Raw genomic sequence first — 52,667 nt, 5'->3', positions numbered from 1 at the left:
GAAAACATCCTTGCTACTAAAAAAGGTTTAGAACAAGACAATCAAGCTGTTAAAGAATCAGTTCAAACCGTATCAGTTGTAGAAGGTGGTAATCTAACAGCAAGAATTACTGCTAATCCAAGAAACCCACAACTTATTGAACTTAAAAATGTTCTAAATAAACTTCTTGATGTTTTACAAGCTAGAGTAGGTTCTGATATGAATGTTATTCATAAAATATTTGAAGAATACAAAAGCTTAGATTTTAGAAATAAAATCTCTAATGCTTCAGGAAGTGTTGAATTAACTACTAATGCTTTAGGCGATGAAATAGTTAAAATGCTAAAACAAAGTTCAGACTTTGCTAATGCTTTAGCTAATGAAAGTGGAAAATTACAAACTGCTGTTCAAAGCTTAACCACTTCTTCAAATTCTCAAGCTCAATCTTTAGAAGAAACTGCAGCAGCTTTAGAAGAGATCACTTCTTCTATGCAAAATGTTTCAGTTAAAACTAGTGATGTTATCACTCAATCTGAAGAGATTAAAAATGTTACAGGTATTATAGGAGATATTGCAGATCAAATTAATCTTCTAGCTTTAAATGCAGCTATTGAAGCAGCTCGTGCTGGAGAACATGGTAGAGGCTTTGCTGTTGTGGCTGATGAAGTTAGAAAACTAGCTGAGAGAACTCAAAAGTCTTTATCTGAAATAGAAGCTAATACTAATTTACTTGTTCAATCTATCAATGATATGGCAGAAAGTATTAAAGAACAAACTGCAGGTATTACTCAAATCAATGATAGCGTAGCACAAATTGATCAAACTACTAAAGATAATGTTGAAATTGCTAATGAATCAGCTATTATTTCTAGTACAGTAAGTGATATAGCTAATAATATCTTAGAAGATGTTAAGAAGAAGAGGTTTTAACCTTAGATAACTAGCCAAAAAGCTAGTTATCTCTAAATTTACTTATTGATTTAAAATTTGATTTTTACTCTTACATAAATTCTGCCAATTTGAAGCACTTTTGATTTCAAGACATTGTTTTAAACTTTCTTTTTCAGCTTGTATATTTTGCATTCTTTCATAAGTTAAGGCTTGGATATATAAAGCTCTTGCTCTATCTTCATCTGAAAGTTTTAATTTAAGTAAATCTGTTAAAACAGCTAAACTTTCTTCATTTTTATTGATTTTAGTCAAAGCATCAAGATATATAAATTCTAAATTAGGACTAAAAAGATTTATACCTTTAAAATTTTGATAGTCAATGGCCTTAGGTGCGTAAGTTAAAATAGTTGTTTGCATATTATGATCATTAGCGTAAGAAAGTAAAGCATCATAAGCTTCCACCATACTAAAATTCATTGGAAAACTTTCTAAAATTTGCAAAATTTTAATGGCTTGATTATAGTCATTTAAACGCAATAAAGATAAAAATTGCAAATAATAAGCCTTAAAATTCTCATCATCACTTTTTAAAATTCTAGAATTAGCTATGTCTTTAGAAATTTTAATCACCTGAGGATATTGTTTATTGTCAAAAAGAATAGATGCTTTTTGAAGACCATAAAATATAGAATCTTCATTATAATTTTTATCTATATAATCAAGTGCTTGTTCAACATTAGAAGTTCTGATAAGACAAGCTAACATTTGTTTTTTATTCTCAATTTTCTGACCTATATCATAAGCACTAAAACGCATAAAAATATTTGCAGCATTGATACAATTATCAGCTTTTATGGCATTTTTTAAATCATTAATGGCTGCTTTCTCTAAAAATTGAGTAGCATTTGGAATTTTTTTACTTTCTATAAGATCTTTATAAGCTAAAATGGCACTAAAATTTCCCTCTTTATAATAAAGTGCAACATCTTCATCTAAAGCTTTATTTGCAATATTCTCATCTTTATTTGCATATTGCTTCATTAAATCTGTATAACGCTGATGCAAAAAGCTTGCATTATTATCACCTAAAGCAAAGAATACCTCATCACTTGCTTTTTTGATTTCATCTAAATACCTACCATCTAAATAATCATCCATATACAAATCAAGGTATTTTTTAGCATCACTAGATCTGTTAGTATGTGATAAAACTAAGGCTAAATCTTTTAAAGTTTCTTCATAACTTGGATCAAGTTTGGACATTTTAGCAAAGGCGTCTTCATAAATACTTGCACTTATATCAAATTGTCCTTTTTGATTAAATAATTTAGCAAGTTCTAAAGATCTTGGAATATCTTTTCCAAAATATTCAGGATTGGCTTTTAAAATAGTGTTAATATACTCTATAGCTTTATTTACTTGCCCATTTGAAAGCAAATTCTTTGCCAAACTCATAGCTGCTCTTGCAGCTAAATCTAAATTTTTTGTATTAAAATAAGTATTTTCATAAATATTTACAGCTTTTTCTTTTTCATTTAAATTATAAATATAGTCTGCATAATCAAGTTTTGATAACTGAGTAAAATAATTATTAGGTTGTTCATTATCCAAAATCGACATTGTATATTCTACATCAGCACGCTGAGCTAAAGCGATATAAGTTCTTAACATTATATGTAAAACTTCTGAAAAATTTTTATCACTTGTAAAAGTACGCGTCCAATTTTTAGCATCATCAATCATCTTTTCTAAAATTTGTTGATCACGCATGCTCGGATCTTGGGTATAAAGTTTATTTTGAGCTCTTAATTTATATAGTATAAATTCACTAGTAAAAATACTGCCACGATATCTATTGATAGCATTTTGAGCATCAATAGCAACCTGACTATAATTAGCCTTATCGTATTCTTTTTTGATGCGCAAATAAGTATTAATATCTGCACTTTGAGGGATGACAACAGGATCAGAATTTAAATCCAAAGCTCCAACATAAGGCAAGCTCTCGTGTGGAAAATTGATATTAAAATCAAGTCCATCATAGTCTTTAATAGGTGCTAGCTCTGGTGCAAAAATAAAAGTAAAAGCCTTACTTTTATGCGAACTTGATGAACTAAGTTCTTTATCTATATAAATATTTTGAGAAGTGTCAAACATTTTTGCTTGTATTTTTGGCAAAATGATCATTTTAATTTTTTGAGCTTCTTGTATAAATTTTAAATCAAAAGCAGAAAAACTCTGATCTTTTAATTTATTATCAACCATACCTGCAATATCACATTCAAAATGAACTTTTGATTCGGTAATAAATTTTTGACATGTAAATTCTAAATCATTACTCGCATGTAAAACTGCAAAAGCTTGATTATTTTCGCGACCCGTGTTTAAAACAAGCTCAAAAGCAAAAGCATTTAAAAAACTTAATAAAATTAAAAATAATATTCTCATAAAATAATTATAGCAAAACTCTTATAACATTAACAATATAGCAAAAGTGCTTATACAAACACAAAAAGCTAAAATAAAATTTTGTATAAAACTAAACTTAATATTATGAACCCTATCATTTTTCATAAATAAAGCATGAATTAAAATCTTTAAATACGCATAAAGCATAATAACAGAAGATAAAGCCACAAAAAGTGCCAAATACCAATATCCATTTAAAATTGCTGTATTTAAAATCATAAATTTACCCCAAAATACTCCAAAAGGCGGGACACCTGCTAAAGAAAGCACACTAATGCTCAAACAAAAAGCAATTAAAGGTTTTTTAACCAAAAGTCCATTTAAACTCTCATAAGAATTATTCTCATAATTGCTTAAAATCATAAATACAGCATAATTTGCAAAAGCAAATAAAGTCCAATATCCAAAAATAGCAAGCAAAATTCCATCAAAATTTTGTTCTTTTAATAAAGGAATACAAGCCACCAAAACCAAAGAAGAATGCACTACAGAACTATAAGCAAACATTTTTTTGATATTGTTTTGACTTAGAGCCGCAAAAGCACCTATAAGCATAGAAAAAATCGCTAGAACTATTATGATATATTCAAAACCTGTATTATTTAAAAAATCAAACAAACGAATAACCACAACCAACATGGCAACTTTTGGCACAACTGAAATAAAAGCAACCAAATTTGTATGTGCTGCATAATACACGTCTTTAAGCCAAAAATGAAAAGGCGCCAAAGAAAGCTTAATTGCACAAAGAACGAAAATCATCACTCCAGCACCCAAAAGCATGGGATCTTTTTGAAACTCATTTTTTAACGCTAAATTAGCAGATAAATCTAAAGTTCCTGTTTTTAAATAAATAAAAGCTACAGCCATAACAAAAAATCCAGCTCCTACAGCCGCTACACTAAAGTATTTTATTGCACTTGAAATAGCATTATTACTTCCACGCATTGCTATTAAAGTATAAAGTGCTAAAGAAGAACTTTCAAGTCCTATAAAAATAAGTACTAAATTTGAGCTTGAAACCATCAAAAGCAAAGATGCAATCATAAATAAAAATAAAGCATAAAATTCACCTTGATTTTCTTCTTTTTGCATTAAAAGATATAAAAATGAAAAACACAAAATCACCAAAGAAGCATAAAATGAAACAATATCATTATTTAAAGTAGCCAAAAAAGCTTTTGCTTCTAAACCTTGAGCATTTGCATTATTTAAAATCAAAAAAGCACTTACAATTAAAGATAAAGAACTTATGCCAATATAAAACGATCGATGAAATTTCCAAAAACCAGAGCAAAGCAAAAGAACTATTGCGGTTGTAATTAAAAATAAAAATGGATAAGATAAGCTTATATTTAAAAGTTCTAAATTTAAAAAATTATTTAACATTTGCCTCTCCTATTTTAGATAAAAAATCTAAAGTATTTTGCTCCACAGCTCTAATATTCATTGTTTTTATAAGATTATCCACATCTTTTTGTATCGGCTTTAAAAGTATATTTGGCATAAGCCCTAGTCCAAAAATCATTACTACAATACACACAAGCGCTACTATTTCTCTAAAGCGTAAAGAAAAACCCTCTATAAAGCTTTGTTTTTGCATGAAAAATATTTTTCTAAATACTGCGAACATATAAATCGCTCCTAAAATAATCACCAAACCTGCCAACAAAGCGTAAAATAAATTAATCTTTGCTATACCTAAAAGAATTAAAAACTCTCCCACAAAAGAAACAGTTAAAGGCAAAGAAACACTCGCAAGTAAAATTAGCATAAAGAAAATTGAAAATAAAGGTGCTTTTTTGGCCAAAGAATGGTAAAAAGAAATATCATAAGTATGATATCTTTGATATAAAAGTTCAACCATTAAAAATAAAGATCCTGTTACAATACCGTGTGCAAACATATAAAAAACCGCACCACTAATACCTAAAGCATTTAAAGAAAAAATTCCCAAAATCATCACACCAAGATGTGAAATAGAACTATAAGCGATCAATTCTTTAATATTTTCTGCTCTATAAGCAATTAAAGCATTATAAACGATACTCACTATACATAAAGCTACAATTAAAGGCATAAAATACACACTCGCATCTGGAAAAAGTGGTAAACAAAAAAGTAAAAATCCAAAAGGAGCCATTTTAAAAACTACAAGCATTACAGAAACAAGCACAGGCGAATTTGCATAAACCTTAGGTGCCCAAGTATGAAGTGGAAATAAAGGAGCTTTGATAGCAAAAGCGATAAAAAATGCTCCAAAAAGTAAAAGTTGCTCTGTGAAATTTACTGCTGAGGCATTATTTTTCCAAATTTCCAAGTCAAAAGTGAAAATATTTAAAAGTTGATAATTTAAATAAGCTTGATAAATCAATGCTACAAGCATTAAAATTGAACCCGCAAAAGCATAGATAAAAAATTTCACCCCTGCTCTAAAATCTTTACCATAAACTCCCATAATATAAAGCAAAGGCAAAAGAGAAAATTCCCAAAAAACATAAAATAACAAACCATCTTTTGCGCTAAAAAGTCCCATAATGGCAAATTCTAAAAAGAATATACAAGATACAAGTGCTTTTTGTTCCAGCTTTAAAAATAAAAAGCTTAAAAATATCATCAAAGAACTTAAAAGCATCAACACAAGTGCAATACTGTCTACTCCTACATGAAAGCTAAAAAATTTCAAAATTTTAAAAGAGAGATTATAATCAAAGCTTGCCCCTTGTAAAAAATCCGCAAAAATATCCAAATTTAAAGCCAAAATTATAAAACTTACAACAACGCTAAAAACCTTAACGCCTCCGCGATTTAAAAGCAAAACTACAAAAGCAGAAATTAAAGGAAAAAATATCAAATAATTTAGCATTTTACACCATCCATACCAAAATCAACAAAATCACAAAAGCTGCCACCAAAAATCTAAGCATTAAGTTTAAGCTGTTTGGCATAATCATTTTTTGTGAAATAATTTGAGAATACAAAGCAATTTTTTCAACTATTCTATCAAAAATATAAAGATCACAATGCTTTAAAATCGCACATAAACTTTCATATTTTGAAACAATAAATTGATGATAGAATTTAGGAATAAAATAATCATTACTTAAAAGTTTGTGAATTTTATTTTCTTCAATACTTTCTTTAAACCAAGAATTTTTATAAGCAAAAATAGCCAAAATTACACCCAAAATAGCTACTACACTCGCACTAATCATTACAATTTGATTTTGCGCATCGATAAAAACTAATTTTGTGCTTAAATATTCAAAAAAACTATGTTCAAAAAATCCTGCAATAATAGCTAAAACCATCAAAGGACTCATAGCTAAAAGTGCGATTTTACTTGCTTCATGTGGATGTTCATCATGTCTTGCAGGGGTAAAAAATACCAACATTAAAAGTCTAAAGCTATAAAATGCTGTTAAAAAAGCTGCGATTAAAAGCACCAAAAAAATACCATGGTGAAAAGAAATGAAAGAATATCCTAAAATCAAATCTTTAGAGAAAAATCCTGCAAAAGGATAAATTCCTGCTAAAGCTAAAGATCCTATACACATCAAAATAGCTGTAAATTTTAAAGGTTTAAAAAGTCCACCCATTTTTTTAATGTCTAATTTATCATTCATAGCATGCATTACATTTCCAGCACCTAAAAAAAGTAAAGATTTAAAAAAAGCATGTGTAGCTAAGTGAAATAAAGCTATACCATAAGCCCCAAGTCCTGCAGCTACAAACATATATCCAAGTTGCGATAAGGTAGAATAAGCAATAATGCGTTTTAAATCCCTAGCCACCAAAGCCATAGAAGCTGCAAAAATCGCTACAAAAGCTCCAAGTAAGGCAATAATATAAGAAACCTCAGGAACTAAATCATAAAGCGTGCTCGCACGAATTACCAAATAAACCCCCGCTGTTACCATGGTTGCTGCATGGATTAATGCAGAAACAGGAGTTGGCCCTGCCATAGCATCAGCAAGCCAAGTGTGAAAAGGAAATTGTGCAGATTTTCCCATAGCCCCTATAAATAAACAAGTTGCGATTAAGATCAAAGCGTTGCGATCTAGGCTTTGTGCCATGGAAAAAACTTCATCATATTTTAAAGTTCCTGCTTGTAAATAAAGCCAAAAAATTCCTAAAAGCATACCCAAATCCGCAATACGATTCATAATAAAGGCTTCATTAGCCGCAAAAGAATAAGTATCATTTTTATACCAAAAACCTATAAGCAACCAAGAGCAAAGCCCAACGCCTTCCCAACCTACAAAAAGTCCTAAGAAATTATCACTCATAACTAAAAAAAGCATAGAAAAGACAAAAAGTCCTAAATAAGCAAAAAATTTATTAAAACCTTCATCATGAGCCATATAAAAAATACTATAAAAATGCACACAAGTAGCTACAATACCTACAACACTCATCATAGTAAGCGAAATGGCATCTATATCAAATCCAAAATTTACTCCAGCAAACCATTCAAACAAACTCACATTAAAAGCTTCATTGCAAAAAAGCAAATACAAAGAACAAAAAGCACTCAAAGCTACTAAAAGTGAACAAATTATCCCTACAAATTGTTTTTTCTCACTCAAAGCAAAACAACTTGCAAACAAAAAAGCTATAAAAGGACTAAAAAGAGAAATCAAAGCCAAATTTTGCATACTAAGCCTCCACTTCTTTTAAACTTTTTAACTCTAAAGTGCCTTTTCTTCTATACCAAAGCACACACAAAGCTACACCAACAGCTACTTCACAAGCCGCTACACCCATGATAAAAAGTGCAAAAACCTGTCCATTTAAATCATTGTGCATTTTAGAAGCTGCTACCAAGGCTAAATTAGCACTATTTAATAAAATTTCACTCGAAATAAAAAGCATAATGAGATTTTGTCTTTTTAAAATCCCTACAAGCCCTATAACAAACATTAAAATAGCGACAAAAAAATACTTTTCTATCATTGTTTTTCCTTTGTAAGCTCTTTATGAGTAAGAGTGATAGCACAAACTAAAGCAATCAAAAGCAAAATAGCTATAAATTCAAAAGCTAAAAGATATTTTGAAAAAATCGCTAAAGCCAGTTGTTTATTAAAATCAAACAAAGCAGGATCATTTAAAGGCAAATCCGTGCTGATATTTTGGTATTTAAAACCTATAAGCATGGCCAAAAGTAAAATTGCACTTAAAACTACCAAAGTAAAAAAACTTTTTTTAGCTTTAAGTTGTTCTTTAAATTCTTTAGAAGCATCAAAAAACATCATCGCGAAACTATAAAGTCCAAGCACAGCTCCACTATAAACAATAATTTGTATCACGCCTAAAAACTCTGCATCAAGTAAAAAATAAAATCCCGATAAAAACACCATTCCACCCGCTAAAGCCGAAAGAGAATAAAGCATATTTTTACTTAAAACCGCAATGCCAAAAAAGCCTAAAACCACTACACTAAAAAATACAAAAGCCAAATTTTCTATCATTTATTTTCTCCTTGCTCTTGTGTATTTTGATTTTCTAAGGCTCTTTCTTGCATCACATCGTAATAATTTGGTGTTTTTACCACCAATAAATCAGCATCTTTTCTAAGGCTTCCCGCTCCTTCAAATTCAACTTGATTTTTAAGCTTATCAATAGGAGTTAAAAAATCTTGCTTATAGCCAAAATAAGACCTTTGCTCAGCTGCATTTTCATACTCTGTTCCATGCACTATAGCAAGTTCAGGGCAAACCTCAGCACAAAAACCACAATAAATGCAACGCCCTAAATTAATACTATAATTTCCTACTTTTTTACGCCCATTTTCATCTAAAGAAGTTTCCATTCTAATACAATTGCTAATGCAAATTTTTTCGCAAAGCCCACAACCTATACATCTTTCGTTTTCGCTTTCTATAAAACGCATCAAACGATGAACAGCACGGTAACGATTGTCAAGTTTTACCTTTTCAAAAGGATATTTAATCGTAGCGCTATTATTTCTCTTAAGCAATTCTCTCATCATCACAAAAAGCCCTATAAAAAGCTCTAGTTTAACGCTTCTACGCAAAGCTTGTGAAATTTTCTCCCAAGCGCTAACAGGAGTTTTTCTTTTCTCATCCACTAAATAATAATTTTTCATATTAAACTCCTATAAAAGAACTGCCAAAGCAGTGATTAAAAGGTTTAAAACCGCTAAAGGGATTAAGATCAAATAGCACATTTTCATCACTTGATCTGGACGCAATTGCGGAAAAGCAGCTCTTGCCCAAAAATACCAAAAGAAAATAAAACTTGATTTTACTATCATCATAATCCAACCAGGAATAATCCAAAAGCTATTAAAACCCCCTAAAAACAAAAGAGTTACCAAAATAGCTCCAGCTATCATAGAAGCATATTCACCTATGAAAAACATACCCCATCTTAAACCCGAATACTCCGTTCCATAACCCGCTACAATTTCAGCATCATTTTCCGTCAAACAAAGCGGAGTTCTATTGGTCTCTATAAATAAAGCAATTATAAAAAGCACAAAAGCCAAGGGCTGTTTAAAAATAAGCCAAGAAAAAAATCCATCACTTTGATAATTGTTAATATCCACCAAAGAAAAAGAACCTACAAGCATTACAATAGCAATCAAAGCCAAAACTCCTACGCTTTCATAGGAAATAATCGCTACAAGCCCTCTTGCAGCCCCTAAAATCGACCATTTATTATTACTTGCAAGTCCACCCAAAAACACCGCATAAAAGCAAAGCCCTGAAGTACCGATGACAAAAAGCAAAGCTACATTGATATCTGCCACTATAGGCTGAATCACCCTTCCAAATAAAGTAAATTCAGGTAGCATAGGAATAGCTGCTAAAGAAACAAAAGCACAAATAGCAGAAATCAAAGGTGCTATAGCAAAAATAAATTTTTGCGAATTTGAAGGGATTATATCTTCTTTAGTAAAAAGTTTTATCATATCAGCTACAAGTTGAATAAGCCCAAAAGGCCCTACCATATCAGGCCCTATGCGTCTTTGAAAATAAGCTAAAACCTTTCTTTCAGCATAAGTTGCAAGACCTGCTAAACTCGCAAATATTGCAATGATAATAATACATTTAATCAAAGTCTCTAAAGCAAAAAAAGCAAAATCACTCATGGTTTGCTCCTAATTTTTCTAAATTCGCCACAACAAATCTTTCATCAAAAAAGCTTAGCGTGTCAAGTTTTTCATCAAAATACGGCAAGAAAGCTCCATTTTTTATATCCTTATCCACACGCACACTAAGGCTTAATTCTTTATCTTTTATTTTAAGTTTTACAAGATCTTTATCTTTTAAATTTTTCTCTTTAGCTAAATTTTCACTTACGCCTAAAAAAATCACCTCATTAATCGCACTAGCACGATTTGAAAATCTACCAAATTGATAGCTAGGATTAGCGCTATAAAGCAAAATTTCATCTTCTTTTAGGTTTAAATTTTCAAAATTTGGAGAGACGAATTCTTTTTTAGCAACTTGTTTAAAACATTCTAAATTAAGCTCATATCCCCTTTTACAATCGCCTGCATTGGTATAAAAATTGTCTAAATGATCAAAATCAATCGGAGAAAAACCTTTATTTATAGGGAGTCTCTTAGTATAATTTATAGTATATTCCTCATCAAAACCTAAAGCATTAGCTAAATCATTTAAAAAATATCCCTTAAATTCTAAAGCAGCGTTAGTTGGCACCACTCTTTTATCATAATTTAAAAAAGTTCCTTCTTGCTGATTTAAACTCGCACTAGCTAAATTTGCATGCTCTTCATAAGAAAAACTAAAATCACCTTTTTCATTGTAGCCTAAAGTCTTGCCTTCTTGTGTGTTTTTATCCAAATCACAAATCATAGCCACACCTAAGGTATTAGTATGCGTAGGATTTAAAAAGACTTTAAAAGGAGTGGTATTTTGGATCAAAGCAAGTAATTTAGCAAGTTTTTTGGCATTTTTATGAAAATAAAAATCACTCCCTATAACAAGAGTAAAATTTACTTTTTTGAGCAATAAATCTTCTAATTTATCTTCATCTATGCCTAAATTTTTAGCAAAAACAGAGCGTTGTACTTCTATGATTTTTTTTACTTTTTTAGGTACGACTTTTTTTACTTCTTTTTGGATTTCATTACCTTCTTCATCTTTTTCTATGACTTGTTCTACAACTTCTTCGTTGATACTTTCTTCTATTTCTTTATTTTCGCTAACAAAAAACTCTGCTAAATGAGTTTTAATACCTTCATCTTGGCTAAATTTTTGAAGTAAAAAATATAAAATTTGCTCTTCATCGCCACTTTTATGAATGTGCGGGATAAAATTTTTAGAATATTTTGCTATACCCATATCTTCCATAGGATGAAAATAAAGCCCTGAGCCTTTATTCATCACTAAAGCATTGTTGATTTTATAGCTAAGTGTTGGAGCATCATATCTTAAAAGCATTCCAGCTACAACCAAAAAATCACTTTTTGTTATATCTTGAGTATTAGCACTATAAAACTCGCCAGAATTAGCGATAAATTCTTGTAAAAATTCTTTAAATTTCAAAGCTTCTTCATTGATCAAAGAAAGATTAAATTTCTTTTTTAAATTTTGTAAAATCAAAGCTTCTTCATTGGTAATAAAACTATTAAATTTAATGTTTTTAATTTCATTTTTCTCAAAAAGCTCCACAAGTTCTTTAAAGGCTTTTTCATCTTTATCCGCCTCATTTTGCGTATCAAAAGCAAATCTTGCAGCCTTATTTAAACTCGCAAAGGCAAAATCATTACTCACACGATAAATTTTTTCTTTTTGATTGCTAATACCACTTTGCTTAATATCATAATACATCAACTCACAATCGCTTGAATGCGGATTTGAAGCAGGAATTCTCTTAAGTTCCCAAATATTTGAAGTATATTGAAATTTCGAACCTATCAAAGCTCCTGTTGGACACACGCTTGTACATTCTCCACAAAATGAACAATCAAGCGTATCGCCATTTGCAGGGCCTATCAAACTTTTTTGAAATTTAGTCCAAATCGCATAAGCATCTTTTCCCATGCTCTCTTTAAAGCTATTATCCACACTATCTCCGCCACGAGGAACAGTCTTTAAAGCACTTTCGCCGATTTTATCCTTACAAACTGTAATACAACGCTCACACACTATGCAAAGTGCGGGATCGTAATTAATCATTCCCCAATGTTTATGTGGTTTATGCGTGTCTTTAATCCAATGTTTTTGAACATTTACACGACTTTTATGAGTGAAATTTTGCAATTCACACTCGCCTGATTTATCGCAAACCCCACATTCTAAAGGATGATTAATACAATAAGCTTGCATGATCTCATTTCTTTCATCCCAAAGATTTTGCAAATCACTTTCTACAACCATACCCTCTTTTGCTTTAGTATTGCAAGAATATACCTTTTTACCATCAGCTTCAACCATACACATACGACAAGCCAAAGTAGGACTACAGCCCGAAAGATAGCAAATCGCTGGGATAAAAATATCATTTCTTCTTGCTATATTTAAAATATATTCGCCTTCTTCAAAGGCGCAATCGATACCATTAATCTTAACTGTCATTTTGCTTCCTTTATGCGAATTGGAGTAAAATCAAAACCATTGTTTTCATAATTTAAAAAAGCTATGGTGCCTTGTAAATTTTCATCTAAACAAAGCTTGGCTTTAAGACTAAAATCTTTAGCCAAAATTTCAACTTCACTTTGATCTTTACATTTTGCAATTTGTAAAAATTGCCTTGAACAATGTAAATTTTTATCTTGCAAATTTGCTCTAAAAAGCACTAAACCATCATAATTATCTAGTTCTTTTAAGGTGTTTAATTTTGCCTTTTTAAAATCGCATTCTTCTTCATCGCTATCTAAAATCTTTAATTCATATTTTACGCTTAAGAAATTCAAAAAATATTTGATATTTTCGCTATCTTTATAAAAATGGATATTTTTATCTATAATTAAATACTTAGCCTCTTTTAAAAAAGCAAGCACTTCACCTGCTTCTTCCTCTCCAAAACAAGATTCAGCACTTAAATATCCCTCATCTAAATCGCAAAAATGCCCTTCATCGCTTAATTTACAAAGCAAGGCCAAAACAAAACTCAAACTTGCAATTTCGCATTTGTAAAATTTAGCTTTTAAATTTTTATCTTCCAAACAAGAAATATTAATGCTATTTATGCCTATTTTTTCACATAAATTTTTGTTTTTAAGGCTTGGCATATCTAAAAAACAAAGAGCATTATCATAAATCATACCCTCTCCTTTTTTATAACAATAGTCCAATCCACTTGATTAAATTTCAAAGAATTTAAAAGCTCACAGCCTTGTTCTTTTACAAAAGAAAAACTTTTTTCAACAGGAGAAAAATCGCCGATTTCAAAAAGCACCACTAAAACCTCACCTTGTTTTGCTTCTTTTATGATTTGTGCTAAATCTTCAAAAAGCTCTTTGCTTTTTCTTAAATCTACTCTTTTCATCGATCTATCTCACCTAAAACTATATTTACATTACCCATAATGGCTACAACATCAGCCAAATAAGTACCTACAAGCATTTCTTCAAAAAACGCACAATGCCAATAACTAGGCGTTCTAGCCTTTAAACGATAAGGTCTTCCTGTACCATCACTATGGATAAAAAAGCCAAGCTCACCTTTTGGACTTTCAGTAGGCACATAAACTTCGCCTTTAGGAGGTTTTAAACCTTGAGTAATTAAAACAAAATGCTGCATTAAGGAATAATTCTGCGTTAAAATTTGCTCCTTTGAAGCACTTACATACTCAGGATGCGTAGCTAAAATTTCAGGCGGAGTATCTTTATAAAGCGTGGCACATTGTCTAAGGATTTTCAAACTTTCACGAAATTCTTGCATATAAACTTTATATCTTGCATAAGAATCCCCTTGCGTAGCATAAGGCACACCAAATTCAACTTCATTATAAAGCAAATAAGGCTCTTCTTTGCGTATATCGTATTTTATACCGCTTCCTCTTAACATCACACCTGTACAACCCCAATTTAAGGCTTGTTCTTTGGTAACCACACCTACATTTTCAGTTCTTAAACGCCAAATTCTATTATCATCTAAAAGATCTTCATAATCTTTTAAATCATTTGGAAATTTATCGCAAAATGCAAGCATTTCTTCTAAATAATTCTCAGGTAAATCAAGCATAACCCCACCTATTCTCATAGAAGAATGCGTAAGCCTTGCGCCACAATACTTTTCTATCAAATCCAAAACATATTCACGTTCTCTAAAGCAGTATAAAAACACACTCATCGCACCAATATCAAGCGCATGAGTGGCAAGCCAAAGTAAATGCGATGCGATACGGTTTAATTCTAAAAGTATCATGCGTATGACTGCTGCACGGCGTGGAATCTCTAAACCACAAAGCTTTTCAACCGCTGCACAATAAGCATAATTATTCGCTGAAGCGGCGATATAATCCATTCTATCAGTAGTAGGAATAAATTCTTGATAAATCATATTTTCAGCCATTTTTTCCATACCACGATGCATATAACCTATACAAGGACGTGCTTTTACAACTTGCTCTCCATCAAGTTCTAAAATAAGACGTAAATTTCCATGTGCTGAAGGGTGTTGAGGGCCTAAATTGATAATCATTTTTGAGTCTTCTTGCTCAAAAGCTATATTTTCATAATAAGGTTTTAACTTGCTAGGAATTTGCATTTTAACGCCTTTTCTCTAAAATTTTTGCTTCATCACGTTTTACTTTTTTTACAAAAGCTACGCCTTCATCTTCTTGATATTCTTGTTTAAAGGAAATTTCCTTCTTTTGACCACCTTTTGGCACTTCATGATAAAGTCTTGCAAAATTTAGTGTATCTTTATCATCAACAAAACCAGAATCTCTTTGTTCTTCACCCACTACTTCACGATATTCTTTACCAAAAATTTTATCAATCTCATACCATCTTGCAAACTCATCACCCTTTAAAGGATAAGTTTTTAAAAGCGGATGTCCAAACCAATCATCGGGCATTAAAATGCGTTTTAAATTGGGATGATTTATGATGAAAATTCCAAACATATCATAAATTTCTCTCTCACTCCAATTTGCCCCTTTAAAAACATGAGCCACGCTTTGCAAACGCTCTTTTACGCCTACAAAAGTTTTTATTCTCACTCTTAATTTTTTTTCTAAATTTAAAAGCTGATAAAACACTTCAAAACCATTTTTATCTGCTACAAAATCAATAGCACTTGCCTCTGTAAAACTTAAATACCCTAAAGTTTTAAGCATTTGCAAAGTTTTAACATTGTCTTCTTTTTTAATTTCTATTACCCAAAAATCAAGCTCTACAAAGGAATTTAAAATTTCTACTTGAGTTTTTAAAACTTCAAAATCATCTTTAAAAACACTTTCATTAACATCAGATTTTACAGTGTGTGGCGCGTGATAAAATCTATCTTTGTAATAATTTTGAGTTTGAGCATTTTTTTTATCGCTATACTTTCTCATCATATCAACCTTTTAGGTGCGATTTTACGACTTGCTTTTTCTTTGCGGATCTTTTTTTGCAAAATCATCAAAGCAAACTGAAAACTTTCTGGGCGTGGAGCACAGCCTGGTACATAAATATCTACAGGTATAATTCTATCCACTCCTTGAACAGTAGAATAAGTATTAAACATACCACCTGTATTGGCACAACTTCCCATAGAAATCACCCATTTAGGATCAGGCATTTGATCATAAAGTCTTCTTGTAAATTCAGCGTGTTTTTTACATAAAGTTCCTGCGATAATCATCACCTCACTATGACGTGGCGAAGCTCTAAAAATCGTTCCAAATCTATCAAAATCATATCTTGAACCCCCAGCCGCCATCATCTCAATCGCACAACAGGCAAGTCCATAAGATAAAGCCCATAAAGAATTACTCCTACCCCATTGAACTAGTTTATCAACGCTAGTTAAAACGACGGGCAAACCACTTGCATAATTTACTTGATGCTCTGCCATGCAAACGCTCCTTTTTTATAAGCATATAAAAATCCAACTCCTAAAAGTACGATAAAAACAAAAACTTCTAAAAGCCCAAACCAACCTAAATCTTTAAAAATCAAAGCCCAAGGAAATAAAAACACAACTTCTATATCCAAAAGTATGAAGATTAAGGCGATGATGAAAAATTGAGAGTTAATCTTGTTAGCTTGTTTAACAGGAATAGGACCACATTCATAAATTCCAAGTCCTAATTTTTTGCGATTTTTTGCGGCAAAATTATTACCAATTTTTGAAGCTAAAAAAACCAGTCCAAAAAAAATAACACTAGCAAGTACTAGCATTAAAAAAATACCAAAATAAGGATGCGAAGCATCTATATGAGACATTTATTCTCCTTTTTTAAAGCACTTTAATCACTCCACAACAAAAATTAAATTTACACTTTTCTTTATTTTACTCTAAACTTTCTATATTGAAACTTATATTAAAAAATATTTTTTTAAAGTTTTAATTTTTTATGATTAAATTTATAAAAAAGATCACTTTGATGGGTTATAAATATATAAGAAATATTATTTTTTTGCTGATAGTCATATAAAAAAGTTAAAATTTCTTTAGAAGTTTTAATATCAAGCGCTGAAGTAATTTCATCTAAAATCAACAATTTAGGATTTAAAACCAAAGCACGGATAAGACCTACGCGTGTGGCTTCTCCTCCGCTTAACTCATAGGGTTTTTGTTCTAAAATTTGTTTTTTTAGACTAAAAAAATCAAAAAATTCTAAAATCAAATCATCATTCTTTTGTAAATTAAAATTTTCCAAACCATCTTGTATAAGATTTTTGATTTTTTTATAAGGGTTTAAAGCCATTTTTTGATCTTGAAAGCAATACTGAATTTGCTTTCTTAAAAGTCTCTGTTTGTTTTTATCAAGCTTGTGTAAGTTAAGATTTTCATACCATACCTCACCCTCGCTTGGATCTTCTAAAAAACAAAGAATTCTAGCTAATGTACTTTTACCTGCACCACTTTTACCTAAAATTATTAAATTGTCATTTTCATTTAAAGAAAAATTGATATTATCAAAAATAATATGTCTTTCTTTTTTTAAATACCAATGCTTTTTAAGCTCATAAAACTTACTTAAATTACAAACTTTAAGCATTATAATACCTTAAAAACTCATCTAAACTATATAAATTTGAACTATTTTTTTCTAGCATAAGAATTTCATCTGCTAAAGAATTTACCAAATTTAAATCATGAGTGATGCAAACTAAGGCTGTAGTATTTTTTAATTCTTCTAAAATCGATATGATCTTAGAAGCGTTTTCTTTATCCAAAGAAGCTGTGATTTCATCACAAATTAAAATTTGGGGTTGATTTAATAATGCTAAAGCTAGGCTCACCCTTCTTGCCATACCCAAACTTAATTCATTAGCATAAGAATGCCATAAACGATCAAGATTTTCAAATCCTAATTTTTTAAAATAAGAAAAAGCGTAATCTTTTCTTTCTTTTTGTTTTAATTTTGTATGAGTTTTTAAAACAAGATGACATAAATTTCCGATATCCAAATAAGGATAAAGACTAAGCTCTGCATCTTGTAAAACAAGTGCCACCTTAGAACGAAAATCTCTAAGTTCTTCTTTGTTAAAATTAAAAATACAAGAATTATGAAAACTTAATTCATCAAAACTTATTGTGAAGTTAGAATCTAAAAGTCTTACCAAAGCTTTTCCTAACAAGCTTTTACCCACTCCACTTTGTCCTAGTATCATTAAAGTTTTGCCTGTTTTTATATCTAAATTAATATCCTTAAGCAATAAATTATTCTTCAAACTGATATTTAAATTTCTTACCTTCAAGATCTTATACCCCAAATTTTTTGTAAAAAATTACCCAACCATAAAAGAGGTAAAAACAACAAAAGCAAGCTTAAAAGTGGAAAAAGTATCATCCACCAAGCGCCTATAAAAACTGCTTTTGAAGACTCACTCAAAAGAGTACCTAAAGTTGGAATTTCAAATCCTAAACCCAGTCCAAAAAAACTCAAAGTAGCTTCTGTGGCTATAGCATGAACGATATTAAATATAAAAAGTGTAAAAATCAGTGTTTTTAAAGCAGGTATTAAATCTTTAAAAAAAGCTCTAAATTTAGTTCTTCCAAGCGCTATATTTGCTTTGTAAAAATCTAAATTTTCAAGTCTTTTTAATTCACTTTCTATAATTCTTGCTATAAAACACCAATGAATTAAAGCGATTAAAAAAATCATCAAAAACGCATCAGAAGTTATCATACTTTGAAAAAACATCATAAGTAAAAAAGCAGGCAAGGCTAAAAAAAACTCTAAAATACGCATCCAAAAAACATAAAAAAAACATCGCGCTAAAAACAAATAACACAAAGCAAAGATAATAGACAATAAAGATCCACCAACACCTATAATCAAAGAATTTCTCAAAGCAAAAAGCAGACGAGAAAACAAATCTCTGCCTAAAAAATCAGTCCCTAAAATATAAGTAAAATTAGGAGCTTGATGCAAATTTTCTAAATGAGTGTTTAAAATATCAAAAGGAGCCAAAAAAGGTGCGAACAAGGCACATAAAAACAAAAAAATTAAAGGTGCAAGAATGATAAGAAATTTAAACAAAATCAAGCCTTCTTAATCTAGGATTTAAAATCCTAGCTACAATATCACTTAAAAATGTAAAAAATGCTGCAAGCAAAACACTAAAAAATATAAGCGCAAGCACAACAGGATAATCTTTAAAAATAATACTTTTAAAAAGTAAAGACCCAAGCCCCTCGTAAGCAAAGACACTTTCTACCACATAAGTTCCCATCATAAAACTTAAAGCACTTCCCCCAAAATAAGCCACAATAGGACTTAAAGAATATTTCAAAACTAAAAAATAAATATCTTTTTCCCTCAAAGCTCTAGCATATAAATTTTGAATAAAAATTTGAGAAAAACTTTCATTGATAAAATTTTTAGCAATCCTTAAAAATAACGCCAAATGTGATAAAACGAGCACCAAAACAGGTAAAATCAAATGTTCTAAACGATTTAAAAAATCATCTTCAAAGCCTATATCACTACTTCCCATAACAGGCAAAATTTTCCAAAAAATTCCAAAAATTAAAACAAACAATAAAGCTAAAACAAAAGGAGGTAAAGCAAAAAAATTAAAAGCTAAAAAAGTGATGATTTTATCTATAAAACTTTCTTTATAGCAATATCCTAAAAGTGCCAAAAAAACACTGAGTAAAAATAAAAGCATTAAGGCACTAAAACCCAAAATAAAAGTATTAAAAATTCTTTCTTTTATAAGCTTTAAAACACTTTCTCCACTTAAAAAAGAAACCCCTAAATCTCCTTTTAAAGCCTTAAAAAGCCAAATTTTATACTGCTCTAGCAAAGGCTTATCAAGCCCTAAATTTTGTTCTATTCTTTGAACAAATTCTTTACTTTGTGAATTAACTCCATTAACATAAGCTATACTGCCTTTACTAAAATAAAGCAAAACAAAACATAAAAAAGTGCTAAAAAATGCTACGACAAGACTAAAAACTAAGCGTTTTAGCACTATTTACTCCACTCATAAACATTCCAAGTAAAACCCACTCCATGATGACCTAAAGTCCTTGCTTTGATACCTTTTAAATCTTTATTATAAACTAAAGCAAAATCAAGATAGGCTAAAAAGATAAAAGGAGGATTTTCATACAAAGCATCTATAAAATCTTTATAATATTTTTTTCTTTCTTCCAAATTTAAAGTATTTCTTGCTTTTTGCAAGGCTATATCCACTTTTTTATCATGATAATGTCCAAAATTCCAACCCTCATCATTTAAAGCACTATCTTGCGAACTTTCAAATACCCTAAAAGTGTGAAAATCAGGGTCTAAAGGACTTCCCCAGCCTATTAAAAAGCTATCTACTTTAGAATAATCAAAACTTCCAGCAGGTTTAGCCACCACCTTGCTTACAACTCCTATTTTTTTAAATTCGCTTTGCAAAATTCCAGTCAAACTTACCCTTAAAGGATCATTACTCATCGCCCAAATTTCAAATTCTAAAATTTTCCCATCTTTTTCAAAATTTCCATCTTTATTTTTCTTAAAACCTGCACTTACAAGCAAATCCTCGGCTTTTTTAGGATCATATTTATAAATTTTAAAATTCTTAGGATTTGCCCAAGAACGCTCTAAAGGATGATTGGCTACAAAAGCATAATCATGCAAAAGATTTTTTACTATACTTTCTTTATCAACTGCGTAATTTAAAGCTTGTCTTACTTTTAAATCTTTTAAAAATTCATTATCAAAATTAAACATTAAAGCCCTATAATCAGCCGATTTTTCACGTAAAATTCCAAAATTTTCATCATTTTTAAAAAGATTTAGCAAAGAAACATCGATTAAAGCCGCATCTATCTTACCATTTTTAAGCTCAGCACTAGCTATAGAAGGATCAAAAATGTGTTTTATAATAAGTCTTGGAGTTTTTACCTTATCAAGATAAAAATGTTCATTGGCTTTAAATTCAACATATTCACCTTTTTTCCATTTTACAAATTTATAAGGACCTGTGCCTATAGGATTTTGATTAAAAGAGCTTGTGTTTAAATTCTCATTTTCAAGCAAATGTTTAGGAAGCATTCCTATGCTTAAAGCATCTAAAAATGCGGGATAAGGTTTAAAAAGTGTGATTTTTACATGAGAAGGATTTAAAATTTCCACACTTTTAATGTCTTCAAAATTGACATAAACAGAAGAATTGTTTTTAGGATTTTTAAAGGTTTCTATACTAAATTTCACATCATCAGCACTAAATTTGACTCCATCATGCCATAAAACATCGTCTCTTAAAAAAATATCATAAATAAGCCCATCTTTACTAACATCCCAAGACTTAGCCAAATCAGGTTTTAAACTCATATTTTCATCAAAACGCGTAAGCCCTGAAAATACAAGATTAATCACTGCATCATGGTCCTCACTATAAGCAGGATTTATCCTTGTGATTTCATTTTCAACTGCTATAATAAGCATATCTTTTGGAATTTTTGCTTCTAAATTTATAAACAATAACAATACAAAAATTAAAAATCTCAACATAAATAAACCTTTTCATTTAATAATTTGTAAAATTATAAAACAAAAAAACTCAACTCGCAAGCCTATAGGGGGGATAAAGTTATATTTTAGTTATAAATTTATATTTAAATACTATTTTAATAAATTTTTATCATTATATTATTCAAATTTTTATTTTTTGAAGTTAAATTCATAAACGAAAAATCCATTATAAAGCCTATATTTAGGAGTTTTAAAGTCTTAATTTTAATTGAATAAAATTATTATTTGTATTATAATCGCAATTACTTTTGTCACATAAATGTAAGGAGATAACATGGAACAAAATCGTAGAGATTTTTTAAAATGGAGTTCTTTGTTTGGCGGCTTAACCTTAAGTCCTATAAGTCTAAGTGCAAATTTATTAAAAACTCCACCATTGATCAGCAAATGGGCTGGATGTAATGTAAATTGCGGAACAAAATGTCCTGTAAAAGTGCATACTCAAGATGGAATTATTAAATATGTCAGTACTGATAATGAAGGTGATGATAGCTTTGATAATCGTCAAGCAAGAGCCTGTATTAGAGGTAGAAGCTCAAGATATAAAGTTTACAATGCAAATCGCTTAAAAAGACCATTAAAAAGAGTGGGAAAAAGAGGTGAAGGTAAATTTATGCCTATTTCTTGGGAACAAGCTTTTGATGAAATTTCTGTCAAAATGCAAGAAATTAAAGAAAAATACGGCAATGAAGCCTTTTATATAAATTATGCAACAGGAACAACAGGAACAATAATCAATCGCTGTACACAAGGTCCATGGGCTAGACTTTTAAGTCTTTATGGTGGTTATTTAAATTATCATAATTCTTATTCTACGGCTCAAATTTCAAATGCTATGAATTTTTTCTATGGTGGATCTCCTGCTAGCGATATATACACTTTACGCTCTGCAAAATTAGCTATATTTTTTGGAGCAAATCATGTTGAAACTAGAATGGGAGGTGGTGGAGTAGGCTATGCTTATCAAAAAGCCTTAGAAGAAAGTGGATGTAAAATAATTCACATTGACCCAAGATACAATGATTCTATGATAGGGCATTGCGATGAGTGGATACCTATAGCACCAGGAACCGATGCAGCTTTGATTGCTGCACTAACTTATGTGATGATAAAAGAAGATTTACTTGATAGAACTTTTCTTGATAAATACACCATAGGCTTTAGCGAAAATACTCTGCCACAAGATGCAGCCAAAAACTCAAGCTATGAAAGCTATGTTTTAGGACTAAACGATGGAGTAGAAAAAACTCCTGATTGGGCTAGTAAGATTACAAAAATTCCAGCACGCCGCATAGTTCAACTTGCAAGAGAAATTGCCACGATAAAGCCTTGTTTTATAGAACAAGGTTGGGGAGTGCAAAGACATTCAAATGGAGAACAAAATGCAAGGGCGATAGCAACTCTAGCTTGTATTACAGGAAATATTGGCATAGAAGGGACAAATACAGGATTTCGAACAGGGTCAAGTAAAACATATGATATAATGGGTATGCCTTTTAAAAATCCAATAAAAGATTCTATTCCTTGTTTTTTATTTACAGACGCTATTTATCGCGGAAAAGAAATGACAGATATTAGCGATGGGGTGCGTGGCACAGCACAATTAAAGAAGTGCATGATATTTTAAGCGATGAGAATTTGTGTGAGTGTATAGTAGATGTTAATGTAACTAGAACTCCGTCAAATAACTACGCAGATTATATCTTACCTGATGCAACTATGCTGGAGCAAGAAGATTTTATAAGACCTAGCGCAGGATATTATAGCAATAAGCCTTATATTATTTATTGTCAAAAAGCTATCGAGCCAGTTGGCGAAGCAAAACCTATTTATGAAATGTGTCTTGAACTTGCTAAAAGACTTGGCATAGAAAAAGAATTTAGCGAAGGAAGAACACAAAAAGATTGGCTAAAATACCTTTATGAAGAAAGTATGAAAAAAAATCCACTTTTGCCTAGTTTTGAAGAAATGTGCGAAAAAGGACTTGTAAAATTTGAGCCTGTAAAACCTGTAGTGGCATTACAAAGTTTTATAAAAGATCCTATCAATAATCCTTTAAAAACTCCTAGCGGAAAGATAGAAATTTATAGCACAAAACTCGCACAAATGCAAAAAACTTGGAAATTAAAAGAAGGACAACAAATAGTGCCTATTCCTGTTTTTGAAAGCCAAAGAGAAGGGATTTTAGATCCATTAAAACAAAAATATCCTTTGCAATTTTTTGGCTATCACTACAAAGGTAGAACACATTCTAGCTTTTGGGAAATTCCACAAATTAGAGAAGCTAATCCACAAGAAATTTGGATAAATACCATAGATGCAGAGCAAAGAAGTATCAAAACGGGCGATGTGGTGCAAGTAAGAAATGACTTAGGAATCATACAAGGCATAGCAAAAGTTACTCCAAAAATCATACCAGGTTGTGCAGTAACCCCACAAGGTGCATGGGCAAAATATGAAAATGGTATCGATGTGGGAACTTGTGTGAATTCTTTGGCAAGTATAGTACCAACTGCTATTTCTAAAGGAAATGGACAACATTCTATTTTAGTTGAAATTGCAAAAGTTTAAGGAGAAAAAGATGAAATTAGAAGAAAATTCACAATTTGGTTTTATGCTAGATCAAAGCAAATGCGTAGGCTGTAGGACTTGCTCACTTTCTTGCAAGGATTATAAAAACATGCCTGTGGGGGTTAATTTTCGCCGTGTGTTTGAGACTGAAGGGGGGAATTGGACCTGTAAAGAAGATGGAAGTTTTGAGCAAAGTGTTTTTGCTTACTACACTTCTATTTCTTGCAATCATTGTTCTAGTCCATCTTGTCTTAAAGCTTGTCCAACTGGTGCAACAATGAAAATAAAATGGGGAATAGTAGCAATCGATGATAGTATGTGTATAGGCTGCAAAGCTTGTGCTATGGCATGTCCTTATGGCGCACCTCAATTTAACCATGAAAGTGGTCATATGAGCAAATGCGATGGGTGTTATGAGAGATTAAAAGAAGGTAAAAATCCAATTTGCGTGGACTCTTGTCCTTTTAGAGCATTAAAAGCAGGCGATATAACAAAACTGAGAGAAGAACATGGAAATTTAGCCTCTATCACACCTTTACCTGATGCTTCTATCACGCATCCAAATTTATGTATAGTGCCTGAAAAACACAGTTTGCCTTCAGGTAATAAAAGTGCGATTTTTCATCTACCTCAAAACTACCAAGGAGTTAAAAATGACATCATTTAATCACATTTTAAGCGAAATGCCTTTGGTATTATTTACTATTTTAGCACAAGCTGTAATTGGACTTAGTTTGGTTTATGCACCTGCATTTATAAATGGTTACAAAAATTATGCAAATTTAAAGTCTTTTGGATTAGCCTTAGGAATTGCAATGATGGTTGCTTTTATCCCTTCATTTTTTCATTTAAATGATATTACACACATTTTTAATGTATTAAATAGAATGGGTGTTTTTTATGCAAACAATGAGTGGCATATAGGCTGGATGAATAATGAAATTTTATTTGTATCTCTTGTGTGTGCTTTGGGCTTTTTGCTTTATCTAAAAACTTCAAATTGGATGTTTTATCTTACGCTAATATGTGGAATTCTAGGACTTTTCTTTATGAGTGGAGCTTATGGCTCCATGCAAGAAAGTGTACCTACTTGGGATTTTAAGATCACTTTGCTTTATTTTTTTGCTAGTGCTATATTTTTAGGTGCTATTGTTTATTATTGTTTTTTTGAAAATAGCGAACATGAAAGAAAAATGTCATTTTTTACAGGACTTATAGGCATAGGGCTTTTAAGCACTGCTATAGTTTTACAAACCCTACATGTAGGACAAACTTGGATTATGGGGCTTGTAAACCCTTTTGAACTTTTAGGTGGAACCTATGATTGGTTTATATCGCTTTCTTTTGCATTCTTAGGACTTGGGATTGTTACTTGGTATTTGCATAATTATTTACATGAAAAATTTAAAAGTAAATTTTTTGCTTATTTTGCCCTACTTTGTGCATTTTTAGGGGTGTTTACCACTAGAATGCTATTTTATGGACTTATAAGTACTCAAATCATGTTGGGACATTCTTAATGCAAAAATTGGCAATAGATATATTTATCAATTTTTTGCAAAATCCACCTAATCATTTTTTGCTAGAAAAACTTAAAAAAGAAGAATTCTGGCAAAATTGGTTTTTAAAAAATAATAGCAAATTACAATGCACCGCTTTAAAGCTTTTATCATCTTCAAACGAAGATGATAAATTAATAGCAAGTGATTTTACATCTTTGTTTTTAAGCGATGTTGATTATGTAAAAGCACCGCCTTTTGCTTCTTTTTATCTTGATAAAAATAAAGAAATTTATTCAGATAATTCTGATAAAGTTAAGCAAATTTTTGCGCAAAATAACTTTTTTTCTTTTTTTAATGAAGAACCTGCAGATAGCTTGATAAATGAATTATTATTTATTAGTTTTTTAATCAAAAAACAAGATGATATAACTTTGCAAAAATTCTTAAAAGAAGAATTTTTTACTTGGTTTAATATGTGGAGTTTTGATGTTTATAATAAATCAAAATCTGATTTTTACAAAGCTTTGATAATGCTAATGAAAGATTTTTTTAAAAGACTGAATAAACCTTGCTTATTCTAGCAAGGTTTTATATTTTAAGCATTTTCTACAATATCATTTATGATATTTTATAATTTTAAAAAATTTCTTTATATTTATACAATGTTTTTAAAAATTATCAAAATCAAATTTTCTAGCTTCGTATAATTCTTGCGCCACTTCAAGACTCATTTCCCAAAAAACAGCACCCATAGATTTTGGAATATGATTTTCATCTTCGTATTTACTATTTATGGCTTGATAAACCTCATCTCCTTCTTCGCAATCGACTGCAATACTTCCTAAATAAGGATATACTAAAACCCCAATTGGAGCAGTATCAAATACCCTATATAAGTCAACTTTAGGAAAATTTTCTTTCATAAAAGCTAAAAATTCATTTCTAGCTTTATAATCTGTCTTATTTTTATCAAAATAATTATCATATTTTGTTTTATTGATACAAAAATCATTATTTGGAATATTAAAACACATCCAAAAAGATTTTTTACCTCTTTTAATAGTATATTCTTGTATACTATCAAGTGCTAAAGCCATTTTAATCCTTTATTTTGGCGTTTTAATAATTCTTTGTTTTTACAATTTAAGTTTTACTTAATATATGTTTATTTATAATCAAAGTGTTAAAAATTATATACAATGTATATTAAAATTTAAATTAAGGAGAATATCTATGGAAATAAAAGCCAATATAAGTAGCTTGGAAGATATATTAGCAGATAATCGCAAATTCTATCAAGTACCAGACTATCAAAGACCATATTCTTGGGATAAAGAAAATTTATCAGATTTAATTGATGATTTATTTAATGCATACACAAATAATAAAAATGAAAATTATTTCTGTGGTTCTTTGGTTTTAGTGAATAATGAAAAAGATCAAAGGTTTGATATTATAGATGGTCAGCAAAGAATGACTACCTTCATAATTTTATCTTGTGTTTTTAAAGCCTTATATTGGGAACAAATAAATGATAAAGCAAAAGATTTTATATTAAAATCCATTCAAGACAGATACGAAGAAACGAAAAGGAAATTAAGATTTTTAACAAATGAATACAATCAAAATGGTTTTGAACAAAATATTTTACAAGGTATAAAATTTGAAGAATTTAAAAATATTAATAAAATAGAAAATGACTTAAAAAATGATAAATATATTATAAATGCTTATTATTTTAAAAGCCTTTTACAAAATAAACTAAATGAATATAAAGAAATAAAGATAAATGATTTTATAATTTGGATATATGAAAAAGTAGTATTAACAGTTATAATTTGTCCATCTCAAGATAGCGCTATTAAAATATTTAATGTTTTAAATGATAGAGGTATGCCACTAAGCCCTGTTGATATATTAAAATCATCATTAATGTATGAGTTAGATAATGAAGATAGAAAAATATTTAAAACAACTTGGAATTCTATATATGACAATATTAAAAATAATGAGCTAGAGCTATTTTCGTTATTAAATACATATTTATATTACACCATAACTTCAAATCCTAAAACTAGATTGGATAAAGAATTATTAGATAATTTTAAAAAAAATAATAAAAATTCATTAGAAATAATTAATGATATACAAAAATTTTCAAAATCATATATAGATTTATTGAAAATGGAAGATAAGTATATCTACCTATTAAGATATTTAAGACATGAAATATATTGGACTAGTATTTTAACAACAGCTTTATTTAATAATTATGAGTATTTTGATGAGCTTAAAAAATTATTACTATCTTATTATTATAAAAATTGGATTGCTGGAAATACCATTGCCACAATAAAACAAACAAGTTTTAGAATTTTAAAGCTAGTAAAAGAAAAATCTAATATTCAAGAAATAAAAAATGAAATATTGGAAAATATAAAAAATAATAACATGGAAGAAAATTATATAGAAAATTTAGAATATTATTATGTTTATGGCAACAAATGGGATAAACCTATTTTATTAATGCTAGAATATTTTGCTACAGATAATAATCATCATAGTTTTATACCTTTGGATGCAAATATACAAATAGAACATATATTGCCTATAAAATATAAAGAATATAATTGGGATAAAATATTTACAGAAGACGAAAGAGAAGAATGGACTAATTCTTTAGCAAATTTAACATTATTATCTATGAAAAAAAATGTACAAGCATTAAATTATGATTTTGCTAGAAAAAAAGAAATTTATGCAAACAAAAATAAAGTTAAAACTTGCTACACAATAACCCAAGATGTAATACATAACTATAACGAGTGGGATGTAAATTCTCTTGAAAGAAGAAAAAAAGAGCTAATAGAAAAAATTACAAATATTTTATCTTTTTAAGCTATGATTTTCATAGCTTAAAATTAGATACTTTTACTCTATAAATTTTTATATAATTTCCAAAAAATTTCCAAAAGGCAAATAATGTTTTTATCAAAATCAAAATATACAAAAGGCATACAATGTGCTAAATCTTTATGGCTAAACACTTATAAAAACGAAGTATTAAGTACTCCGAATGAGAATGCTTTGGCTAAATTTAGCACGGGTAATAAAATAGGTGAATTAGCCTACAAACTTTTTCCAAGTGGCATAAAGATAAAATTTGAAAACAGTTCTTTTGATGAGAAATGTGAGCAAACTAGGCAATTATTAAAGAACAATCAAGAAGTTATTTATGAAGCTACTTTTTGCTATAACGATATTTTGGTTATGATAGATATTTTGCAAAATACCAAAGAGGGTTTAATTATAAATGAGGTTAAAAGCTCTACTTCTTTAAAAAATATTTATACAGATGATTGTTCTTTGCAATATTATGTTTTATCAAATTTAAATTATAAAATCAAACAAGTAAATTTAATCTACTTAAACAATGAATACATTAGAGAAGATTTTCTTGATATAAATAAACTTTTCATAATCAATGATATCACAAAAGAAGTTTTATTATATCAAGAACAAGTCAAAGAAAATTTAAAATATTTTGAAGAAATTTTAAACAAAAAAGAAGAACCAAATATTGACATAGGAACACATTGTTTTAATCCTTATGAGTGCGAAGGCTATGAATACTGCTGGAATAAACAAAGAAATTTATGTGAAAATGAAAATATTTTTAATATTTCAAGACTTAATACAAATAAAAAATTTGAATTTTATTATAAAAATATAATCGATTTAAAAGATATCAAAGATCTATCGAACTTTAATGAAAATCAGCAAATTCAAATCAAAGCTTCGCTAAATAAAGAAATTTATATAAACAAAGACAATATTAAAAAATTTTTAGATACTCTAAATTATCCTATATATCATTTAGATTTTGAAACTTTTATGCAAGCTGTACCTGAATTTAAAGGTATAAAACCTTATATGCAGATTCCCTTTCAATACTCTTTACATATAGATCATAAAGACAAACTAGAACATAAAGAATTTTTAAGTGAGTGTGGAGTTGATCCAAGATATGAACTTGCAAAAAAAATAATCAATGATATTCCAAAAGATGTTTGCGTGCTTGCTTATAATGCTAGCTTTGAAAAAGGTGTGATAAGAAATTTAGCAATTACTTATCCTGAATTGAGCGAGTATTTGCTAAATATAGAAAAAAATATCAAAGATCTTATGCTTCCTTTTCAAAACAAAGATTATTATCATTATAAAATGCAAGGGAGTTATTCTATAAAAAAAGTTCTACCCGCTTTAATTCCTGATATGGAGAAAGCTTACAAAGACTTAGAATTGATCCACAATGGAAACGAAGCCATGCAAAGCTTTGAACTTATGCAAAATATGGATCAAAACACACAAGTTAAGTATCGTAAAGCCTTGCTTGAATATTGCAAATTAGATACCTTAGCAATGGTAAAAATTTTAAAACATTTAGAAGAAATTACAAAATTTTAAAAATATTTAAATTAAAATTTCTTATAAATATCTCAATTTTAACACAAGTCAATTTTTTTCTCCTTTTTAAGATATAAAATATCTCTTTTACAATAAAAAGGAGAAATTATGACAAAAGAACAAATTCAAATCATCAAAGATTGTGTGCCTATTTTGCAAAAAAATGGAGAGGATTTAACCAATGAGTTTTACAAAATAATGTTTAATGATTATCCTGAGGTAAAACCTATGTTTAATATGGAAAAACAAATTTCAGGAGAACAACCAAAAGCTTTAGCGATGGCGATTTTAATGGCAGCCAAAAATATAGAAAATTTAGAAAATATGAGAAGCTTTGTTGATAAAGTTGCCATAACTCATGTTAATTTAGGGGTTAAAGAAGAGCATTATCCTATAGTTGGAGCTTGCCTTTTAAAGGCTATTAAAAATCTTTTAAATCCTGATGAAGCCACTCTTAAAGCTTGGGAAGTTGCTTATGGAAAAATTGCTGAATTTTATATCGATATAGAAAAAAAGCTCTATGATAAATAATACAAGCCCATTTTGGGCTTTAATCAAATTTTTCTACTAAATTTTTAGCCAATTCCTTTATATTCTCACCCTTTAATTCGCTGATTTCACCATTTTGAGCCAAGAAAATTCTATCAGCACTATCAAAATATGCATCATCATGTGTGATAGCAAAGATTGTTTTACCTTGCTCTTTTAACAAAGGTAAAAGTTTTTTATAAAAAAATCTTCTAAAAACAGGATCTTGATCAGCCGCCCATTCATCAAGCACTAAAATATCCCTTTCTTCAAGCAAGGCTATAAGCATAGCTAAACGCTTTTTTTGCCCTGTAGAAAGTTTGGTTAAGGTCAGTTCATTATCTTTGACACTTGTTTTATCTTTAAGTTCTAAAAACTCCAACCAAAAAGCAATTTTTTCTTCGCTTGCAAAATTTTCTTTATTTAAGGTTTTAGTAAAAAGATGAAAATCGCTAAAAACAGCAGAAATAAGAGATCTATACTCATCTAACTTTTTATCATCTATAAGCGTATCATCAACATAAATTCCGCCTTTGCTTGGCTTAAAAAGTCCTGTCAAAAGCATACAAAAAGTGGATTTACCACTTCCATTTTTACCTATTAAAAATACCAATTCACCTTTTTTAAGTTCTATATTTACAGGATTTAAGTGAAAATTTTCTTCATAAGCAAATTGAGTATTTCTAAAAGAAATTTTTTTCCATTCGCTAATATAATGTGTTTTTTTAAAACCTTCTATATAATCATCTAATTCCAATTTTGCGATCTTATCCAAAGCGATTTTTGCCAAAAGCAAAGTAGGAAAAGATCCTATCATAGATACTAAAGGGGTTCGTAAAAACAAAATAGAAAGAGCTATAGTTGTAGCATCTGCAACACTTGCCCATTCAAATTTTAAAGCTAAGTAAAACTCTACGCCTACTAAAGCCAAAAGAGTTACATTTGTCCAGTTGTTTGAGAGATTGTTAAAAAGATTGCCTAAAGTACTATTTTTCTTTTTCAATCTTGCATTATTTTCAAATTCATCTTCATAATAAAGCTTGGCTCTATCACGATTGATCAAAAGTTCTTTATGTCCATCTAGTATATTTTGGTAATTATTTTGCAAAGCATCGTCATTTTCCCTTGCCTTTCGAAAATACTGATATACTTTCATCATCAAAAAATTATTAGTAATAAAAATAACCATAATCCATACCACACACAAAGCAAAAATTTGTGGTGAAAGATAACATAAATAAACACTAGTGCATAAAATCAATATACTTGATTGTAAAAAATCAGGCAATCTTAAAAGCCCAAAAGATATATTTCTCACATCACTTCCCAAAGAAGCTAAAATTCTAGCCTTACCTACTTTAGCCACTCTTAACAAAGGGGTATCTAAGATCTGCTTTACTACACGCCTTTGCATTTTAAAAATAAAATTTTGTCCAAAAATACTAAGTCCAAGTTCAACTATGGTAGAACTTATAAAAAATATCAAAAGCAAAACAATAAAATAAAAAATAGGAATGTTTTGTGCATTTTTAAGCAAATAATCATTGATAAAAACAAGAGTTAAAACTCCAACAGCACTTGTAATAAAAGAAAAAAGCAAAAAAGAAATCAACTTTAATTTATTTTGCTTAAGTAATTCCATAATAAAAGGCATTTATAAACTCCAAAATATAATTTTAATTATAACATTTTAAGAGTGATTATTAAAATTTTATTTTATCTTTTGCTATAAAAACAGCACAAATAGCCAATAACGCTAAAAAAATCATATATATACTCATACCATATAAAAATGGATTTTCATTTTTACTCGCGAGTGTATTAAGCCAAAAAACGAGTTGCGGAGTAATACCGCCTGAAATTGCATAAGCAATATTATAAGAAAAAGAAATTCATGAAAATCTTATTTTAGCTCTAAAAACTTCACTCATTAAAATAGGTGCAAACACATTAATTCCACCTAAAAAACAAACAATCGAATACAAAATACATACCAAAACCAAATTTTTAAGCTCATATAAAGCATAAAAATATAAAAAAGAAAAAAATACAAAAATTAAAGAAAATAAAATGCAAATTTTAAATAAACCAAATTTATCTACAAGATAACCCATAAAAGCCCCGCCTAAAGCTATTCCCAAAATTCCTAATATCTGCAAATAATTTCCTTCAATCTCACTTAAATTTAAAATACTAGGCATAAATTTAGGCATTAATAAAACAAGCACAATAACACAACCTGTTAAAACTCAAGTCATCACCATTGATGAAAATAAATTTTTTACAATATCCTTTTCTTTAAATAAATCTTTAAGTGGAAAAGAACTAAGCGATGATTCTTTTTTCATTTGTTTAAAAACAGGAGTTTCTTGCAAAAATCTACGCAAATAAATAGAAATAATCCCAAAAATTCCACCTACAAAAAAAGCAATACGCCATGCATAAGCAGCAATTTCTTCTATGCTAAAAAAAGCATTAATGATTAAAAATACTATACTTCCTAACAAAATTCCTAAAGCCATAGCTGAATTTAAACAGCTTAAAAAGAAAGCTTTTTGTTTTTCTTGACAATGTTCTCTTGCAAAAACCCAAGCCCCAGGCAATTCTCCACCTATAGCTATACCTTGAAAAATTCTTACAAGTATCAATAAAACAGGAGCTAAAAACCCAAGAGTTTCATAACCTGGAATAAAAGCTAAGACAAAGGTAGGAAGAACCATTAGTAAAATACTTAGCATAAACATATTTTTACGCCCAAATTTATCTCCAAAATGTGCCATAACTATACCACCTAAAGGTCGTGCTAAATATCCAGCTGCAAATGCTCCATAAGTATTTAATAAAGCCCAAAATTCACTCATACCTTTAGGAAAAAAACATTGGCTATATATTCAACAAAAAAGACAAAAATAATAAAATCATAAAATTCTAAAGTTCCTCCTAGTGAAGAAAGTCCTAAGATCTTAATTTCCTTTGTTCCAAATTTTGATTTTCTCATTGATTAATTACCTTAAATTTTAAAAACATTGTTTTTATTATACTATAATCATTTCCAAAATATTATCTAAAAAATTTAAGGATAAATATGTTTAATTTTATAACCACTCTTTTAAAAACCAATCTTTATTTTTTAGAAGAAAAAAACCACAAGCAAAAATTCAAATCAAACCCATATAATCTCACTTTAAACAGTCTGATGATGAATTTTTAAATTTATTATTTTCTTTTTTAGTGCCACAAAGCGATGAAGATAAGAATTTTATAGAAAAAACTCGCACAAAAATCAAAAGAAAATGAGCATAATATTGTTCTGATAAAAAATCCGAATTTTAATGCTTTAATAGACACGGGGTTTTTAGATACTATTGGCACATTAAAAGAAAAATTGCATATCCACAAAACCGATTTTAAAGATATCACTCATATTATCTTAACACATGCACATCCTGATCATATAGGAGCTTTAATGAGCGAAGAAAATCTTTTTCCAAAAGCTCAAATTTTAATCGATAAAAAAGAATATGATTTTTAGATCAAAAGCGATAGACAAGAAATTAAAAACACTTTGCTTAAACTTAAAAATATAGAATTTATTAACCACTCTAAAGATTTAATCTTTCAAAATTCAGGCATTAAAGCCGTACCTGCTTACGGGCATACCCCAGGTCAAAATGCTATAATAATTGATGATAAAATAGTCTTTTGGGGAGATTTACTTCACTTTTATGATATACAAATCCCAAAACCTAAAATCGCTATAAAATTTGATATAGATCAAAATGAGGCTATACAAACAAGGGAAAAACTACTTAAAGAATTTAAAGAAAGAAAACTCAAAGTTATAGGGACTCATATGCCTTTTATTGAGCCTAAATTTTTAGATTAATTACTTAAAAATTACTAAAAATTAAGTAAAAATTTTAATAATTTTTGCTAAAATTATAGCCTTTTTATTTCATGAAAGGAGAAAATTTTGGCAAAAGATGATGTAATTGAAATTGATGGCACCGTACTTGAAGCATTGCCTAATGCAAATTTCAAGGTTGAACTTGACAACAAACATGTAATTTTATGTCATATTGCAGGAAAAATGCGTATGCATTATATAAGAATAATGCCAGGTGATAAAGTAAAAGTAGAACTTACACCTTATAGCCTTGATAAAGGGCGTATAACTTTTAGATATAAATAATCTAAGTTATTTAAAAGCTAATTTTAGATAAAATTAGAGTTTTTGCGACAAATTACATCGAACTATATGAAGAAGTATTTTTAAAATCCACCACTTATTTTGAAAATAGTTGGTTATTCATAAAACCTGATGTAGTCGTAAATCAAGTGGAATTCATTCAAGGAGACGCTCATGAAAGTGAGACCATCGGTTAAAAAGATGTGCGACAAGTGCAAAGTAGTTCGCCGTAAAGGCGTGGTTCGCATTATTTGCGAAAATCCAAAACATAAACAAAGACAAGGATAAACATGGCTCGTATTGCAGGTGTGGATTTACCAAAGAAAAAAAGAATTGAGTATGGACTAACCTATATTTATGGTATAGGGCTTTTCACTTCAAGAAAAATTCTAGATAAAGTAGGAATTTCTTATGATAAAAGAGTTCATGAGTTAAGTGAAGATGAAGCAGCAGCTATCCGTAAAGAAATTCAAGAAAACTATATGGTTGAAGGGGACTTGAGAAAACAAGTTGCTATGGATATTAAAGCACTTATGGATTTAGGAAGCTTTAGAGGCTTAAGACACAGAAAAGGCTTACCAGTTCGCGGACAAAAAACAAAAACAAACGCAAGAACTAGAAAAGGTAAGAGAAAAACTGTTGGTGCAAAATCATAAGGATAAATCATGGCAAAAAGAAAAATCGTAAAGAAAAAAGTAGTTAAAAAAAATATAGCAAAAGGTATTGTTTATATCAGTGCGACTTTTAACAATACTATGGTTACAGTAACTGATGAAATGGGAAATGCTATCGCTTGGAGTAGTGCAGGTGGTTTAGGATTTAAAGGTTCTAAAAAATCAACTCCTTATGCAGCACAACAAGCAGTAGAAGACGCTTTAAATAAAGCAAAAGAACACGGAATTAAAGAAGTAGGCATTAAAGTACAAGGACCAGGAAGCGGTAGAGAAACTGCTGTTAAGAGTGTAGGTGCTATGGAAGGAATTAAAGTAACTTTCTTAAAAGATATCACTCCATTAGCTCACAATGGTTGCAGACCGCCTAAGCGTCGTCGTGTCTAAGATATTAAGAAAAATTTAGGAGAATATTATGGCAAGATATAGAGGACCAGTAGAAAAATTAGAAAGACGCTTTGGTGTTAGCTTAGCATTAAAAGGGGAAAGAAGACTAGCTGGCAAAAGTGCACTAGATAAACGCCCTTATGCACCAGGACAACACGGAGCAAGAAAAGGTAAAATTAGTGAGTATGGACTTCAATTAAGAGAAAAACAAAAAGCTAAATTTATGTATGGAGTAAGTGAAAAGCAATTCCGTCGTTTATTTGCTGAAGCAGCAAGAAGAGAAGGAAATACAGGGGTATTACTTATCCAACTTTTAGAACAAAGATTAGACAATGTAGTATATAGAATGGGTTTTGCTACAACACGTCGTTTTGCAAGACAACTTGTAACACATGGACATGTTTTAGTAAATGGTAAAAGAGTGGATATTCCTAGCTTTAGAGTAGAAGCAGGTGCTAAAATCGAAATCATCGAAAAAAGCAAAAACAATCCTCAAATTACAAGAGCTATCGAACTTACAGCACAAACTGGAATCGTTGCTTGGGTTGATGTTGAAAAAGATAAGAGATTTGGAATTTTCACAAGAAAACCTGAGAGAGAAGAAGTTGTCATTCCGGTTGAGGAAAGATTTATCGTTGAGCTTTACTCTAAGTAATAGGGGCTAAATATGAGAAACATTACAACATCTGCTTATACGCCAACAGAATTTACAATAGAAAACATTAGTGATACTGTGGCTAAAATCAGTGCTTGGCCTTTTGAGATCGGCTATGGAATCACCCTAGCCCATCCTTTACGCCGTTTGCTTTACACTAGCACCATAGGATATGCTCCAACTGCAATTCATATTGATGGCGTAGCTCATGAATTTGATAGCATGCGTGGTATGCTTGAAGATGTAGCACTTTTTATCATTAATCTAAAAAAACTACGCTTTAAAATTAAAGGCGAATCAAATAAAGAAATAGTAGAATTTAGCTTTAAAGGCTCAAAAGAAATTTACGGCAAAGATCTAAATAATGATCAAGTAGAAGTAGTAAATAAAGACGCCTATCTAGCAACAATCAACGAAGATGCTGAACTCAAATTCACATTGATTGTTGAAAAAGGTATTGGCTATGTACCAAGCGAAGAAATTAAAGAGCTTTTAAATGATCCTAAATTTATAGCTTTAGATGCTTTCTTTACACCTGTAAGAGAAGCAACCTATGATATTGAAAAAGTTTTATTTGAAGATAATCCTGATTATGAAAAAGTGGTTTTAACCGTAACAACTGATGGACAAATCACTCCAAATGAGGCTTTTCAAAATGCTCTAGAAGCTATGTATAAACAATTATCAGTATTTGATAAAATTACCAATGTTAGAAGCGTAATTAAAAATCAAGCAACAAGCAATGAACTAGAAAATACTAAATTATTGCAAAACATTACAGATTTAAATTTAAGTGCTAGAAGTTATAATTGTCTTGAAAAAGCAGGAGTAGTTTACATAGGTGAGCTTGCCTTGATGAGTGTAAGTGAACTTGCAGGGCTTAAAAATTTAGGTAAAAAATCTCTTGATGAAATTAAAAACATCATGGAAAGCATAGGTTTTCCTGTGGGAACTTCTAAGCTTAGCGATAATAAAGAAATACTTAAAAATAAAATCGCAGAATTAAAAGCACAAAACGAAGGATAAAGAATGAGACATAAACATGGATATAGAAAACTTGGCAGAACTTCATCTCATCGTGCTGCCTTATTAAAAAATTTAACTATAGCTTTAGTAAATAGTGGAAAAATCGAAACTACTCTACCAAAAGCTAAAGAATTAAGAGGTTATGTAGAAAGATTGATTACTAGAGCAAGACTTGGAGATTTTAACGCTCATAAAGCAGTTTTTGCTTCATTACAAGATAAAAACGCTACTAATAAATTAGTGACTGAAATTGCTCCAAAATTCAAAGATCGCAATGGTGGATATACAAGAATCATCAAAACAAGAATTCGCCGTGGTGATGCTGCTGAAATGGCTTTCATCGAATTTGTGGCTTAATCAAATCCTAGCTTTTGCTAGGATTAATACTTCAATTAAATACCCTAAAAATAAAAAGTTTTAAATAATTATTTTAAATAAAATTAAATTTATTTATTTTTCAAAACCCTTGCTAAAAATTCAACTACTTATGCTAATATAAGTTTTTAATTTTTAATTTCAAGGATATGTTATGCAAGAAAACACTCGTTTACGCATTGCGATACAAAAATCAGGTAGACTTTCAAAAGAATCCATAGAGCTTCTTTCAGAATGTGGTGTTAAAATGCATATCCATGAACAAAGTTTGATCGCTTTTTCTACAAATTTACCTATAGATATTTTACGCGTTAGAGATGATGATATCCCTGGGCTTATTTTTGATGGTGTTGTAGATTTAGGTATTATAGGGGAAAATGTTTTAGAAGAAAATGAACTTGAACGCCAGTCTTTAGGAGAAAATCCAAGTTATAAGCTTTTAAAAAAGCTAGATTTTGGATATTGCCGTCTTTCTCTTGCCTTACCTCAAGAAAAAAAATTTCAAAATTTGAAAGATTTTGAAGGCTTAAGGATAGCTACTTCTTATCCACAACTTTTAAAGCGTTTTATGAAAGAAAATGGGATTAATTATAAAAATTGTATGCTTACAGGTTCTGTTGAAGTAGCCCCTAGGGCAAATTTAGCCGATGCAATTTGCGATCTTGTTTCAAGCGGGGCAACTTTACAAGCAAATAATCTTAAAGAAGTTAAAGTCATTTATGAATCTCGTGCTTGTTTGATTCAAAAAGAAAATGCTTTAAGTAAAGAAAAACAAGCTTTAGTGGATAAAATTATGTTGCGTGTAGCAGGAGTAATGCAAGCAAGAGAATCTAAATACATTATGCTTCATGCTCCAAAAGAAAAGCTTGATAAAATTCAAGCCCTACTTCCAGGAGTTGAAAGACCAACCATCTTACCTTTAGCACACGATGAAAAAAATGTAGCTTTACATATGGTAAGTAAAGAAAATCTTTTTTGGGAAACCATGGAGGCTTTAAAAGAAGAAGGTGCGAGTTCGATTTTGGTTCTGCCTATAGAAAAAATGTTAAAGTGAGTAAAAAATGCAAATTTTAGTATATGATAATTTAGATGAAAAACAAAAAGAAGAATCATTAAAACGCCCTGCTATAAGTGCGAAAGATGAAATTTCAAAAATAGTAAGTTCTATCATTAAAGAAGTGCAAGAAAAAGGCGATGAAGCTTTGATAGAACAAGCTTTAAAATTTGATAAGGCTGAAATTTCTAATATTAAAATCACTCAAGAAGAAATTACTCAAGCAAGTAATCGTTTGGATAAAGATTTACAAGACGCTATTTTAGTAGCTTATGAAAATATCAAAAAATTCCACGAAGCCCAAATCCCACATGAAATCGCTCTTGAAACTACAAAAGGCGTTAAATGTGAGGTTTTAACACGCCCTATAGAAAAAGTAGGACTTTACATACCAGGGGGTTTAGCACCTTTGTTTTCAACGGTTTTAATGTTAGCTATCCCTGCAAAAATTGCAAGTTGTGAAAAAATCGTTTTAGCAAGTCCTGCAAAAATCAATGATGCCGTGCTTTTTTGTGCCAAGCTTTGTGGCGTGGATGAAATTTATCAAATGGGCGGTGCAGGAGCTATAGCAGCTTTGGCCTACGGTACGCAAAGTGTTTTAAAGGTGGATAAAATTTTTGGCCCAGGAAATGCCTTTGTAACCGAAGCAAAACGCCAAGTAAGTAGCGATATAAACGGAGCGACTATTGATATGCAAGCAGGACCTAGTGAAGTTTTAGTAATAGCTGATGATTTGGCTAATGAAAAATTTGTAGCTAGTGATTTGCTTTCACAAGCTGAACATGGTGCAGATTCTCAAGTGATTTTGGTGTGTTTAAGTCAAAATTTTGCTAAAAAAACAAGCGATGAAGTCCAAAGTCAATTAGAACTTTTGCCTCGCAAAGAGCTTGCAAGCAAAAGCATTGCTAATTCACGCATTATCATAGCTAAAGATTTAAATCAAGCCTTAGAAATTTCAAATCTTTACGCTCCTGAACATTTGATCATACAAACTCAAAATCCACGAGAACTTTTAAAAGGTGTGAAACACGCAGGATCGGTATTTTTAGGAGCTTATTCTCCAGAGTCTATGGGTGATTATGCAAGTGGAACTAATCATGTTTTACCTACTTATGGACTTACTAAAACGCATTCTAGTTTAGGTTTGGCAGATTTTAGTAAAAGAATGACCGTTCAAGAGCTAAGCAAAGAAGGCTTTCTAGCTTTAGGTAAAAGTGTTGAAATTTTAGCACAAAATGAGCATTTAGATGCACACAAAAATGCAGTAACTTTTCGTTTAGAGAGCTTAAAATGAGTCAAAAAATTCTTTTTATAGATAGAGATGGCACTTTAATAGAGGAGCCAAAAAGCGATTTTCAAATCGATACTCTTGAAAAATTGCGTTTTGAAAAAGATGCTATTCCTACTCTTTTAAAACTAAAAAATTTTGGATTTAAATTTGTCATGGTAAGCAATCAAGATGGTCTTGGAACGCCAAGTTTTCCAAAGGAAAATTTTGAAATCGCTCATGAAAAAATGCTTGATATTTTAAAAAGTTGTGGTATAGAATTTCAAGATATTTTTATTTGTCCGCATTTTGAAAATGAAAATTGTGCTTGTAGAAAACCTAAAACCGCTATGTTAGAAGAATATATCAAACACGAACTTTATAACAAGGAGCAAAGTTTTGTTATAGGAGATCGTGAGAGTGATATGATCTTAGCTTCAAATTTAAGTGTGCGTGGTTTAAGATACGGCGAACTTTCTTGGAAAGAAATAGAAAATGAAATTTTAAGTTCTTTTAGAAGTGCGAGTTATCAAAGAACTACTAAAGAAACAGATATAAAAGTAAAAGTGTGCTTAAATGGGGGCAAGGTTAGCATTAAAACAGGTATTGATTTTTTTGATCACATGTTAGAGCAAATCGCTGTACATGGAGGTATAGGGCTTGAAATTTCTTGCAAAGGGGATTTAGAAATCGATGAGCATCATAGCGTTGAAGATGTAGCCTTAGCACTTGGAGCTTGTATCAAAAAAGCTTTAGGGGATAAAATCGGCATTGCAAGATATGGTTTTGCTTTACCTATGGATGAGTGTTTGGCAAGTTGTGCGATGGATTTTTGCAATCGTCCTCATTTAGTCTATAAAGCCAAATTTAAAAAATCTCATTTAGGAGCTTTAAGCACAGAAATGATCGAACACTTTTTTTATTCTTTAAGCTATGCTATGGGTGTGAGTTTGCATTTAAAAGTTAAAGGTAAAAACGATCACCATAAAGCCGAAGGGCTTTTTAAAGCCTTTGCAAAAGCTTTGAAAATGGCAGTAAAAATAGAAAGTGAAAATTTAGCCAGCTCTAAAGGAGTGATATGAAAATCATCATCATCGATACAGCCTGTGCGAATTTGGCATCTTTGAAATTTTGTTTGGATAGATTAGGTTTTAATGCAACTATCAGTAGGGATTTAAAAGAACTTGAAAGTGCGGATAAGCTTTTTTTACCTGGAGTGGGTACTGCAAAAGAAGCGATGAAAAATTTAGAACAATTTAATCTTATTGATTTTATTAAAAATACCAAAAAACCTTTACTTGGTATTTGTTTAGGTATGCAAATTTTAGGAAATTTTTCCGAAGAATTAAATCAAGAAACCTTAAAACTCATAGATTTTACAACTCAAAAATTTAAAGCTAAAGAAGGCTTTACTTTTCCACATATGGGATGGAATCAAGTTCATAGCTCTCATGCTTTGTTTAAAGGTTTAGAAGGGGCTTATTTTTATTTTGTGCATAGTTATTGTGTAGGACTTGGAGAATACACTATAGCAGATTGTGAGTATTCGCAAAAATTTAGCGCAAGTGTAATGAAAGATAATTTTTACGGGGTGCAATTTCACCCTGAAAGAAGCAGTGAAGCGGGAGAAATTTTAATTTCAAATTTTATTAAGGATATAGGATGACTCAAATCATACCCGCACTCGATCTTATAGATGGCGAAGTGGTGCGTCTTGTAAAAGGGGATTACGAACAAAAAAAAGTATATAAATACAATCCCTTAAAGAAATTTAAAGAATACGAAAAAGCAGGAGCGAAAGAACTTCACCTTGTAGATCTTACAGGCGCAAAAGATCCTAGCAAAAGACAGCTTGTTTTGATAGAAAAATTAGCTAAAGAAGTCAGTGTCAATCTACAAGTAGGTGGAGGCATACGCTCTAAAGAAGAAGTTAAAGCTTTGCTTGATTGTGGAGTAAAAAGAGTAGTGATAGGATCTATGGCGATTAAAGATGTGACTTTATGTCTTGAAATTTTAAAAGAATTTGGTAATGAAGTTATAGTTTTAGCCTTAGATACGATTTTGAAAGAGGATTATGTTGTGGCTGTAAATGCTTGGCAAGAAGCAAGCGATAAGAAGCTTATGGAAGTTTTAGATTTTTATAGCAATAAAGGCTTAAAACACATACTTTGCACAGATATTTCAAAAGATGGCACCATGCAAGGAGTAAATATAAGACTTTACAAACTTATCCATGAAATTTTTCCTAATATTTGCATTCAGGCAAGTGGTGGAGTAGCAAGCTTAAAAGACCTTGAAAACTTAAAAGGAATTTGTAGTGGGGTTATCGTAGGAAAAGCTTTATTAGACGGAGTTTTTAGCGTAGAAGAAGGGATAAGATGCTTACAAAACGCATAATTGCATGTTTAGATGTCAAAGATGGCAGAGTAGTAAAAGGAACACAATTTAAAAACCATAAAGATATGGGAGATATCATAGAGCTTGCTAGGTATTATTCTCAAAATGGTATTGATGAGCTTGTTTTTTATGATATTGCTGCAAGTGCTAGAAAAGAACGCATATCAAGAGAATGGGTAAGTGAAGTAGCAAAAAATATCAATATTCCTTTTTGTGTTGCAGGGGGTATTAAAAGCGAAGAAGATGCAGCTGAACTTTTAGCTAATGGGGCAGATAAAATTTCTATCAATTCTCCTGCTTTAAATGATCCAAGCCTAATCACACGCCTTGCTAAAAGCTTTGGCGTGCAATGCGTAGTAGTAGGGATTGATAGTTTCAAAGATGAAAATGGAAATTTAAAAGTATTTCAATACACAGGCGATGAAAAAACAAGCAAACATAGTGGAAAAAGCACTTTAGAATGGGTTAAAGAAGTACAAGATCTAGGTGCAGGCGAAATTGTTTTAAATATGATGAATCAAGATGGCGTTAAAAATGGCTATGATTTAGAACAATTAGAAGCTGTATATAAAATTTGCAAAGTACCTTTGATCGCAAGCGGGGGAGCGGGAAAAATGGAGCATTTTTTAGAAGCTTTTAAACTAGGTATAGATGGGGCTTTAGCTGCTTCTGTTTTTCATCAAAAACTTATAGACATTAAAGAATTAAAAATTTATCTTAAAAATCAAGGTTTAAGTATAAGGATATAATATGCAAAATTTCAAAGAACTTAATGAAAAAATTGCTTGGCAAAAAGTGGATCATCTTTTACCTGTCATCATCCAAGATGCAAAAACTTGTGAAGTTTTAATGCTAGGCTTTATGAATAATGAAGCCTTAGAAAAAAGCTTAGAAAGTGGTAAAGTAGTCTTTTTTTCACGCACAAAACAGCGTCTTTGGATGAAGGGTGAAGAAAGTGGAAATTTCTTAAATATCGTAGATTTAAGCTTAGATTGTGATAATGACACGCTTTTAATTTTAGCAAATCCTGTAGGACCTACTTGTCATACGGGCGATATTTCTTGTTTTGAAAAAATTTCTAAAAATGCGGATTTTGTTTTTCTAGCCAGACTTGAAAAGCTTATCAATTCACGCAAAAATGCCGATGAAAATACTTCTTATACAGCAAAACTTTTCAAAAGTGGTACAAAACGCATCGCACAAAAAGTTGGTGAAGAAGGCGTAGAAACAGCTTTGGCAGCGACAGTAAAAGATAAAGAAGAGCTTATTTGTGAAGCAGCGGATTTAATGTATCATTTAAGTGTTTTACTTGCAGATGCAAATCTTAGCTTCTCAGATGTGATTTCAAAGTTAAAAGAAAGGCATAAAGCTTAAAGCTTTATGTAAATAAATTTATATCAATGCAAGGCTTCGTTAAGTTTGACTGCTTTTTTATTTAAAGCTACTATCATAGCACCACTTATAGAATCTTGACGGAAATGTAACCCATTTAAACCTTTAAGCTCTAAGCCTTTGTAAATTTCTTTATCAAAAGAAAAATAAGGATTAAGTTTGGCAAGTTCCTCAGCATCTTTGAGTAAAAATTTCGTTCCCTCTAGCACCGCAATACCTGCATCAACTATACAATTATCCCCTAAAGGAATTCCTGTCACTGAATTAGCCCCTAAAAGACAAGCCTTACCTACACTTATAGCATTGCCACTTGTTCCACTTAAAACACCTAAAATCGAAGCTCCGCCACCTACATCAGAACCTTCTCCTACTATAGCACTTGAACTAATACGCCCTTCAACCATACAAGCTCCTGTTGTACCTGCATTAAAATTCACATAACTTGCCCCTGGCATGATGGTTGTTCCTGCTGCTAAAGACGCACCCATTCTTACTTTAGAACTTTCTAAAATTCTTGTATTATCCTCAGGGATAATATGTGCTAAAAATCTTGGGAATTTATCAACAAAATCGATTTTTGGATATTGATTGCTCATTTTTAAACGCATTTCATTTGCTCTTAAATACTCAAGCTCGATAGGTTTATCATCGCTCCAAGCTACATTGCTTAAAAGTCCAAAAGCTCCATTTAGATTGATACTTCTTAAAGGCACTTTTTTAGTAGAAAGCAAATAAAGTTTTAGATAAACACTTTCTACACTTAAAGGTTCTTTATCCTCAAAAAGACAAACAAAAGCAAATTCATCGTCTTTAAATTTATCTTTGATAATCTTTAATAAATCAATATTTTGATGCCCTTCTTCTTCTAAAAAAGGTTTAAAACAAGAAAGTGCAAAATCAATATCTTCTAATTTCAAAGTTTGCACAAACTCACTCGCATTAAAATCAATCTCCACACCCCTTTGCATAAAAGCTTCAAGCATGATTGCTGCTGAGCCAAAATTTTGCTCATAATTAATCAAAGCAAAACTTGCTTGCAAGATTTTATTTTTATTTAGCTGTCCTCTATCAAGCCTTGCTATACCAAAAGCTTTAGGTTTTTTATAGCCGCTTTTTTGCTCGATTTGTTTGATTAAATGTAAAAAATCTTCTTTAGTATTAATCATTTTCTTTTCCTTATCCACTTAATTTTTAATGCGAACACGCACTTTTTCCATTCATCACAGGTTGTATAGCAGAATTATCCGCACCACCTTCATTGTTAATCTTTTCTATAAAGCTCCAAATTTTTTCAGCCGCCATTAAATAACGCTTTGAACTCACACTTTCAGGGTGATAAAAACTCACAGGCTTGCCTTCATCTCCACCTTCTCTTACTATCATTTCTATAGGAATTTGTGCTAAAACTTCACTTTTATAAGCTTTTGCCATATCCTCAGCTGTTCCTTTACCAAAAATATCATACTCTTTACCATTATCAGGACATAAAAATCCACTCATATTTTCAATCACACCCGCTATAGGAATGTGAAGTTTATTAAACATATCTAAAGCTCTTTTACTATCGTCTAAAGATACGGTTTGAGGTGTGCTTACGCAAACTCCTGCAGTAATAGGAATACTTTGTGCAGAAGTAATTTGCGCATCACCTGTTCCTGGAGGCATATCTAAAAACAATACATCAAGTTCAGGCCAAATCACATCAGCTAAAAGTTGCTCGATTGCTTTCATAATCATAGCTCCACGCCACATAAGACCTTGACCCTCTTCAATCAAAACCCCCATACTCATCATATAAACACCATGAGTTAAAATAGGCTTTAATCTCTGCCCTACTACTTCAGGCTGAGTTTTGGTTTCACCTAGCATTCTTGGAATATTTGGCCCATAAATATCCGCGTCTAAAATCCCCACTCTTTTTCCCATTTTAGCCATGGAAATTGCTAAATTTACTGTAGTTGTAGATTTACCCACACCACCTTTTCCACTTGAAACCATGATGAAATTTTTTACTTGTGGAGCGATATTTTTTCCACTTCTTGAATTACTTTTTTCTTCAGGAATTTTTGGAGTAATGATATTAAGTTCAATACTTTTTAAAGCCAAACTCGATAAAGCTTCAGTAGCATTTTTACGAATTTCATTGGCTACTTCAGGATTTGCTGAAACGATTTCTATATCAATGAATACACCATCATCTTGAATTTTAATATCTTTTACAAAGTTAAAACTCACTATATCCTTTTCAAAACCAGGATATTTTACAGTTTTTAATTTCTCTAAAATTTGTTCTTTCATATTTTTTCCTTGTCTTTTAAAAAAATCAATTTTACTAATAAAATGATAAAATTTAGCTTTTTATAAGTGTATAATATGGTAACATTATAAAAACCAACAATATTAAAAAGAGGAATGAAAAAATGAGTGAAATTAGCCTCATTATGTTAGCAGCTGGAAATTCTACTCGTTTTAACACAAAGGTAAAAAAACAATTTTTACGACTTGGAAATGACCCTCTTTGGCTTTATGCAACAAAAAATTTAAGCTCTTTTTATCCTTTTAAAAAAATAGTTGTTACCTCTAGTAATATCGTTTATATGAAAAAATTTACTAAAAACTATGAATTCATAGAAGGTGGTGATACCAGAGCAGAATCCTTAAAAAAAGCCTTAGAGCTCATAGATAGCGAATTTGTTATGGTAAGTGATGTAGCAAGGGTATTGGTGAGCAAAAATTTGTTTGATCGTTTGATTGAAAATTTAGATAAAGCAGATTGTATTACCCCTGCTTTAAAAGTTGCAGATACAACGCTTTTTGACAATGAAGCCTTACAAAGAGAAAAAATCAAACTCATTCAAACCCCGCAAATTTCTAAAACCAAATTGCTTAAAAAAGCCTTGGATCAAAACCTAGAATTTACAGATGATAGCACAGCTATAGCTGCAATGGGTGGAAAAATTTGGTTTGTTGAAGGTGAAGAAAATGCAAGAAAACTAACCTTTAAAGAAGATCTTAAAAAGCTTGATTTACCTAAACCTAGCTTTGAAATTTTTACTGGCAATGGTTTTGATGTGCATGAATTTGGAGAGAATCGCCCTTTGCTTTTAGCAGGAGTGCAAATTCATCCTATTATGGGGCTTAAAGCACACAGCGATGGAGATGTTTTAGCTCACTCTTTAACCGATGCGATTTTAGGTGCTGCAGGACTTGGAGATATAGGAGAGCTTTATCCTGATACTGATATGAAATTTAAAAATGCCAACTCCATGGAGCTTTTAAAACAGGCTTATGATAGAGTCAGAGAAATAGGTTTTGAACTCATTAATATAGACATTTGCGTCATGGCACAAAGCCCTAAACTTAAAGACTTTAAACAAGCTATGCAAAGCAATATAGCTCATACTTTAGATTTAGATGAATTTAGAATCAATGTTAAAGCCACAACAACGGAAAAATTGGGTTTTATTGGAAGAAAAGAAGGTATGGCAGTGCTTAGTAGTGTAAATTTAAAATATTTTGATTGGACAAGATTATGAAAGTTTTAATTATTGAAAATGAAATTTATCTAGCGCAAAGCATTAGCATTAAACTAAGTGATGCTGGATATAGCTGTGAAATTATCAACTCATTTGATGAATACAATGGTGAAAAATACTATGATATTATACTGCTTTCTACAAATACTAATAATTTTCTAAAAGCCGTAGGTCAGTTTAAACATAGTATTATTATTTTGCTTATTTCTTATATAAGTACAGATACAGTTTCAAATCCTTTGAAATTAGGTGCTAGTGATTATATTCAAAAACCCTTTATGATAGAAGAGCTGATTAGAAAAATAAAGCATTATCAAGATTTTAGAAAACTTTCAATCCTTAATAAAGCTTATCAAAGCTATATCAAATCAAGATTAGAAACAATCAAAATTCCAGAATATAATTATAAAAAATTAAAACTTCCATTGATATTAAAATCCAACAAGCAAAGCAGTGCTGATGCTTTTGTTTTTAATTATGCAAATGAATGTGACATTACTCTTTCTTTTATTGATTTAACATCTACAAATTCAGTTGAAAAAGTTATGAAACTTCCCACAGAAAACAATCTCTTATTTTTGAGTAATTTTCAAGCATTAAAAGCAGCAGAAAAGGAAAAACTCCTAGATTTTATACAAAACAAAAATGTTATTTTGCATACCAATTCAAATACAGATGATTTAAAAATAAACTGCATTAATTTAAATGATAATGAAAAAATTATCAATAGCAATGAAATTTTAACCATAGATGAGTATGTAAAATATGTTATTATAAACTACCAAAATATATTTCCTGATACTGATCTTTCAAAAAAATTAGGCATTTCACGTAAATCTTTATGGGAAAAAAGGAAGAAATATGAAATCAGCAAGAAAAAATAAAAACATTACCATAGATCAAAATGAATTTGGCATCTTATCACTTATTAAAGAAGGTTTGCTAGGTACTTGCACTCATTTAATGAATGAAAAAGAAGTCAATGAAATCATTAAATCAGGAAAATTTAAAGGAGAAAGTTTTCCCTATCCCTTAAGCTTTGCACCAAAAAATGCTGAAGAAGCACTAAATGATATAAAATCTGGCGATAGAATCGATCTCATACTAGATGAAAAAGTAGTAGGACATATAGATTTTAAAAGCCAATTTAAAAATAATAAAAAATTTTCTGATATTTTCAATCCCAACACTTGCTCTCTAAAAGACATAGGAACAACTTGCATAAGTGGAAAAATAGAAATTTACAATTCTCAAATTAAAAAAATAAAAGAAAATTTTCAACAAATCAAAAACAATCTTAATGCACAAAAAATTACCGCTATAGTTTCAAGTTTTGATCCTTTGCATCGTGCCCATGAAAGAATGTTTCGTTGGACTATTGATAAAGCAGATTTAGTTGTAATTTTTCTTGTAGAATCTTTTGATACAAATGGGTTTGAATTCGAACTTAAAGAAGCTTATTTGAAAAAATTTATTCAAAACTATCTTCCACCGGATAGAATTTTCATTTTTCCATTAAAAAATATTAATATTTTTCACGCTCATTTAAATCCTGGCCTAGAAAGCATTATCGCAAAAAGTCTAGGTTGTACCAAACTAGTAGTAGGACAAAATCATACAGGACTTGGAATGTTTTATGATGATAATCAACCAAAAACCATACTTGATGATTTTTCCAAAGACTATGGCATAGAAGTGATTGTTTTGCCTGAATTTGTATTTTGCGATCAATGTCGCATGATTGTTAGCACAAGATCTTGTCCTCATGGTTGTCATCACCATTTGCACTATAATTCTCAGTCTTTAAAAGATTTGTTAAGAGCGGGCATCATTCCTCCAGCAATTTTCATGCGTAAGGAAGTATCTAGTGTTATTTTAACTTCTCTTTTTCCAAATAGATTAAAAAATATGCAAAAAATTTATAATGAGCTTTTTCCAACTGATGGAATTTTAGAATACAAAAATGATGAAGAATTTTATCAAAAACTTTTAGAAATTCATCAAATGTCTTATATGGTGTAACAAAATGCAAAAATTATTTTTAACTTTTTTTTATTCAGGTTCTATAAAAAAGGCAAGTGGGACTTTTGGTACTATCGCTGCTTTAATACCTGCTTTTTTTATACTTAAATATCTCGGGATTAATACTTTGTTTTTACTAAGTATTTTAATTTTTGTTGCAAGTATTCGTGTTATAGATGATTATGAAAAAAAAACAGGAATTCACGATGACAAACACATAGTTATCGATGAAGTTGCTGGGGTTTTTCTTGCTTGTGCTATTGCAGCAAGTGTTGAAAACTCGATAGTCAATTTTGTTTTGGCTTTTGTTTTATTTAGACTCTTTGACATTACAAAACCTTCTATTATTGGCAAGATAGATAAAAAAGTCAAAGGCGGACTAGGTGTAATGCTTGATGATATGCTAGCAGGATTGTTTGCTGGACTTTTAAGTGCGGTAATTTACGGATTTTTACTTAAATTTAATTTAGTTTTTTGGGATATAAATTTAAAAGATTTATTTTGAAATTTTGCTTAAATTAATTAAATTTTAAATTTTATTCTTATATAATTTAGTCTTTAATTTCAAAAAAGGAAAATATAAATGGCAAACCATAAATCTGCTGAAAAAAGAGCAAGACAAACTATTAAAAAAACAGAAAGAAATAGATTCTATAGAACAAGACTTAAAAATATAACTAAAGCCGTAAGAGAAGCTGCAGCAAATGGAGATAAAAATGCTGCTAATGAAGCTTTAAAAGTAGCCAATAAAAGCATTCATGCTATGGTAAGTCGCGGTTTCATTAAAAAACAAACTGCTTCTCGCCGTGTAAGCCGCTTAGCCCTTTTAGTAAATAAAATCGCATAATTTTCTATATAGTTTTTAATGTTAGCTAGCAAACTAGATCCTTTTTTAAAACGCTTTGAAGAGTTAAATTCTCTTCTTAGCAGCTCTGATATACTCAACGATATCAGTAAAATGACTACACTCTCTAAAGAACAAAAAAATTTAGAACCTATCGTTTTAAAAGCTAAAGAGTATTTAAAAACTTTAGACAATATAGAAGAAAATAAAGCTTTGCTAAACGATCCAGAACTTGGGGAACTTGCGAAAGAAGAACTAAAAATTTTAGAAGAATTAAAACCAAAACTTGAAGAAGAGATTAAAATTTTACTTCTTCCTAAGGATCCCAATGATGAAAGAAATATTTTTCTTGAAATTCGCGCAGGCACAGGTGGCGATGAGGCATCTTTATTTGTAGGAGATCTTGTAAAAGCTTATGCAAGATATGCTGAAAATCGCGGCTATAAACTTGAGATTGTAAGCTCTAGTGAAGGAAGTGTAGGTGGATTTAAAGAAATCATCATGCTTGTTAAAGGAACAGGGGCTTATTCAAGACTTAAATATGAAGGTGGAACGCACCGTGTTCAAAGAGTTCCTCAAACAGAATCTCAAGGACGTGTGCATACTTCTGCTATCACCGTGGCAGTAATGCCAGAAGTTGATGATATAGAAATCGAAATCAATCCAAACGATCTTAAAGTTGATGTGATGCGTTCTTCTGGACATGGTGGACAAAGTGTAAATACTACCGATTCAGCTGTTCGTATCACTCATATCCCTACAGGTATAGTTGTAGTCAATCAAGATGGAAAAAGCCAACACAAAAATAAAGAAAGTGCGATGAAAGTCCTAAAAGTAAGGCTTTATGAAATGCAAGAGAGTGAAAGACTAGCAAAAGAAAGCGAAGCAAGAAAATCACAAGTAGGAAGCGGAGATAGAAGCGAACGCATTCGCACTTACAATTTTCCACAAAATCGTATCAGCGATCATAGAATAAATCTTACTTTATATCGCTTAGATGCCATTATGCAAGATGGGCTTTTTGATGAAATCATAGAACCTTTAATCACTCATCATCAAGCCCAAACTTTACAAGAACAAAATTTATAAGATTTTATATAAATTAATGCTTATGCGGGAATTTATGTGGATTTCCACTAGCACCTACATGTGCAACATTTCCATTTTCTATATCATAAGCTTGACCAAAACCTTTTACAAAGCGTCCTTTTTTAAATTCAAGCTTTACTAGATGAAAATCAAGCATCTTGCGTATAGTTTTAATGCCTCCTTCTCCTCCGGTTTGTTTTTCAAACTCATCATAAATTTGATCAAATCTTTCACCTCTCTCTAAAAAGCTTGCATTTACTCTATAACGTAATCTTTTGCGAAGTATAACAGAAGCGGCTTTACTCTCATCCTCTAAAAACATTATTTCTATATTGTTTGGATTTACTTTGATGTTGTTAAAATGTTCGCTTACTTCACTTATATAAATATAATTTCCCCATTGTGTGCTTACAAAAGGTGCATACGAGCAAACAACCTCTCCATTTGCATTTAAAGTTGCCAAAGCTACAGAATTAAAACTTAGCATAAATTCATTTAATTCTTTTTCTACGCCACTAAAATTTTGCTCGCTCTTTGCACTCATGCAAAGGGATATTATAGTATCTTTAATCGTGTTTTCATCGGCTTTTTTAGGAAATTCCACTCGTAAATTTTCTTTATCATTGTAAACAAGATCCAAGCCATTAAAATCAACACTTTTTAGAAAAACATCTTGCACTTGTTCAATACCACCAAATTTTTTACAAAGATCGACTAAATTTGATTTATGATGATCATTCATATGAGAAATAATGCTTTCAAAATTCATTTTTATCCTTTCTTGGCTTTAAAATAAAATATTAAAAAAAATGGTATCAATTATCAAATTAAAAAGCACTTAAAATATACAAATTATCTATTTTAACAAAAATTTATACTAAATTAAGTTAATAAAGGATAAATTCAGTTCTAAATTATTATGATATAAATTATCATTATTTATTTTATTTTAAGGAGTAAAATTTGCACACAAATAAAAAAGATTTTAAATTATCTTTATTTGCATTATTGCTAATAACTAATTTAAATGCACAAGAATCAAATGAAGCTATTAAATTACAAAAAGTTGTTGTTAGTACAACAGGTTTTGAACAAGATGCGGACTCAAATTTACGCAATGTAATCAGCATAGAAGGCAAAAATCTGCAAAATAAAGGTTATGTTTCCTTAGAACAAGCCTTAGAAAGAATTTCGGGCATTAGTTTTGTAAATTTTGGACTT

The 52,667-nt window shown here is 30.3% G+C and carries 55 protein-coding genes and 2 pseudogenes (1 of these 57 cut by a window edge); 31 read left to right on the top strand and 26 right to left on the bottom strand.

Features of this window, described 5'->3' with window-relative positions; translation table 11 throughout:
* Positions 1–909 (top strand): methyl-accepting chemotaxis protein (locus tag AJ887_RS04720; RefSeq protein WP_250537851.1); only part of this gene is annotated, 909 nt, incomplete at its 5' end.
* A 42-nt stretch (positions 910–951) separates the two neighbouring features.
* On the opposite strand, the gene AJ887_RS04715 is transcribed toward AJ887_RS04720, so the two are convergent.
* The 20 genes from AJ887_RS04715 to AJ887_RS04620 form a co-directional block, all read right to left on the bottom strand.
* Entirely contained in the window at positions 952–3,318 is a 2,367-nt protein-coding gene (locus AJ887_RS04715; RefSeq protein ID WP_070239804.1) for a flagellar protein, read from the bottom strand.
* Positions 3,319–3,339: 21 nt separating this feature from the next.
* Positions 3,340–4,728, bottom strand: a complete 1,389-nt coding sequence (locus AJ887_RS04710; RefSeq protein WP_002862209.1) for an NADH-quinone oxidoreductase subunit N — start codon at positions 4,726–4,728, stop codon at positions 3,340–3,342.
* Positions 4,718–6,205 carry an NADH-quinone oxidoreductase subunit M gene (locus AJ887_RS04705; RefSeq protein WP_070275248.1) on the bottom strand — a complete coding sequence of 496 codons (1,488 nt, stop codon included), beginning with the start codon at positions 6,203–6,205 and terminating at the stop codon, positions 4,718–4,720. Before AJ887_RS04705 ends, AJ887_RS04710 begins: the two co-directional genes overlap by 11 nt.
* A gap of 1 nt (position 6,206) precedes the next feature.
* Positions 6,207–7,997, bottom strand: a complete 1,791-nt coding sequence (gene nuoL / locus AJ887_RS04700; protein ID WP_070239808.1) for an NADH-quinone oxidoreductase subunit L — start codon at positions 7,995–7,997, stop codon at positions 6,207–6,209.
* A 1-nt stretch (position 7,998) separates the two neighbouring features.
* Positions 7,999–8,295 carry an NADH-quinone oxidoreductase subunit NuoK gene (nuoK, locus tag AJ887_RS04695; RefSeq protein ID WP_002851490.1) on the bottom strand — a complete coding sequence of 99 codons (297 nt, stop codon included), beginning with the start codon at positions 8,293–8,295 and terminating at the stop codon, positions 7,999–8,001.
* A complete protein-coding gene (locus tag AJ887_RS04690; protein ID WP_002856161.1) occupies positions 8,292–8,810 on the bottom strand; it encodes an NADH-quinone oxidoreductase subunit J in 519 nt (172 codons plus the stop codon). The genes nuoK and AJ887_RS04690 overlap by 4 nt, the downstream gene beginning before the upstream one ends.
* Positions 8,807–9,448: an NADH-quinone oxidoreductase subunit NuoI gene (gene nuoI, locus AJ887_RS04685; RefSeq protein WP_044778693.1), complete on the bottom strand. Its 642-nt coding sequence runs from the start codon at positions 9,446–9,448 to the stop codon at positions 8,807–8,809. Before nuoI ends, AJ887_RS04690 begins: the two co-directional genes overlap by 4 nt.
* Before the next feature lie 9 nt (positions 9,449–9,457).
* On the bottom strand, positions 9,458–10,456 hold the full coding sequence (gene nuoH / locus AJ887_RS04680; RefSeq protein WP_044778692.1) for an NADH-quinone oxidoreductase subunit NuoH: 999 nt from the start codon (positions 10,454–10,456) through the stop codon (positions 9,458–9,460).
* Positions 10,449–12,911 carry an NADH-quinone oxidoreductase subunit G gene (locus AJ887_RS04675; protein WP_070233523.1) on the bottom strand — a complete coding sequence of 821 codons (2,463 nt, stop codon included), beginning with the start codon at positions 12,909–12,911 and terminating at the stop codon, positions 10,449–10,451. Before AJ887_RS04675 ends, nuoH begins: the two co-directional genes overlap by 8 nt.
* Complete coding sequence (locus tag AJ887_RS04670; protein ID WP_002870711.1) at positions 12,908–13,600, bottom strand: hypothetical protein; 693 nt, start codon at positions 13,598–13,600, stop codon at positions 12,908–12,910. The genes AJ887_RS04675 and AJ887_RS04670 overlap by 4 nt, the downstream gene beginning before the upstream one ends.
* The gene (locus AJ887_RS04665; protein WP_052949807.1) at positions 13,597–13,824 is read right to left on the bottom strand and encodes an NADH-ubiquinone oxidoreductase subunit E family protein; all 228 of its coding nucleotides are present in this window, start codon (positions 13,822–13,824) and stop codon (positions 13,597–13,599) included. Before AJ887_RS04665 ends, AJ887_RS04670 begins: the two co-directional genes overlap by 4 nt.
* On the bottom strand, positions 13,821–15,047 hold the full coding sequence (nuoD, locus tag AJ887_RS04660) for an NADH dehydrogenase (quinone) subunit D (RefSeq protein WP_002862216.1): 1,227 nt from the start codon (positions 15,045–15,047) through the stop codon (positions 13,821–13,823). The genes AJ887_RS04665 and nuoD overlap by 4 nt, the downstream gene beginning before the upstream one ends.
* A 1-nt stretch (position 15,048) precedes the next feature.
* Positions 15,049–15,843 carry an NADH-quinone oxidoreductase subunit C gene (locus AJ887_RS04655; RefSeq protein WP_072224085.1) on the bottom strand — a complete coding sequence of 265 codons (795 nt, stop codon included), beginning with the start codon at positions 15,841–15,843 and terminating at the stop codon, positions 15,049–15,051.
* The gene (locus AJ887_RS04650) at positions 15,840–16,343 is read right to left on the bottom strand and encodes a NuoB/complex I 20 kDa subunit family protein (protein WP_002851253.1); all 504 of its coding nucleotides are present in this window, start codon (positions 16,341–16,343) and stop codon (positions 15,840–15,842) included. The genes AJ887_RS04655 and AJ887_RS04650 overlap by 4 nt, the downstream gene beginning before the upstream one ends.
* On the bottom strand, positions 16,325–16,714 hold the full coding sequence (locus AJ887_RS04645; protein WP_002824972.1) for an NAD(P)H-quinone oxidoreductase subunit 3: 390 nt from the start codon (positions 16,712–16,714) through the stop codon (positions 16,325–16,327). Before AJ887_RS04645 ends, AJ887_RS04650 begins: the two co-directional genes overlap by 19 nt.
* Before the next feature lie 113 nt (positions 16,715–16,827).
* Complete coding sequence (locus AJ887_RS04640) at positions 16,828–17,493, bottom strand: ATP-binding cassette domain-containing protein (protein ID WP_032590213.1); 666 nt, start codon at positions 17,491–17,493, stop codon at positions 16,828–16,830.
* A complete protein-coding gene (locus AJ887_RS04635; protein ID WP_044778686.1) occupies positions 17,486–18,196 on the bottom strand; it encodes an ATP-binding cassette domain-containing protein in 711 nt (236 codons plus the stop codon). Before AJ887_RS04635 ends, AJ887_RS04640 begins: the two co-directional genes overlap by 8 nt.
* A complete protein-coding gene (locus AJ887_RS04630) occupies positions 18,193–18,987 on the bottom strand; it encodes an ABC transporter permease (protein ID WP_079860873.1) in 795 nt (264 codons plus the stop codon). Before AJ887_RS04630 ends, AJ887_RS04635 begins: the two co-directional genes overlap by 4 nt.
* Positions 18,974–19,918: an ABC transporter permease gene (locus AJ887_RS04625; protein WP_070239814.1), complete on the bottom strand. Its 945-nt coding sequence runs from the start codon at positions 19,916–19,918 to the stop codon at positions 18,974–18,976. The genes AJ887_RS04630 and AJ887_RS04625 overlap by 14 nt, the downstream gene beginning before the upstream one ends.
* Positions 19,918–21,453, bottom strand: a complete 1,536-nt coding sequence (locus AJ887_RS04620) for an ABC transporter substrate-binding protein (RefSeq protein ID WP_070239816.1) — start codon at positions 21,451–21,453, stop codon at positions 19,918–19,920. Before AJ887_RS04620 ends, AJ887_RS04625 begins: the two co-directional genes overlap by 1 nt.
* Before the next feature lie 295 nt (positions 21,454–21,748).
* Here AJ887_RS04620 and AJ887_RS10395 point away from each other — a divergent pair, with 295 nt between their 5' ends.
* From AJ887_RS10395 to AJ887_RS04600, 5 genes are read left to right on the top strand one after another with little or no spacing between them, the layout of a single operon-like run.
* Positions 21,749–23,101, top strand: coding sequence for a molybdopterin-dependent oxidoreductase (locus AJ887_RS10395; RefSeq protein ID WP_261659784.1), 1,353 nt, complete (start codon positions 21,749–21,751; stop codon positions 23,099–23,101).
* Entirely contained in the window at positions 23,086–24,045 is a 960-nt protein-coding gene (locus tag AJ887_RS10390; protein ID WP_251988529.1) for a molybdopterin dinucleotide binding domain-containing protein, read from the top strand. The genes AJ887_RS10395 and AJ887_RS10390 overlap by 16 nt, the downstream gene beginning before the upstream one ends.
* Positions 24,046–24,055: 10 nt before the next feature.
* On the top strand, positions 24,056–24,712 hold the full coding sequence (locus AJ887_RS04610; protein WP_044257682.1) for a DMSO/selenate family reductase complex B subunit: 657 nt from the start codon (positions 24,056–24,058) through the stop codon (positions 24,710–24,712).
* Positions 24,699–25,565, top strand: coding sequence for a dimethyl sulfoxide reductase anchor subunit family protein (locus AJ887_RS04605; protein WP_070239818.1), 867 nt, complete (start codon positions 24,699–24,701; stop codon positions 25,563–25,565). The genes AJ887_RS04610 and AJ887_RS04605 overlap by 14 nt, the downstream gene beginning before the upstream one ends.
* On the top strand, positions 25,565–26,128 hold the full coding sequence (locus tag AJ887_RS04600; RefSeq protein WP_070239820.1) for a molecular chaperone: 564 nt from the start codon (positions 25,565–25,567) through the stop codon (positions 26,126–26,128). Before AJ887_RS04605 ends, AJ887_RS04600 begins: the two co-directional genes overlap by 1 nt.
* An 87-nt stretch (positions 26,129–26,215) precedes the next feature.
* Here the strand turns inward: AJ887_RS04600 and AJ887_RS04595 are convergent, their stop codons facing one another.
* Positions 26,216–26,644 (bottom strand): hypothetical protein, encoded by a 429-nt coding sequence (locus AJ887_RS04595; protein ID WP_070242985.1) that lies wholly within the window; start codon positions 26,642–26,644, stop codon positions 26,216–26,218.
* A gap of 136 nt (positions 26,645–26,780) precedes the next feature.
* Between AJ887_RS04595 and AJ887_RS04590 the strand changes: the two genes are divergently transcribed.
* The 3 genes from AJ887_RS04590 to cgb all read left to right on the top strand — a co-directional run bounded on the left by AJ887_RS04590 (position 26,781) and on the right by cgb (position 30,545).
* Positions 26,781–28,445, top strand: a complete 1,665-nt coding sequence (locus AJ887_RS04590) for a DUF262 domain-containing protein (RefSeq protein ID WP_070284879.1) — start codon at positions 26,781–26,783, stop codon at positions 28,443–28,445.
* 84 nt (positions 28,446–28,529) lie between these two features.
* A complete protein-coding gene (locus AJ887_RS04585) occupies positions 28,530–30,014 on the top strand; it encodes a DUF2779 domain-containing protein (RefSeq protein WP_070239826.1) in 1,485 nt (494 codons plus the stop codon).
* Between the two features lie 108 nt (positions 30,015–30,122).
* Positions 30,123–30,545 carry a single-domain globin Cgb gene (cgb, locus tag AJ887_RS04580; RefSeq protein ID WP_002862237.1) on the top strand — a complete coding sequence of 141 codons (423 nt, stop codon included), beginning with the start codon at positions 30,123–30,125 and terminating at the stop codon, positions 30,543–30,545.
* A 19-nt stretch (positions 30,546–30,564) separates the two neighbouring features.
* Here cgb and AJ887_RS04575 read toward each other — a convergent pair whose 3' ends face one another.
* Positions 30,565–32,196, bottom strand: coding sequence for a multidrug ABC transporter permease/ATP-binding protein (locus AJ887_RS04575; RefSeq protein ID WP_002938403.1), 1,632 nt, complete (start codon positions 32,194–32,196; stop codon positions 30,565–30,567).
* A 49-nt stretch (positions 32,197–32,245) separates the two neighbouring features.
* A pseudogene (locus AJ887_RS04570) lies at positions 32,246–33,540 on the bottom strand (MFS transporter).
* An 87-nt stretch (positions 33,541–33,627) separates the two neighbouring features.
* Here AJ887_RS04570 and AJ887_RS09880 point away from each other — a divergent pair.
* The 15 genes and pseudogenes from AJ887_RS09880 (at position 33,628) to hisIE (ending at position 43,937) form a co-directional block, all read left to right on the top strand.
* A pseudogene (locus AJ887_RS09880) lies at positions 33,628–34,428 on the top strand (MBL fold metallo-hydrolase).
* 87 nt (positions 34,429–34,515) lie between these two features.
* Positions 34,516–34,734, top strand: a complete 219-nt coding sequence (infA, locus tag AJ887_RS04555; RefSeq protein ID WP_002781436.1) for a translation initiation factor IF-1 — start codon at positions 34,516–34,518, stop codon at positions 34,732–34,734.
* 171 nt (positions 34,735–34,905) lie between these two features.
* Entirely contained in the window at positions 34,906–35,019 is a 114-nt protein-coding gene (gene rpmJ / locus AJ887_RS04550) for a 50S ribosomal protein L36 (RefSeq protein WP_002781429.1), read from the top strand.
* A gap of 2 nt (positions 35,020–35,021) precedes the next feature.
* Positions 35,022–35,387, top strand: a complete 366-nt coding sequence (gene rpsM / locus AJ887_RS04545) for a 30S ribosomal protein S13 (RefSeq protein WP_002800121.1) — start codon at positions 35,022–35,024, stop codon at positions 35,385–35,387.
* Between the two features lie 9 nt (positions 35,388–35,396).
* Positions 35,397–35,789 (top strand): 30S ribosomal protein S11, encoded by a 393-nt coding sequence (gene rpsK / locus AJ887_RS04540; protein WP_002779544.1) that lies wholly within the window; start codon positions 35,397–35,399, stop codon positions 35,787–35,789.
* A gap of 28 nt (positions 35,790–35,817) precedes the next feature.
* Positions 35,818–36,444, top strand: a complete 627-nt coding sequence (gene rpsD / locus AJ887_RS04535) for a 30S ribosomal protein S4 (RefSeq protein ID WP_002856574.1) — start codon at positions 35,818–35,820, stop codon at positions 36,442–36,444.
* Between the two features lie 12 nt (positions 36,445–36,456).
* The gene (locus tag AJ887_RS04530) at positions 36,457–37,470 is read left to right on the top strand and encodes a DNA-directed RNA polymerase subunit alpha (RefSeq protein WP_002932419.1); all 1,014 of its coding nucleotides are present in this window, start codon (positions 36,457–36,459) and stop codon (positions 37,468–37,470) included.
* 3 nt (positions 37,471–37,473) lie between these two features.
* Complete coding sequence (gene rplQ / locus AJ887_RS04525) at positions 37,474–37,827, top strand: 50S ribosomal protein L17 (protein WP_070239828.1); 354 nt, start codon at positions 37,474–37,476, stop codon at positions 37,825–37,827.
* Positions 37,828–37,999: 172 nt separating this feature from the next.
* Complete coding sequence (gene hisG, locus AJ887_RS04520) at positions 38,000–38,899, top strand: ATP phosphoribosyltransferase (RefSeq protein WP_002873484.1); 900 nt, start codon at positions 38,000–38,002, stop codon at positions 38,897–38,899.
* A 7-nt stretch (positions 38,900–38,906) separates the two neighbouring features.
* Entirely contained in the window at positions 38,907–40,193 is a 1,287-nt protein-coding gene (gene hisD, locus AJ887_RS04515; RefSeq protein WP_070283781.1) for a histidinol dehydrogenase, read from the top strand.
* Entirely contained in the window at positions 40,190–41,248 is a 1,059-nt protein-coding gene (hisB, locus tag AJ887_RS04510) for a bifunctional histidinol-phosphatase/imidazoleglycerol-phosphate dehydratase HisB (protein ID WP_070283780.1), read from the top strand. The genes hisD and hisB overlap by 4 nt, the downstream gene beginning before the upstream one ends.
* Entirely contained in the window at positions 41,245–41,832 is a 588-nt protein-coding gene (gene hisH / locus AJ887_RS04505; RefSeq protein WP_002862245.1) for an imidazole glycerol phosphate synthase subunit HisH, read from the top strand. The genes hisB and hisH overlap by 4 nt, the downstream gene beginning before the upstream one ends.
* Positions 41,829–42,563 carry a 1-(5-phosphoribosyl)-5-[(5-phosphoribosylamino)methylideneamino]imidazole-4-carboxamide isomerase gene (gene hisA, locus AJ887_RS04500; RefSeq protein WP_070283779.1) on the top strand — a complete coding sequence of 245 codons (735 nt, stop codon included), beginning with the start codon at positions 41,829–41,831 and terminating at the stop codon, positions 42,561–42,563. Before hisH ends, hisA begins: the two co-directional genes overlap by 4 nt.
* The gene (gene hisF, locus AJ887_RS04495) at positions 42,545–43,312 is read left to right on the top strand and encodes an imidazole glycerol phosphate synthase subunit HisF (protein WP_002862247.1); all 768 of its coding nucleotides are present in this window, start codon (positions 42,545–42,547) and stop codon (positions 43,310–43,312) included. The genes hisA and hisF overlap by 19 nt, the downstream gene beginning before the upstream one ends.
* A 1-nt stretch (position 43,313) precedes the next feature.
* Entirely contained in the window at positions 43,314–43,937 is a 624-nt protein-coding gene (hisIE, locus tag AJ887_RS04490) for a bifunctional phosphoribosyl-AMP cyclohydrolase/phosphoribosyl-ATP diphosphatase HisIE (protein ID WP_002928365.1), read from the top strand.
* Positions 43,938–43,960: 23 nt separating this feature from the next.
* On the opposite strand, the gene AJ887_RS04485 is transcribed toward hisIE, so the two are convergent.
* Together AJ887_RS04485 and AJ887_RS04480 are read right to left on the bottom strand one after the other, a co-directional pair.
* Positions 43,961–45,121 (bottom strand): tetrahydrodipicolinate N-succinyltransferase N-terminal domain-containing protein, encoded by a 1,161-nt coding sequence (locus AJ887_RS04485; protein ID WP_070248926.1) that lies wholly within the window; start codon positions 45,119–45,121, stop codon positions 43,961–43,963.
* A gap of 25 nt (positions 45,122–45,146) precedes the next feature.
* A complete protein-coding gene (locus AJ887_RS04480) occupies positions 45,147–46,253 on the bottom strand; it encodes an Mrp/NBP35 family ATP-binding protein (RefSeq protein WP_070209922.1) in 1,107 nt (368 codons plus the stop codon).
* 122 nt (positions 46,254–46,375) lie between these two features.
* Between AJ887_RS04480 and AJ887_RS04475 the strand changes: the two genes are divergently transcribed.
* From AJ887_RS04475 to prfA, 6 genes are all read left to right on the top strand, one after another.
* Positions 46,376–47,491, top strand: a complete 1,116-nt coding sequence (locus AJ887_RS04475; RefSeq protein WP_070283777.1) for a bifunctional 2-C-methyl-D-erythritol 4-phosphate cytidylyltransferase/2-C-methyl-D-erythritol 2,4-cyclodiphosphate synthase — start codon at positions 46,376–46,378, stop codon at positions 47,489–47,491.
* Complete coding sequence (locus AJ887_RS04470) at positions 47,488–48,375, top strand: response regulator (RefSeq protein ID WP_070284877.1); 888 nt, start codon at positions 47,488–47,490, stop codon at positions 48,373–48,375. The genes AJ887_RS04475 and AJ887_RS04470 overlap by 4 nt, the downstream gene beginning before the upstream one ends.
* Positions 48,353–49,513, top strand: coding sequence for a sulfate adenylyltransferase (locus tag AJ887_RS04465; RefSeq protein ID WP_002862252.1), 1,161 nt, complete (start codon positions 48,353–48,355; stop codon positions 49,511–49,513). Before AJ887_RS04470 ends, AJ887_RS04465 begins: the two co-directional genes overlap by 23 nt.
* 4 nt (positions 49,514–49,517) lie before the next feature.
* Positions 49,518–50,018, top strand: a complete 501-nt coding sequence (locus AJ887_RS04460) for a phosphatidylglycerophosphatase A (RefSeq protein ID WP_002862253.1) — start codon at positions 49,518–49,520, stop codon at positions 50,016–50,018.
* Between the two features lie 78 nt (positions 50,019–50,096).
* The gene (rpsT, locus tag AJ887_RS04455; protein WP_002856547.1) at positions 50,097–50,360 is read left to right on the top strand and encodes a 30S ribosomal protein S20; all 264 of its coding nucleotides are present in this window, start codon (positions 50,097–50,099) and stop codon (positions 50,358–50,360) included.
* A gap of 18 nt (positions 50,361–50,378) precedes the next feature.
* Complete coding sequence (prfA, locus tag AJ887_RS04450; RefSeq protein ID WP_070284875.1) at positions 50,379–51,446, top strand: peptide chain release factor 1; 1,068 nt, start codon at positions 50,379–50,381, stop codon at positions 51,444–51,446.
* 13 nt (positions 51,447–51,459) lie between these two features.
* On the opposite strand, the gene AJ887_RS04445 is transcribed toward prfA, so the two are convergent.
* Entirely contained in the window at positions 51,460–52,215 is a 756-nt protein-coding gene (locus AJ887_RS04445) for a HugZ family heme oxygenase (protein ID WP_070233518.1), read from the bottom strand.
* A 194-nt stretch (positions 52,216–52,409) separates the two neighbouring features.
* Here AJ887_RS04445 and AJ887_RS04440 point away from each other — a divergent pair, with 194 nt between their 5' ends.
* Positions 52,410–52,667 carry the beginning of a TonB-dependent receptor gene (locus AJ887_RS04440; RefSeq protein ID WP_070284873.1) on the top strand. 1,866 nt of this gene lie beyond the right edge of the window, so 258 of the gene's 2,124 nt are visible here — the first part of the coding sequence; its start codon is at positions 52,410–52,412; its stop codon lies off the right edge, out of view.

Origin of the sequence: Campylobacter sp. BCW_6466, from assembly GCF_001762835.1 — a bacterium.
In the GTDB taxonomy this organism is placed as follows: Bacteria; Campylobacterota; Campylobacteria; order Campylobacterales; family Campylobacteraceae; genus Campylobacter_D; species Campylobacter_D jejuni.
The sequence above is the reverse complement of the archived record's forward strand: the minus strand, read 5'-3'. Positions and strand labels throughout refer to the sequence as shown.

Bases quoted from the DNA above. Each gene is read 5' to 3' on its own strand.
- AJ887_RS04715 (WP_070239804.1), bottom strand. From the start codon at position 3,318: ATGAGAATATTATTTTTAATTTTATTAAGTTTTTTAAATGCTTTTGCT.
- AJ887_RS04710 (WP_002862209.1), bottom strand. From the start codon at position 4,728: ATGTTAAATAATTTTTTAAATTTAGAACTTTTAAATATAAGCTTATCT.
- AJ887_RS04705 (WP_070275248.1), bottom strand. From the start codon at position 6,205: ATGCTAAATTATTTGATATTTTTTCCTTTAATTTCTGCTTTTGTAGTT.
- nuoL (WP_070239808.1), bottom strand. From the start codon at position 7,997: ATGCAAAATTTGGCTTTGATTTCTCTTTTTAGTCCTTTTATAGCTTTT.
- nuoK (WP_002851490.1), bottom strand. From the start codon at position 8,295: ATGATAGAAAAGTATTTTTTTGTCGCTATTTTAATGTTTGTTATAGGG.
- AJ887_RS04690 (WP_002856161.1), bottom strand. From the start codon at position 8,810: ATGATAGAAAATTTGGCTTTTGTATTTTTTAGTGTAGTGGTTTTAGGC.
- nuoI (WP_044778693.1), bottom strand. From the start codon at position 9,448: ATGAAAAATTATTATTTAGTGGATGAGAAAAGAAAAACTCCTGTTAGC.
- nuoH (WP_044778692.1), bottom strand. From the start codon at position 10,456: ATGAGTGATTTTGCTTTTTTTGCTTTAGAGACTTTGATTAAATGTATT.
- AJ887_RS04675 (WP_070233523.1), bottom strand. From the start codon at position 12,911: ATGACAGTTAAGATTAATGGTATCGATTGCGCCTTTGAAGAAGGCGAA.
- AJ887_RS04670 (WP_002870711.1), bottom strand. From the start codon at position 13,600: ATGATTTATGATAATGCTCTTTGTTTTTTAGATATGCCAAGCCTTAAA.
- AJ887_RS04665 (WP_052949807.1), bottom strand. From the start codon at position 13,824: ATGAAAAGAGTAGATTTAAGAAAAAGCAAAGAGCTTTTTGAAGATTTA.
- nuoD (WP_002862216.1), bottom strand. From the start codon at position 15,047: ATGCAAATTCCTAGCAAGTTAAAACCTTATTATGAAAATATAGCTTTT.
- AJ887_RS04655 (WP_072224085.1), bottom strand. From the start codon at position 15,843: ATGATGAGAAAGTATAGCGATAAAAAAAATGCTCAAACTCAAAATTAT.
- AJ887_RS04650 (WP_002851253.1), bottom strand. From the start codon at position 16,343: ATGGCAGAGCATCAAGTAAATTATGCAAGTGGTTTGCCCGTCGTTTTA.
- AJ887_RS04645 (WP_002824972.1), bottom strand. From the start codon at position 16,714: ATGTCTCATATAGATGCTTCGCATCCTTATTTTGGTATTTTTTTAATG.
- AJ887_RS04640 (WP_032590213.1), bottom strand. From the start codon at position 17,493: ATGCTTAAAGTTTGTAATTTAAGTAAGTTTTATGAGCTTAAAAAGCAT.
- AJ887_RS04620 (WP_070239816.1), bottom strand. From the start codon at position 21,453: ATGTTGAGATTTTTAATTTTTGTATTGTTATTGTTTATAAATTTAGAA.
- AJ887_RS10395 (WP_261659784.1), top strand. From the start codon at position 21,749: ATGGAACAAAATCGTAGAGATTTTTTAAAATGGAGTTCTTTGTTTGGC.
- AJ887_RS04610 (WP_044257682.1), top strand. From the start codon at position 24,056: ATGAAATTAGAAGAAAATTCACAATTTGGTTTTATGCTAGATCAAAGC.
- AJ887_RS04605 (WP_070239818.1), top strand. From the start codon at position 24,699: ATGACATCATTTAATCACATTTTAAGCGAAATGCCTTTGGTATTATTT.
- AJ887_RS04600 (WP_070239820.1), top strand. From the start codon at position 25,565: ATGCAAAAATTGGCAATAGATATATTTATCAATTTTTTGCAAAATCCA.
- AJ887_RS04595 (WP_070242985.1), bottom strand. From the start codon at position 26,644: ATGGCTTTAGCACTTGATAGTATACAAGAATATACTATTAAAAGAGGT.
- AJ887_RS04590 (WP_070284879.1), top strand. From the start codon at position 26,781: ATGGAAATAAAAGCCAATATAAGTAGCTTGGAAGATATATTAGCAGAT.
- AJ887_RS04585 (WP_070239826.1), top strand. From the start codon at position 28,530: ATGTTTTTATCAAAATCAAAATATACAAAAGGCATACAATGTGCTAAA.
- cgb (WP_002862237.1), top strand. From the start codon at position 30,123: ATGACAAAAGAACAAATTCAAATCATCAAAGATTGTGTGCCTATTTTG.
- AJ887_RS04575 (WP_002938403.1), bottom strand. From the start codon at position 32,196: ATGCCTTTTATTATGGAATTACTTAAGCAAAATAAATTAAAGTTGATT.
- rpmJ (WP_002781429.1), top strand. From the start codon at position 34,906: ATGAAAGTGAGACCATCGGTTAAAAAGATGTGCGACAAGTGCAAAGTA.
- rpsM (WP_002800121.1), top strand. From the start codon at position 35,022: ATGGCTCGTATTGCAGGTGTGGATTTACCAAAGAAAAAAAGAATTGAG.
- rpsK (WP_002779544.1), top strand. From the start codon at position 35,397: ATGGCAAAAAGAAAAATCGTAAAGAAAAAAGTAGTTAAAAAAAATATA.
- rpsD (WP_002856574.1), top strand. From the start codon at position 35,818: ATGGCAAGATATAGAGGACCAGTAGAAAAATTAGAAAGACGCTTTGGT.
- AJ887_RS04530 (WP_002932419.1), top strand. From the start codon at position 36,457: ATGAGAAACATTACAACATCTGCTTATACGCCAACAGAATTTACAATA.
- rplQ (WP_070239828.1), top strand. From the start codon at position 37,474: ATGAGACATAAACATGGATATAGAAAACTTGGCAGAACTTCATCTCAT.
- hisG (WP_002873484.1), top strand. From the start codon at position 38,000: ATGCAAGAAAACACTCGTTTACGCATTGCGATACAAAAATCAGGTAGA.
- hisD (WP_070283781.1), top strand. From the start codon at position 38,907: ATGCAAATTTTAGTATATGATAATTTAGATGAAAAACAAAAAGAAGAA.
- hisB (WP_070283780.1), top strand. From the start codon at position 40,190: ATGAGTCAAAAAATTCTTTTTATAGATAGAGATGGCACTTTAATAGAG.
- hisH (WP_002862245.1), top strand. From the start codon at position 41,245: ATGAAAATCATCATCATCGATACAGCCTGTGCGAATTTGGCATCTTTG.
- hisA (WP_070283779.1), top strand. From the start codon at position 41,829: ATGACTCAAATCATACCCGCACTCGATCTTATAGATGGCGAAGTGGTG.
- hisF (WP_002862247.1), top strand. From the start codon at position 42,545: ATGCTTACAAAACGCATAATTGCATGTTTAGATGTCAAAGATGGCAGA.
- hisIE (WP_002928365.1), top strand. From the start codon at position 43,314: ATGCAAAATTTCAAAGAACTTAATGAAAAAATTGCTTGGCAAAAAGTG.
- AJ887_RS04485 (WP_070248926.1), bottom strand. From the start codon at position 45,121: ATGATTAATACTAAAGAAGATTTTTTACATTTAATCAAACAAATCGAG.
- AJ887_RS04480 (WP_070209922.1), bottom strand. From the start codon at position 46,253: ATGAAAGAACAAATTTTAGAGAAATTAAAAACTGTAAAATATCCTGGT.
- AJ887_RS04475 (WP_070283777.1), top strand. From the start codon at position 46,376: ATGAGTGAAATTAGCCTCATTATGTTAGCAGCTGGAAATTCTACTCGT.
- AJ887_RS04470 (WP_070284877.1), top strand. From the start codon at position 47,488: ATGAAAGTTTTAATTATTGAAAATGAAATTTATCTAGCGCAAAGCATT.
- AJ887_RS04465 (WP_002862252.1), top strand. From the start codon at position 48,353: ATGAAATCAGCAAGAAAAAATAAAAACATTACCATAGATCAAAATGAA.
- AJ887_RS04460 (WP_002862253.1), top strand. From the start codon at position 49,518: ATGCAAAAATTATTTTTAACTTTTTTTTATTCAGGTTCTATAAAAAAG.
- rpsT (WP_002856547.1), top strand. From the start codon at position 50,097: ATGGCAAACCATAAATCTGCTGAAAAAAGAGCAAGACAAACTATTAAA.
- prfA (WP_070284875.1), top strand. From the start codon at position 50,379: ATGTTAGCTAGCAAACTAGATCCTTTTTTAAAACGCTTTGAAGAGTTA.
- AJ887_RS04445 (WP_070233518.1), bottom strand. From the start codon at position 52,215: ATGAATTTTGAAAGCATTATTTCTCATATGAATGATCATCATAAATCA.